This is a genomic window from Candidatus Dormiibacterota bacterium (genome assembly GCA_035635555.1).
In the GTDB taxonomy this organism is placed as follows: Bacteria; Acidobacteriota; Polarisedimenticolia; order Gp22-AA2; family Gp22-AA2; genus Gp22-AA3.
This window is the reverse complement of record DASQAT010000033.1, coordinates 1-57,671: the sequence shown is the minus strand read 5'-3', so window position 1 is coordinate 57,671 and position 57,671 is coordinate 1. Positions and strand designations below refer to the sequence as shown.

51 protein-coding genes and 3 tRNA genes (1 of these 54 running past the window's edge) are annotated in these 57,671 nt (G+C 68.4%); 34 read left to right on the top strand and 20 right to left on the bottom strand.

All coding sequences use genetic code 11. The features are described from left to right. The 4 genes from purD to mtaB form a co-directional block, all read left to right on the top strand. On the top strand, positions 1-973 hold the 3' portion of the coding sequence (gene purD, locus VEW47_08680; protein HYS05254.1) for a phosphoribosylamine--glycine ligase. The gene continues 314 nt to the left of window position 1, outside the view; only the last 973 of its 1,287 coding nucleotides appear in the window; the start codon falls outside the window, past its left edge; the stop codon is at positions 971-973. A gap of 106 nt (positions 974-1,079) precedes the next feature. Then, positions 1,080-1,337: a hypothetical protein gene (locus VEW47_08675; protein ID HYS05253.1), complete on the top strand. Its 258-nt coding sequence runs from the start codon at positions 1,080-1,082 to the stop codon at positions 1,335-1,337. A 44-nt stretch (positions 1,338-1,381) separates the two neighbouring features. Then, positions 1,382-1,936, top strand: coding sequence for a 5-(carboxyamino)imidazole ribonucleotide mutase (purE, locus tag VEW47_08670; protein HYS05252.1), 555 nt, complete (start codon positions 1,382-1,384; stop codon positions 1,934-1,936). 2 nt (positions 1,937-1,938) lie between these two features. Next, complete coding sequence (gene mtaB, locus VEW47_08665) at positions 1,939-3,465, top strand: tRNA (N(6)-L-threonylcarbamoyladenosine(37)-C(2))-methylthiotransferase MtaB (GenBank protein HYS05251.1); 1,527 nt, start codon at positions 1,939-1,941, stop codon at positions 3,463-3,465. 323 nt (positions 3,466-3,788) lie between these two features. Here the strand turns inward: mtaB and VEW47_08660 are convergent, their stop codons facing one another. The 4 genes from VEW47_08660 to VEW47_08645 all read right to left on the bottom strand — a co-directional run bounded on the left by VEW47_08660 (position 3,789) and on the right by VEW47_08645 (position 9,303). Beyond that, positions 3,789-4,064, bottom strand: a complete 276-nt coding sequence (locus VEW47_08660) for an HU family DNA-binding protein (protein HYS05250.1) — start codon at positions 4,062-4,064, stop codon at positions 3,789-3,791. A gap of 102 nt (positions 4,065-4,166) precedes the next feature. Continuing rightward, entirely contained in the window at positions 4,167-7,247 is a 3,081-nt protein-coding gene (locus VEW47_08655; protein ID HYS05249.1) for a DEAD/DEAH box helicase, read from the bottom strand. Further along, positions 7,244-8,113, bottom strand: coding sequence for a 3-hydroxyacyl-CoA dehydrogenase NAD-binding domain-containing protein (locus VEW47_08650; protein HYS05248.1), 870 nt, complete (start codon positions 8,111-8,113; stop codon positions 7,244-7,246). Before VEW47_08650 ends, VEW47_08655 begins: the two co-directional genes overlap by 4 nt. Before the next feature lie 8 nt (positions 8,114-8,121). Continuing rightward, complete coding sequence (locus tag VEW47_08645; GenBank protein ID HYS05247.1) at positions 8,122-9,303, bottom strand: acetyl-CoA C-acetyltransferase; 1,182 nt, start codon at positions 9,301-9,303, stop codon at positions 8,122-8,124. Positions 9,304-9,516: 213 nt separating this feature from the next. Here VEW47_08645 and VEW47_08640 point away from each other — a divergent pair, with 213 nt between their 5' ends. The 4 genes from VEW47_08640 to coaE are packed head-to-tail and all read left to right on the top strand — an operon-like array spanning position 9,517 to position 12,079. Further along, positions 9,517-9,735 (top strand): hypothetical protein, encoded by a 219-nt coding sequence (locus VEW47_08640; GenBank protein HYS05246.1) that lies wholly within the window; start codon positions 9,517-9,519, stop codon positions 9,733-9,735. A 52-nt stretch (positions 9,736-9,787) separates the two neighbouring features. Beyond that, positions 9,788-10,432: a hypothetical protein gene (locus VEW47_08635; protein HYS05245.1), complete on the top strand. Its 645-nt coding sequence runs from the start codon at positions 9,788-9,790 to the stop codon at positions 10,430-10,432. A gap of 7 nt (positions 10,433-10,439) precedes the next feature. Then, the gene (locus VEW47_08630; protein HYS05244.1) at positions 10,440-11,372 is read left to right on the top strand and encodes a bifunctional 5,10-methylenetetrahydrofolate dehydrogenase/5,10-methenyltetrahydrofolate cyclohydrolase; all 933 of its coding nucleotides are present in this window, start codon (positions 10,440-10,442) and stop codon (positions 11,370-11,372) included. Continuing rightward, the gene (coaE, locus tag VEW47_08625) at positions 11,369-12,079 is read left to right on the top strand and encodes a dephospho-CoA kinase (protein HYS05243.1); all 711 of its coding nucleotides are present in this window, start codon (positions 11,369-11,371) and stop codon (positions 12,077-12,079) included. Before VEW47_08630 ends, coaE begins: the two co-directional genes overlap by 4 nt. Here coaE and panC read toward each other — a convergent pair. The 4 genes from panC to folK form a co-directional block, all read right to left on the bottom strand. Then, a complete protein-coding gene (gene panC, locus VEW47_08620) occupies positions 12,076-12,927 on the bottom strand; it encodes a pantoate--beta-alanine ligase (protein ID HYS05242.1) in 852 nt (283 codons plus the stop codon). The two genes, coaE and panC, sit on opposite strands and share 4 nt — an antisense overlap. A 14-nt stretch (positions 12,928-12,941) precedes the next feature. Continuing rightward, positions 12,942-13,805, bottom strand: coding sequence for a 3-methyl-2-oxobutanoate hydroxymethyltransferase (gene panB, locus VEW47_08615; protein ID HYS05241.1), 864 nt, complete (start codon positions 13,803-13,805; stop codon positions 12,942-12,944). Positions 13,806-13,893: 88 nt separating this feature from the next. Next, complete coding sequence (locus VEW47_08610) at positions 13,894-14,553, bottom strand: deoxynucleoside kinase (protein HYS05240.1); 660 nt, start codon at positions 14,551-14,553, stop codon at positions 13,894-13,896. Positions 14,554-14,581: 28 nt separating this feature from the next. Beyond that, positions 14,582-15,112 carry a 2-amino-4-hydroxy-6-hydroxymethyldihydropteridine diphosphokinase gene (folK, locus tag VEW47_08605; GenBank protein HYS05239.1) on the bottom strand — a complete coding sequence of 177 codons (531 nt, stop codon included), beginning with the start codon at positions 15,110-15,112 and terminating at the stop codon, positions 14,582-14,584. 156 nt (positions 15,113-15,268) lie between these two features. Between folK and VEW47_08600 the strand changes: the two genes are divergently transcribed. From VEW47_08600 to VEW47_08585, 4 genes are all read left to right on the top strand, one after another. Further along, positions 15,269-15,823 carry a tetratricopeptide repeat protein gene (locus VEW47_08600; protein ID HYS05238.1) on the top strand — a complete coding sequence of 185 codons (555 nt, stop codon included), beginning with the start codon at positions 15,269-15,271 and terminating at the stop codon, positions 15,821-15,823. A 553-nt stretch (positions 15,824-16,376) separates the two neighbouring features. After that, positions 16,377-17,765 carry a bifunctional UDP-N-acetylglucosamine diphosphorylase/glucosamine-1-phosphate N-acetyltransferase GlmU gene (gene glmU / locus VEW47_08595; protein ID HYS05237.1) on the top strand — a complete coding sequence of 463 codons (1,389 nt, stop codon included), beginning with the start codon at positions 16,377-16,379 and terminating at the stop codon, positions 17,763-17,765. A 58-nt stretch (positions 17,766-17,823) separates the two neighbouring features. Further along, complete coding sequence (gene glmS / locus VEW47_08590; GenBank protein ID HYS05236.1) at positions 17,824-19,662, top strand: glutamine--fructose-6-phosphate transaminase (isomerizing); 1,839 nt, start codon at positions 17,824-17,826, stop codon at positions 19,660-19,662. Continuing rightward, entirely contained in the window at positions 19,655-22,090 is a 2,436-nt protein-coding gene (locus VEW47_08585; GenBank protein HYS05235.1) for a hypothetical protein, read from the top strand. Before glmS ends, VEW47_08585 begins: the two co-directional genes overlap by 8 nt. Here VEW47_08585 and VEW47_08580 read toward each other — a convergent pair. Further along, complete coding sequence (locus tag VEW47_08580) at positions 22,050-22,634, bottom strand: hypothetical protein (protein HYS05234.1); 585 nt, start codon at positions 22,632-22,634, stop codon at positions 22,050-22,052. The genes VEW47_08585 and VEW47_08580 overlap by 41 nt on opposite strands. Before the next feature lie 93 nt (positions 22,635-22,727). Here VEW47_08580 and VEW47_08575 point away from each other — a divergent pair, with 93 nt between their 5' ends. The 3 genes from VEW47_08575 to VEW47_08565 all read left to right on the top strand — a co-directional run bounded on the left by VEW47_08575 (position 22,728) and on the right by VEW47_08565 (position 26,474). Next, positions 22,728-24,932 carry a UvrD-helicase domain-containing protein gene (locus tag VEW47_08575; protein HYS05233.1) on the top strand — a complete coding sequence of 735 codons (2,205 nt, stop codon included), beginning with the start codon at positions 22,728-22,730 and terminating at the stop codon, positions 24,930-24,932. A gap of 136 nt (positions 24,933-25,068) precedes the next feature. Further along, positions 25,069-25,320 (top strand): hypothetical protein, encoded by a 252-nt coding sequence (locus VEW47_08570; GenBank protein ID HYS05232.1) that lies wholly within the window; start codon positions 25,069-25,071, stop codon positions 25,318-25,320. Positions 25,321-25,382: 62 nt separating this feature from the next. Further along, entirely contained in the window at positions 25,383-26,474 is a 1,092-nt protein-coding gene (locus VEW47_08565) for an acyltransferase (GenBank protein ID HYS05231.1), read from the top strand. A 10-nt stretch (positions 26,475-26,484) separates the two neighbouring features. On the opposite strand, the gene ettA is transcribed toward VEW47_08565, so the two are convergent. Genes ettA through VEW47_08540 form a run of 5 tightly spaced genes read right to left on the bottom strand, consistent with a single transcriptional unit; the run spans position 26,485 to position 30,898 of the window. Then, positions 26,485-28,164: an energy-dependent translational throttle protein EttA gene (gene ettA / locus VEW47_08560; protein ID HYS05230.1), complete on the bottom strand. Its 1,680-nt coding sequence runs from the start codon at positions 28,162-28,164 to the stop codon at positions 26,485-26,487. Beyond that, entirely contained in the window at positions 28,164-28,412 is a 249-nt protein-coding gene (locus VEW47_08555) for a glutathione S-transferase N-terminal domain-containing protein (GenBank protein ID HYS05229.1), read from the bottom strand. The genes ettA and VEW47_08555 overlap by 1 nt, the downstream gene beginning before the upstream one ends. Positions 28,413-28,420: 8 nt before the next feature. Beyond that, complete coding sequence (gene hemL / locus VEW47_08550; GenBank protein ID HYS05228.1) at positions 28,421-29,719, bottom strand: glutamate-1-semialdehyde 2,1-aminomutase; 1,299 nt, start codon at positions 29,717-29,719, stop codon at positions 28,421-28,423. An 18-nt stretch (positions 29,720-29,737) separates the two neighbouring features. Continuing rightward, on the bottom strand, positions 29,738-30,712 hold the full coding sequence (gene hemB / locus VEW47_08545; GenBank protein HYS05227.1) for a porphobilinogen synthase: 975 nt from the start codon (positions 30,710-30,712) through the stop codon (positions 29,738-29,740). Positions 30,713-30,727: 15 nt separating this feature from the next. Further along, on the bottom strand, positions 30,728-30,898 hold the full coding sequence (locus VEW47_08540; GenBank protein HYS05226.1) for a hypothetical protein: 171 nt from the start codon (positions 30,896-30,898) through the stop codon (positions 30,728-30,730). Positions 30,899-31,360: 462 nt separating this feature from the next. Between VEW47_08540 and VEW47_08535 the strand changes: the two genes are divergently transcribed. The 13 genes from VEW47_08535 (at position 31,361) to VEW47_08475 (ending at position 46,732) form a co-directional block, all read left to right on the top strand. Then, a tRNA-Met gene (locus VEW47_08535) sits at positions 31,361-31,437 on the top strand. An 18-nt stretch (positions 31,438-31,455) separates the two neighbouring features. Beyond that, entirely contained in the window at positions 31,456-32,898 is a 1,443-nt protein-coding gene (gene tilS, locus VEW47_08530) for a tRNA lysidine(34) synthetase TilS (protein ID HYS05225.1), read from the top strand. Continuing rightward, positions 32,895-33,422 carry a hypoxanthine phosphoribosyltransferase gene (gene hpt / locus VEW47_08525; protein HYS05224.1) on the top strand — a complete coding sequence of 176 codons (528 nt, stop codon included), beginning with the start codon at positions 32,895-32,897 and terminating at the stop codon, positions 33,420-33,422. The genes tilS and hpt overlap by 4 nt, the downstream gene beginning before the upstream one ends. Before the next feature lie 87 nt (positions 33,423-33,509). Beyond that, positions 33,510-35,450: an ATP-dependent zinc metalloprotease FtsH gene (gene ftsH, locus VEW47_08520; GenBank protein ID HYS05223.1), complete on the top strand. Its 1,941-nt coding sequence runs from the start codon at positions 33,510-33,512 to the stop codon at positions 35,448-35,450. After that, a complete protein-coding gene (folP, locus tag VEW47_08515; protein HYS05222.1) occupies positions 35,447-36,748 on the top strand; it encodes a dihydropteroate synthase in 1,302 nt (433 codons plus the stop codon). Before ftsH ends, folP begins: the two co-directional genes overlap by 4 nt. A 17-nt stretch (positions 36,749-36,765) precedes the next feature. Next, positions 36,766-37,593, top strand: coding sequence for a diadenylate cyclase CdaA (gene cdaA, locus VEW47_08510; protein ID HYS05221.1), 828 nt, complete (start codon positions 36,766-36,768; stop codon positions 37,591-37,593). Between the two features lie 19 nt (positions 37,594-37,612). Then, entirely contained in the window at positions 37,613-38,338 is a 726-nt protein-coding gene (locus VEW47_08505; GenBank protein HYS05220.1) for a CdaR family protein, read from the top strand. Positions 38,339-38,348: 10 nt separating this feature from the next. Continuing rightward, on the top strand, positions 38,349-39,713 hold the full coding sequence (gene glmM / locus VEW47_08500) for a phosphoglucosamine mutase (protein HYS05219.1): 1,365 nt from the start codon (positions 38,349-38,351) through the stop codon (positions 39,711-39,713). Positions 39,714-39,729: 16 nt separating this feature from the next. Further along, positions 39,730-40,452 (top strand): pyridoxine 5'-phosphate synthase, encoded by a 723-nt coding sequence (locus VEW47_08495; protein ID HYS05218.1) that lies wholly within the window; start codon positions 39,730-39,732, stop codon positions 40,450-40,452. After that, positions 40,449-41,645 carry a thiamine pyrophosphate-dependent dehydrogenase E1 component subunit alpha gene (locus tag VEW47_08490; protein ID HYS05217.1) on the top strand — a complete coding sequence of 399 codons (1,197 nt, stop codon included), beginning with the start codon at positions 40,449-40,451 and terminating at the stop codon, positions 41,643-41,645. The genes VEW47_08495 and VEW47_08490 overlap by 4 nt, the downstream gene beginning before the upstream one ends. 16 nt (positions 41,646-41,661) lie before the next feature. Next, positions 41,662-43,779 carry a thiamine pyrophosphate-dependent enzyme gene (locus tag VEW47_08485; GenBank protein HYS05216.1) on the top strand — a complete coding sequence of 706 codons (2,118 nt, stop codon included), beginning with the start codon at positions 41,662-41,664 and terminating at the stop codon, positions 43,777-43,779. Beyond that, entirely contained in the window at positions 43,779-45,431 is a 1,653-nt protein-coding gene (locus VEW47_08480) for a tetratricopeptide repeat protein (GenBank protein HYS05215.1), read from the top strand. Before VEW47_08485 ends, VEW47_08480 begins: the two co-directional genes overlap by 1 nt. After that, on the top strand, positions 45,428-46,732 hold the full coding sequence (locus VEW47_08475) for a VWA domain-containing protein (protein HYS05214.1): 1,305 nt from the start codon (positions 45,428-45,430) through the stop codon (positions 46,730-46,732). The genes VEW47_08480 and VEW47_08475 overlap by 4 nt, the downstream gene beginning before the upstream one ends. Here the strand turns inward: VEW47_08475 and VEW47_08470 are convergent. Continuing rightward, positions 46,713-47,579: a carboxypeptidase-like regulatory domain-containing protein gene (locus tag VEW47_08470; protein HYS05213.1), complete on the bottom strand. Its 867-nt coding sequence runs from the start codon at positions 47,577-47,579 to the stop codon at positions 46,713-46,715. The genes VEW47_08475 and VEW47_08470 overlap by 20 nt on opposite strands. 52 nt (positions 47,580-47,631) lie before the next feature. Here VEW47_08470 and VEW47_08465 point away from each other — a divergent pair, with 52 nt between their 5' ends. Beyond that, on the top strand, positions 47,632-48,096 hold the full coding sequence (locus VEW47_08465; GenBank protein ID HYS05212.1) for a Mut7-C RNAse domain-containing protein: 465 nt from the start codon (positions 47,632-47,634) through the stop codon (positions 48,094-48,096). A gap of 61 nt (positions 48,097-48,157) precedes the next feature. Then, a tRNA-Val gene (locus tag VEW47_08460) sits at positions 48,158-48,232 on the top strand. Positions 48,233-48,363: 131 nt separating this feature from the next. Here the strand turns inward: VEW47_08460 and VEW47_08455 are convergent. The 3 genes from VEW47_08455 to VEW47_08445 form a co-directional block, all read right to left on the bottom strand. Next, positions 48,364-48,675, bottom strand: coding sequence for a retropepsin-like aspartic protease (locus VEW47_08455; GenBank protein ID HYS05211.1), 312 nt, complete (start codon positions 48,673-48,675; stop codon positions 48,364-48,366). Between the two features lie 119 nt (positions 48,676-48,794). Continuing rightward, positions 48,795-49,010 (bottom strand): DUF5678 domain-containing protein, encoded by a 216-nt coding sequence (locus VEW47_08450; GenBank protein ID HYS05210.1) that lies wholly within the window; start codon positions 49,008-49,010, stop codon positions 48,795-48,797. A 404-nt stretch (positions 49,011-49,414) separates the two neighbouring features. Next, a complete protein-coding gene (locus VEW47_08445) occupies positions 49,415-49,654 on the bottom strand; it encodes a hypothetical protein (protein HYS05209.1) in 240 nt (79 codons plus the stop codon). Between the two features lie 335 nt (positions 49,655-49,989). Between VEW47_08445 and VEW47_08440 the strand changes: the two genes are divergently transcribed. Further along, positions 49,990-50,066 (top strand) — tRNA-Asp (locus tag VEW47_08440). Positions 50,067-50,081: 15 nt separating this feature from the next. Next, entirely contained in the window at positions 50,082-50,849 is a 768-nt protein-coding gene (locus tag VEW47_08435; protein ID HYS05208.1) for an enoyl-CoA hydratase/isomerase family protein, read from the top strand. Between the two features lie 13 nt (positions 50,850-50,862). Here the strand turns inward: VEW47_08435 and VEW47_08430 are convergent, their stop codons facing one another. After that, on the bottom strand, positions 50,863-51,798 hold the full coding sequence (locus tag VEW47_08430) for a carbon-nitrogen hydrolase family protein (GenBank protein ID HYS05207.1): 936 nt from the start codon (positions 51,796-51,798) through the stop codon (positions 50,863-50,865). Between the two features lie 459 nt (positions 51,799-52,257). On the opposite strand from VEW47_08430, the gene VEW47_08425 reads away from it, so the two are divergent. Both VEW47_08425 and VEW47_08420 read left to right on the top strand, forming a co-directional pair. Beyond that, complete coding sequence (locus VEW47_08425; protein HYS05206.1) at positions 52,258-52,998, top strand: phosphoadenylyl-sulfate reductase; 741 nt, start codon at positions 52,258-52,260, stop codon at positions 52,996-52,998. 36 nt (positions 52,999-53,034) lie between these two features. Beyond that, complete coding sequence (locus VEW47_08420) at positions 53,035-54,816, top strand: nitrite/sulfite reductase (protein HYS05205.1); 1,782 nt, start codon at positions 53,035-53,037, stop codon at positions 54,814-54,816. A gap of 9 nt (positions 54,817-54,825) precedes the next feature. Here the strand turns inward: VEW47_08420 and VEW47_08415 are convergent. Further along, positions 54,826-57,671, bottom strand: a 2,846-nt coding sequence (locus tag VEW47_08415) for a TonB-dependent receptor (protein ID HYS05204.1), incomplete at its 5' end; no start/stop codon positions are given.

Below are 57,671 nucleotides of genomic sequence, written 5' to 3'. Positions count from 1 at the left end.
CGCCAAGGAGTTCATGAAGACGCACAAGATCCCCACCGGCCGCTTCGACGTCTCCGTCTCGGCCGGCGAGACCCGCGCCCTCCTGAAGAAGCGGAAGAACGGCTATCCGGTCGTCCTGAAGGCGGACGGGCTGGCCGGAGGCAAGGGCGTGATCCTGGCGCGGGACAAAAAGGAGGCGGAGCAGGCGATCGAGATCCTGCAGGTCGAGCGCCGGTTCGGCGTCGCCGGCGATCGCATCGTGGTCGAGGAGTTCCTGGAGGGGCACGAGGCCTCCTTCTTCGCCCTGTCGGACGGGCAGCGCGTCCTGCCGCTGGTCACCTGCCAGGACTACAAGCGCCTCCTCGAGGGGGATGCCGGCCCGAACACGGGCGGCATGGGTGGGTATTCGCCGTCCGTGCACATCGACGCGGACACCTTCAAGCAGGTCATGGATGACGTCCTGGTGCCGACCGTGGCCGGGCTTGCCGAGGCGGGACGACCGTACTGCGGGATCCTCTATGTCGGGCTGATGCTGACGAAGTCCGGGCCGCGCGTCCTGGAGTACAACGCCCGGTTCGGAGATCCCGAAGCCGAGCTCATCGCGGTGCGCATGAAGAGCGACATCGTGCCGATCCTGCAGGCGACCCTGGCCGGCCGCCTCGAGGAGGTCACGATCGAGTGGCTGAAGGCGCGATCGGTGTGCGCGGTCATGGCGGCGCGCGGCTATCCCGAGAAGCCCGAGAGCGGCCGTCCGATCACCGGGGTCGACTCGGCCGCGGCCCTGGACGGGGTGGAGGTGTTCCACGCCGGCACCGCCGTGAAGGACGGCAAGTTCGTGACCGCCGGCGGACGGGTGCTCACCGTCACCGCAGTCGGCGCCACGTTCGCGCAGGCCCGCGACCGCTGCTACGCCGCCGCCTCGGCCATCCAGTTCGACGGCAAGCAGCTGCGCGCCGACATCGCGCAGGACGCTCTCGAGGGGCAGTCGGGCTGACGGTTCCGGCCTGCTGTACGTGCTCCGCATCCCCACCCCCGAGACGTTTGAGACGCCGCCGGGAGCGTGCTACCATCGTGGCGTGTCCTCGCAAAGGAGCCCGGACGTGGGTCTCGCCGCCCGCAGGAAGAAGGAGATTTTCGAGCTGCTGCGCGTCTACCACCAGTCGCGCGAGAACATCCGTCTGCTCCTCGAGATGAGCGACATGGCGGATTACGAGAAGATGGGATTCATCGACGCGTGGCAGGAGGAGATGGCCGATTTTTTTGCCCGCAACGGCTTCTGCTTCGCCTGCAATCGTCCTCTCGAACGCTGCGAATGCGCCGAGCCTCTCCGTCCCGCCCTTCCGCACTCCGCCGCCTGACCGCTCCCCTCTGCTAGAATCACCTCCCCTGAAGGGAGGGTCCCTTGGCCAAGCAACGCCGAAGCAAGGCTGCCGTACCGCCCGCCCGCTCGCGTCTCAAGGTGTGGATCGCCATGGGAAGCGACAGCGATCTGCCGGTCATGGAGGAGACCTTGAAGGTCCTGAGGGAGTTCGGCATTCCGTACGACGTGGACATCACCTCCGCGCACCGGACCCCCGACGAGACGGCGGAGCTGGCGCGCACGGCGATCGGCCGTGGCATCGGCGCGATCATCCTCGGCGCCGGCCACGCGGCGCACCTCGCGGGCGTGGTGGCCGCGCACACCACCCTGCCGGTCATCGGCGTGCCGCTCCCTTCCTCGTCTCTGCAGGGTCTCGACTCGCTCCTGTCGACGGTGCAGATGCCCGCCGGCGTGCCCGTCGCGACCATGGCCATCGGCAAGTCCGGCGCTTCGAACGCCGGCATCTTCGCCGCCCAGATCCTGGCGAACTCGGACCCGGAGCTGCGGCGGCTCCTGCAGGGCTTCAAGGAGCGGCTCGCGGCGAAGGTCCGCGAGAAGAACCGCGACTTGAAGTCCCGGTCGCCGCAGACCTCCTGACCGTGCCGACCTACCGCATCGTCACACTGGGTTGCAAGCTGAACCAGGCCGATTCGGCGGCCCTCGAGGCGCGCCTGCGCCTCCTGGGGCTGCGGCGTGCCCCCGCGGAGGAGGGTCCTGCCGCGGGAGCCGACGTCGTGATCCTCAACACCTGCACGGTCACGGCCCATGCCGACCGCGAGGCGCGCCAGATCGCGCGCCGGCTGCGCCGCGCCAACCCGCAAGCGCTCCTCATCGCCACCGGGTGCTACGCCGAGAGGGATCCGCATGGTCTGAAGACCGTCCCCGGCATCGATCACGTCGTTCCCCTGAGGGAGCAGGAGGAAACAGTGCCGGCCCTGGTCGCCGCCGCACTCGGGATCGACCGCCGGCACATCGAGCTCGACCTCGGCCCGCAGGGGACGACGGAAGGGTGCGAGCCGGAGACGGCCGCTGGCGATCGCACGCGCGCCCTCCTCAAGGTGCAGGACGGCTGCGACCTGCGCTGCTCCTACTGCATCATCCCGTCGGTGAGGGGGTCGAGTCGCAGCGTGCCGCCCCGCATCGTGCTCGAGAGACTGGCGCGGCTCGTCGACGCCGGCTTCCGTGAGATCGTGCTCACCGGGGTGAACACCGGCGACTACGGCAAGGACCTGGACCCGGCGCTCGACCTGGAAGGGCTTCTCGAGCGGGCGATCGAGGTGAAGGGGCTCGGACGCCTCCGCCTCAACTCGCTCGAGCCGCGGACGGTCACACCCGGCCTCGTCGAGCTCCTCGCCGGCTGCGGCGGTCGCGTCGTGCCCCACCTGCAGGTGCCCCTGCAGAGCGGCTGCGACAGTGTGCTGAGGCGCATGCGCCGTCCCTACCGCGCGGCCGATTACGCGCGCGTCGTCCTGGACCTCCGCCACCGGGTGGAGGGGATCGCCCTGGGCGCCGATGTGATCGTCGGCTTTCCCGGCGAGACCGACGCCGAATTCGAGACGACCCTTCGGTTCATCGAGGCCTCGCCTCTCAATTACCTGCACGTCTTCTCGTATTCCCCCCGACCGGGCACGGCGGCCGCCGCCCGGGCCGACCCTCTCCGTCCGGAGGTGATCAAGGACCGCAGCGCGCGGCTGCGTGGGCTCGGTCGCGACCTTTCGCTCCGCTTCCGCCGATCCTTCCTGGGCCGGATGAGGTCGTCGCTGACGTTTCGCGGGGTCCGGCCGGACGGGCGCCTGCGGGCGCTGACGGACAACTTCATCGATCTGGGATCCGATTACGAGGGGAGCGACCCCACAGCACTGATGAACCGCCTGCTTCCCGTCCGCATCACCGACGCGACGGACCAGGACACGCTCGGCACGATCGCGTCACCGCCGGCGCTTCGCCGTATCGATCAGATGCTGGCGCAGTTCGTCGACCAACGTCCCCTCGTTGCGGGCGCGCAGCGTCGAGAGATAGACCAGCTCGGGGCTGGCCGGATCACCCAGGAGGGCGCAGGCGCGCCGGGAGGCGCGCCGGCTCGCGGAGAGCGCGATACGCAGCATCACGCGGCTGCCGAGGAGTGAGGTGAGCCGGCCATAGAGACCGCCGGCGGCGGCGAACAGGGAGCGCACCCCGGGAGTGATCGGGGCGCCGCGCGCGACGAGCAACCGTTCGATCCTGTTCCGCCGATCCCGCTCGGCCCGCAGGTAGGTCTCGATCGCCTTCGTCCCGTCCGGATCGCGCAGTCTGGCGGCGTAGACACCGTAAAGCGCCAGGACCAGGTCCTGCAGGTAGAGGTCCTGGATCAGGCCGCGAATCCCGGTCCCGTTCACGTCTTCCGCCTCGCGACCAGTCCCCCCGGGGCGGCCGGGAGAGCGCGGCCTGTCGAAGGCCTCGATACCGGGGCCTACTTCTTGATGAGATCCTTGAGCGCCTTGGCGACGGTGAATTTCACGACCGTCTTGGCGGGGATCTGGATCGGTTCCCCGGTCGCCGGGTTGCGGCCGACGCGGGCCTGGCGTTTCATGACCTTGAATTTTCCCAAGCCTGCGAGCGGCACGTCTCCCTCGTTCTTCATCTCCCGCTCGACCAGGCGCGTGAATCCCTCGAGGAACGTCTTGGCCTGCTGCTTGTCGGTGCCGGTCTCCTGCGCGATCGCTTCGATCAAGTCCGTCCGGGTCATGCCGATGTCTCCCTAGTGTGACGTCGATTAAGGATCGGCTCTCGGGGGGCGAGAATCGGGGCTTTCTATCACACCCCTGGGACGAGGATCAAGGAACGGGGTCTATTTCCAGTCGACGGGCAGCCTGAGCTGCCGGTCGTCCCGGTCGCGATACAGGACGTAGCCGTTCCTCGTCCCGAAGAGAAACACGTCGCGCGTCACCTCGACGTCGCGCCGGCAGTACTGTTCGATGAGATCGACCCGCCCCTCCTTCCACCACTTCAGCGACTGAAGTCCGTCGGACGATTTGCCGACGCCGAGGGTCGCGCCGGCGAGATCGCCGAGCTTGAGGCGGAAACCCAGCTTGCGGTAGATGTCGGCGAGCATGTCGAAGGTCCGGACGCGCGCCAGGTTCCATTGCGTGTACGCCTTCAGAACCGCCATGTCGAAGCGGTCGATGTTGTAGCCGATCACGCGGTCGGCCATCACCAGGTCGAGCAGCAGGCGGTCGACGTCCTTCTCGGCGTAGGTCTTGAATTGCGAGGTGATCGCGTTGTAGGTGACCGCCAGCGCCAGCTTCATGTCGGCGACGTTCTGCCAGCCGCCGACCTCTTCTGCGCTCTTCTGCGTCTCGACGTCCAGGAACAGCGTCAGCTCCTGTCCGGGAGCGGCCCCGCCCGACCCGCGCCGCGCGGGTGTCGGGAGCGGCTCGTACTCGAAGCCTCCGCCCATGAGACGCAGCGGCGCGCGTCCGGACGGTGTCTCCGCGCGCGGGGCCGGGGTCTGCGTGCGCCGGGCGCCGGGTGCCGGGGGCGCCCGCCTCGTGACGGGCGGACCGGACGGCGCTTCCTCGGGCCGCGGGCCGTCCTGCAGGAGGGCCTCGGCGATGAGAAGCGCCGCCCGCTTGTCGAGCGGGTTGTTGCCGTTGCCGCACTTCGGGGACTGGATGCACGACGGACAGCCCGATGCGCACGGACAGGTGCGCAGGAGCGCTGCGGTCCGGCCGAGGAGGTCGGCGATTCCCTCGAACCCCCTGGCCGCGAGTCCGACCCCTCCCGGGTGTCCGTCGTAGATGAAGATGGCGGAGCGTCCGATCTGGGGATGCAGCGGATAGGAGATCCCGCCGATGTCGCCCCGGTCGCAGATCGCCAGAAGCGGAAAAAGGGAGATCAGGGCGTGCTCCAGGGCGTGGATCCCGCCCATGAAGTGGCCTTCGCTCGCGACGACCCGATCGCGCACGACGTCGGGCAGCGTGATCCACAGACCGACCGTCTCGAAGGTCAGGGGCGGCAGGTCGAGGTCGAACAGTCCGAGCCGATCGCGCCCGAACAGCCGCCGTTTCTCGTACCCGGTCAGCTCCTCGGTGACCTGGATCGTCCCGAGGCGCGCGTCGATCCCCCGATCCCGCTTCTCCTGCAGGACCTGCAGGATCTCGGTCTCCTTCTCGCCGCGCACTTCGGTGTAGTAGTCGACGTCCACGGGGACGACGCGGACGCGACGCGCCTCGATCAGGAGCTCGCGCACCAGGTACTGCTGCCCGCGGTGCAGGTAGACGGCCCCCGCGTGCGTCTCGTGGAACGCCCGCACCGCGTCGATGGTGCCGATGACGCGATCGGCCGCTTCGTCGACGATCGTGTAGGTGGCGCCGATCGACCGCAGCGAAATGTCGCGTTGCGGACGGCGGCGCAGCGTGAACCAGCGATCGCCGTTCGCGTCGCGCGCCAGGGCGCCCTCGCGCTCGAGGTCCTGCACCAGGGAAAACAGGGGCCCGTACGCCTGCCGGTCGCGCGGTTCCTCGAGGGGCAGCTCGGCGCCGGCGCACAACAGATGGGCCCGCGCGATGATCGGGTTGTTCGGGTCGAAGACGACCTCCTCGAAACCGCGCTTCAGAAGCTCCTCCGGATTCGTCATGAAGTACTGGTCGAGCGCGTCCGGCATGCCGACGAGCACGGTCAGGGACGGGCGGTCCTCCCGTCCGACGCGGCCGATCCGCTGCCAGGTGGAGACCACGCTTCCCGGGTACCCGACGAGCAGGCACACGTCGAGACCGCCGATGTCCACGCCCAGCTCGAGGGCGCTCGTCGAGATGACCCCCTGCAGCGAGCCCGAGAACAGACGGCGCTCGATCTCGCGGCGCTCCTCGGGGAGGTAGCCGGAGCGGTAGGCGCTCACGCGCGGGGCGTGGCGGGGCGATCCCTGCAGGAGCCACGAATGCAGGAGCTCCGTGATCTTGCGCGCCTTGGTGAAGGCGATCGCGCGGTACCCCTCGTCGAGCGACCAGGCGAGCAGCTGCGTCGCGGCGGTGTACGGGCTGCCGCGCGGGTTCAGGAACAGGAGGTGCCGCTCGGCCCGGGGCGCGCCGCTCCGATCCACCACGGCGAACCGGCGACCCGTCAGCGCCTCGCCCAACCCTCCCGGGTTGGCGATGCTGGCGGAGGACGCGATGAAACGCGGCCGGCTTCCGTAGTGCTCCGCCACGCGCAGCAGGCGCTTCAGGATGTGATGCAGGTGCGATCCGAAGATCCCCCGGTAGACGTGCAGCTCGTCCAACACCACGTACGACAGGTTCTCGAACAGAAGACGCCAGTCGTGGTGGTGCGCCAGGATCCCGAGATGCAGCATGTCGGGATTGGTGATCAGGATGTCCGGAGGATCGGCCTTGATCTTCCGGCGTCGCGAGTCGGGGGTGTCCCCGTCGTAGATCGCGGCCACGACCGGCCGACCGGTGCCCGGCAGCCCGTTGGCGCCGGGAACGACGCCGCCGTGGCGCGCCACGGCATCCGCGAGCTCGGCGATCCCCTGCAGCTGGTCCTGCGCCAGGGCCTTGTAAGGGAAAAGGTAGAGCGCCCGGGCCCCCGGCGTCTTCAGGACGGTTTCGAGGGTCGGCAGGAGGTAGACCAGGCTCTTGCCGCTGGCCGTCGGAGTGACGGTGAGGACGTCCTCCCCCGACCGCACCCTGTCGATCGCGTCGGCCTGGTGGCTGTAGAGCCTGAGGATCCCCAGGTCGTGAAGGGCCAGGTCCAGCGCCGCGGGAAGGGGGGAGGACAGGAGGGCGTACGAGGGGTCCACGGCCGGGACAGAGGCGCCGAAGACGACGTCGTCGCCGAATTTTTCGGACCGCCTGATCCTCTCGATGAAGGAGGAGAGGGCCGGGGAGGGATCCTTCTCGCTCACGGACGTCGCGAGGCGCGCAGGCGCCCTCACCGCGGTGCCCCTTCCGGGCCGTATTCGTAGAAGCCGCGCCCCGACTTCCTGCCCAGGTGGCCCGCGTCCACCATCCGCCGCAGCAGCGGACAGGGTCGGTATTTTGGATCGCCGAATCCCTGCTGCAGGATCTCCAGGATCGCCAGGCAGGTGTCCAGTCCGATGAAATCCGCCAGGGCCAGCGGCCCCATCGGGTGGCGCATCCCGAGGCGCAGGACGGCGTCGATGTCGTCGCGGCCGCCGACACCCTCGTACAGGGCGTAGATGGCCTCGTTGATCATCGGCATCAGGACGCGGTTGCTGATGAAGCCGGGGTAGTCCTGCGCCGTGACCGGCGTCCTGCCGAGGGCCTTCGCGAGATCGCGCGTCGTCTCCAGCGTCCCCTCCGACGTCGCCTGGCCGGCGACGATCTCGACCAGCTCCATGACCGGAACGGGGTTCATGAAGTGCATGCCGATGACGCGTTCGGGGCGGCGCGTCGCCGAGGCGATCTTCGTGATCGAGAGAGAGGACGTGTTGCTCGCCAGGATGACGCCGGTCCGGCAGGCGGCGTCGAGCGCCGCGAACACCCTCGTCTTGACCTCCAGCCTCTCGCTGACCGCCTCGATCACGAAATCGACGGCCGAGAAGGCTCCCGGCTCGGCCACAGCGCGGATCCTGTCGAGCGTCTCGGCCCGGGCCCGTTCGGGAAGCTTTCCCTTCTCCACCAGACGCTTCAGGCTGGAATCGATGAACGTCCGGGCCGCGTCGAGGGCGGTCGTGTCCTGGTCGTGCAGCAGGACGTCGAATCCCGACTGGGCCGCGACCTGGGCGATCCCCCGCCCCATCTGGCCCGACCCGACGACACCAATCGTGCGCAGGGTCACGCGTTCCATCAGAGGAGGCGCACGGCCATGGCCACGGCGTTGCCGCCGCCCAGGCAGAGCGCCGCGACCCCGCGTCGTGCCTTCCTGTCCGCCAGGGCGTAGAGCAGAGTGGTCAGCACCCGGGCGCCGCTGCAGCCGATCGGGTGCCCCAGGGCGACGGCGCCCCCGTTGACGTTCACCCGTTCCGGCCGCAGTTTCAGCTCGCTCAGCAGGGCCACGGCCTGGACGGAGAAGGCCTCGTTCAGCTCGAAGAGATCCACGTCCTCCGTCTTCCAACCCGCCTTCTCGAGGGTCTTCCGGACCGCCTCGATCGGCGCCATCATGACCATCTTCGGAGCGATACCGCTCGAGGCGTAGGAGACGATTTCCGCCAGCGGCTTGCGCCCCGCCTTCGCCGCCCGCTCTTCCGACATCACCACGAGCGCCGCGGCCCCGTCGTTCACTCCCGGCGCATTTCCAGCCGTGACCGTCCCCCCCTCCTTGAAAGCGGGCTTGAGACGCGCCAGGGCCTCCACGGTGGTGTCCCGTCGCGGCCCCTCGTCCGTGTCGAAGACCACGGGCGGCCCCTTCTTCTGGGGGATCTGCACGGCCACGATTTCCGCCTTGAACTTTCCCGCCTCGATGGCGGCAATCGCCTTGCGGTGGCTTCCCAGGGCGTATTCGTCCTGCGCCTGCCGGGGAATGCCGTAGGTCTCCGCCACCGCCTCGCCGCAGCAGCCCATGTGAAAGTTCTCGTAGACGTCCCACAAGCCGTCGGAGATCATCGAGTCGATCAGCTCGCCATGGCCCAGCCTGAGCCCCTCGCGACCCCCCTTGAGAAGATACGGAGCGTTGCTCATCGACTCCATGCCGCCCGCGACCACTATGTGATGGTCCCCCGCCCGGATCGCCTGGGCGGCCAGGGAGACTGCCTTCAACCCGGAGCCGCACACCTTGTTCACCGTCAGGGCGGGGACCGTCACCGGCAATCCGGCCTTCATCGCCGCCTGGCGCGCCGGGTTCTGCCCCAGTCCCGCCGACAGGACGTTCCCCATGATGACCTCTTCGACGTCCTCCGGACGGATCCCCGCGCGCGTCACCGACTCCCTCACGACCAGGGCCCCGAGATCGGTCGCCTGGAGCCCCTTCAGGGAACCGAGGAATTTTCCGAGGGGCGTCCTGCAGGCGCTGGCGATGACCGCCTTGCTCACGGCGAACCTCCCGAGGATGGTTCGCGCAGTATATCAAATGCACCGCGGTGGAGAGGCGGCCGGGGACGACTTGACTTCATCGAAGCGACAGAACTGTAAGGATTTGTTTACGAATCCCGTGCTTGACTGGAAGGGGATGATCCAGTATATAAACAGTGCTTTCGCTTTCCTCGTCACGCACGGCGCGGCCGATGCCGCAGGGAGGAGACGTCGATGAAGTTGCATGGCTGGAACGTCAAGCCGCTGAAGCCCCGTGTTTCCCCCTCGGCGAAGGACGAGCCGCTCGCGGAAGACATCTTCGTCAACAGCATCGTGGCCGTGAAGGACAACAAGCGCGTCCTCCTGCACCGGGTGGTCAAGATCAATCCGGACGGCAGCGAAGAAGTCTTCATCATCAAGGCATCGCCGAAGATCATCGAAACCAACCACTGACGCGCCCGCTCCCCGCTCCGCCGCGGCGCCCAGTATGTTAACGTAGCGCCCCATGCGCCGCGTGCCCCCTGCCGTCCTCGCGCTGCTGGCTGTCGCCGCCGGCGTGTACGCCCTGGCGGCGCCGCGCGATACCGACTCCTACCGCGTGCTGGCCGGGGTCTACTCCAGAAAGGACGTCAAGGCCGGAGCCGGCAATCCCGTGGCCCGCGCGGCGCTCGGCGAGATGACGATCGCCGTGGAATATCTGGAGCCCGGCGCACGCGCCGCGTTCGTCCGAGCGATGGCCCCCGCGATGCCCGACCCGTTCGCGGTCCGTCCCGGCCGGCCCGAGATGTACAACGCCTTCCGGGTCTCCTTCAACAACCGGTCCGGCTCCGACGTCCAGTTTCAGCCCAAGAACGTCGTGCTCCTCACGGATCGGAAGACCCAGGACTTCCCGGTCGACCTGACCGATCTGTACCGCGGCGCCGAGATGGCCGGACTCTCCGACCCGGAGCGGGTCTTCGATCGCCTCGCGCCGATCGTCTTCGACAGCGGCACGACCATCGCGCGGGGCACGAGCCTGGAGCGTCTCCTGGTGTTCGGTCCGTTCCCCGCGAAGTGGAGGGATCTGCAGCTGCACTTTTCCTTCCTGCAGATCGGCACCGAGACGCGCACCGTGTCGTTCAACTTCCACAAGCAGCCTTCGAAGGAGTGACGCCAACGTGCCGGCGCAATGCCTCGATGGGGCGGCCGTGGCCCGGGCGATCCGGGCCGAGGTCGCCCGCGAGGTCGCCGATCTGAAGGCGACCACCGGCCGGGCCCCGCGCCTGGCCGCCGTCCTGGTCGGGGACGATCCCGCCTCGCAGGTCTACGTGCGCAACAAGGTCGCCGCCAGCGCCGAGGTGGGGATCCGATCGGACGCGGTGCGTCTCGAGGCCACGATCGGCCAGGACCGGCTCCTGGACCGCATCCGGCTGCTCAACGACGACCCCGACATCGACGCGATCCTGGTGCAGCTCCCGTTGCCGCGCGGGCTCGACCGGATGGCGGTCCTGCTCGGACTGGATCCCGGGAAGGACGTCGACGGCCTGCATCCGCTCAACGCCGGCCGGCTGCTCATGAAGCTGGACGCGCCCGTGCCCTGCACACCCGCGGGGATCATCGACCTGCTCGAACGCAGCCGCCTGCCCGTCGCCGGCCTGCACGCCGTCGTCGTCGGCCGCAGCGAGATCGTGGGGCGGCCGATCAGCATCCTGTTGACGCAGCGCGACGCCACCGTGACCGTGTGCCACTCGAAGACACCGGACCTGGCCTCGTTCACCGCGCGGGCCGATCTCCTGATCGCGGCCATCGGCCGCCCCGCCTTCCTCCGGGGGGAGCACATCAAGCCGGGGGCGACGGTGATCGACGTGGGCGTGAACCGGCTGGACGACGCCGGGGCCGCGGCCTCGATCTTCGGGGCCGACTCTCCGCGCGTTCGGCAGGTGCGCGAACGCGGGTACACCCTGGTCGGGGACGTGCATCCGGTCGAAGCCGCCGAGCGCGCGGCCTTCCTGACGCCGGTGCCGGGGGGGGTCGGCCCTCTCACGATCGCCTGCCTGCTGCGGAACACGCTGCGCGCGGCGCGCCTGCGCCGCCGGCCGGCCGGCCGATGACCCAGGGATCCGATCTGCCGCCGGGGGCCTCGCTGCCGTTCGGCCAGGGGCGCGACCCCGCCGTGGTGCGATCCAAGCCGTTCGTGCTGCGGGTCGGCCTCACGGGCGGCATCGCCACCGGGAAATCGACCGTGGCGCGCATCTTCGCCACCCTGGGGGCGACCATCCTGGACGCGGACGAGATCGCCCATCGCCTGGTCGAGACCGGCGGCCCCGCCTACGAGCCGGTGGCCCGGGTGTTCGGCGAGGCGATCCTGAATCCGGATCGCAGCATCAACCGCTCCCGGCTCGGCCGCATCATCTTTTCCGATCCCGAAAGGCGGGCAGAGCTCGAATCGATCCTGCACCCTCTGATCCGCAAGGAGGAGGCGAACCTGGTCGAGCTCCTCGCCGACACCGGACAGGGACGCATCGCGGTCAGTAACGCCGCGCTTCTCATCGAGACCGGCTTCTACCGCGATTACCACCGCGTCGTAGTGGTCCACTGCGGCGCCGAGGTCCAGCTCGATCGCATCATCAAGCGCGACGGTCTGGCCGAGGACGAGGCGCGCGCGCGCATCGCGGTCCAGATCGACACGAAGGAGAAGCTCAAGGTCGCCCACTACGCGATCGACACCACGCCCGGCCACGCCGCCACGGAAACGCGCGCCCGCGCCGTCTTCCGCCACCTGCAGCTGGACCTCCAGGCGCTCTCCGAGGCGATCTAGACATCCATCGAAAGCGTGACGTTGTCGATCAGGCGCGCGCGGCCGAACCAGGCGCCCGCGGCGATGAGGGTCCCGGCACGGGCGACCGTGAGCGGCTCGAGAGTCTCCCCGTCCACGGCCTCGACGTAGTCGAGACGCGCGAGCGGCTCGGCGGCGATCGCTCCGCGCGCCACGTCGACCAGGCGCCCGGCGCCGGACTCGCCGGCACAAAACGCCGCGGCCGCGGAGCGGAGGGACCGGTACAGCACCGGGGCGGCGCGTCTCTCCTCCGGGCCGAGGTAGGCGTTCCGCGACGACAGGGCGAGACCGTCCTCCTCGCGCACGGTGGGACAGGAGACGATCCGGGCTTCCAGGTGAAGGTCGAGCGCCATGCGCCGGACGATTCTCAGCTGCTGCGCGTCCTTCTCTCCGAAGAAGGCGACGTCGGGGCCGACGATCGCCAGCAGCTTCATGACCACGGTGGTCACGCCCCGGAAATGGCCCGGGCGGCTCCTGCCGCACAGGACGTCCTGCATCCTCTCCACCTCCACGCGGGTCCGGTGCCCCGGCCGATGGATCTCCTCGTCCCCGGGGACGAACAGGACGTCGGCCCGGGCCGCGCGCAGGAGCTCCTCGTCGCGCTTCCGATCGCGCGGGTAGGCGCGGTAATCCTCCTGAGGCCCGAATTGCAGGGGATTGACGTAGATCGACACCACGACCGCGTCGCACTCGGCGCGGGCCCGCTCGATCAGAGACAGGTGGCCTCGGTGCAACGCACCCATCGTGGGCACCAGCCCGATCCTTTTTCCCGCGGCGCGGGCGGCTTTCGTGAACCTGCGCAGGTCCGCGACCGTGGCGCTGATCACCATGGGGGGTGCGTGCCCTACGATCGTCCGGCCTGGCGCTGGTCCACCACCGCCGGAGCGGAGTAGATCTCGGCCTCGGAGGGGAACGATCCGTCCCGCACGTCGGCGATGAAGCGCCCGACCGCCGCGGCGATCTCGTCGCCGATCCTCGCGTAGCGCCTCGCGAACTTCGGCGGCGTGCCTTCACCCAGGCCCACGAGATCGTGGAACACCAGCACCTGGCCGTCGCAGAAGCGTCCGGCTCCGATGCCCAGGGTCGGGATGGAGACCGCTTCGGTGATCGCGCGCCCGGCGTTCTCGGGCATCCCCTCGAGGACGAGCGCGAAGACGCCGGCCTCCTCCAGGGCCACGGCATCGTCCACCAGGACGCGGGCCTCGTCCACCTTCTTCCCCTGGACGCGGTAGCCGCCCATCAGGTGCACCGACTGCGGTGTCAGACCGATGTGACCCATGACCGGGATCTCTGCGTCGAGGAGAGCCCTCACCAGGTCGGCCCTCTTGCGCCCTCCCTCGATCTTCACCGCCGCGGCGCCCCCCTCCTTGAGGAACCGGCCGGCGTTCCTGATCGCGTCGCGCCTGCCGGTCTGGAACGACAGGTACGGCATGTCGCCGACCACGAGGGCGCGCCGGGCCGCCCGCGCCACGGCGCGGGTGTGGTGGAGCATCTCCTCCATGGTGACCGGCAGCGTGCTCTCGTAGCCGAGGACGGTGTTCCCCAGGCTGTCGCCGACGAGGAGGATGTCGATACCGGCGGCGTCCAGGATGCGCGCGGTCGGGTAATCGTAGGCGGTCAGCATGACGATCCTGCGGCCGCCCGCACGGGCGGCGCGCACCTCAGGGACGGTGATGCGTGTGGGTGGAGTGACGGACGGACGGGTCATCGGACCTCCTTCTCCCCTCCGGCGCGGGTGCGGCCGGTCGAGGGAATCGAACGCTACGTTGCGCTGCCGATGCGAGGGGGGAGCCGGCCTACGCGCGCGCCAGTCCCGGTCCCTTCTGGGATCCGAGCGGGATGTAGTACTGCACCCCTCTCTGCATCGTCTCGATCTGCCGGAACAGCTCCTCCAGGTCGTCGCGGCTCTTCACGAAATCGATCTCCGACGTATCGATGACCAGGAGCGGCGTCCGGTTGTAGTGAAAGAAGAAATAATTGTACGCGCGGTTCAGCTCGCCGACATACGCCTCCGAGATCTCGCGCTCGTAATCCCTCCGCCGCGACCGGAGACGCTCCATCAGCACCGTGTCCCGGGCCTGCAGGTAGATGACCAAGTCGGGGTGCGGCACCTGCGGCTCCAGGACCCCGTACAGCTTCTCGTAGAGCATGAGCTCGGAGTCATCCAGATTCAAGTACGCGAAGATCTTGTCCTTGGCGAAGATGTAATCGCAGACGAGGGTCTTCTGGAACAGACGCCCCTGCGCGAGCTCCTGCTGCTGGCGGAAGCGGTTCAGGAGGAAGAACAGCTGGCACTGGAAGGCGGCACCGGGGCGGTCCTGATAGAAATCGTGCAGGAACGGGTTCTCGACCTTCTCGAGGACCCTGGCGGCATCGAAACGCTCGGCCAGGAGATCGACGAGACTCGTCTTGCCGACTCCGATGGGCCCTTCGACAGCGATGAACTTGAAATTCATCCGTCCACGACCCTTTGAGAGCCGCGCATTATAACAGGAAGTCCGGCCCCTCCTCGGACTCCCGGGCGGGCGCGTCGAGACGCTCCACGCGCGACCGATCGGGGCAGATGCGGAGCAGCTCCGCGGCGGTCGTCCTGAGCACCGGGTGCCAGGCGGCGGGGGCGATCTCCACCAGGGGGACGAGAACGAAGCGTCTGAGATGCATCCTCGGATGCGGCACCTTCAATGCGGCCTCCTCCCGGACATCCTCCCCCGCGAGAAGGAGGTCGAGATCGATGCGTCTCGGACCCTTGTCGCGCGTTCGCTGCCGCCCCATCGACTGTTCGGCGAGAAGGCAGACTTCCAGGATTTGCTCCGGGGAGAGGGCCGTCTCGCAACCCACCACCTGATTGAGAAACTCTTCCTGGTCAATGACTTCCACTGGATCCGTCCGGTAGAGCGAGGAAACCAGGAGGGTACCCAGACCCCGCCCGTGGAGGGCCTCGATAGCCCTCCCCAGGTGACCTGAACGGTCTCCCTGGTTCGAGCCGAGACCGATGAAGATCAATCTCGTCGGCATCCCGGCGCTCCGAACACGCGTTGACAGTTAAAGATAGCATTTGCTAGCATCGACAGTTTGCAAATCATTTTTCTCTTCCGATGACTCCCAACTTGACGCGCCGCGGTGTTGGCGGCCAATCCACCCGGGACGTTCCCGGCAGGACGGGCTAACGAAATGAAGAAGGCACCAGCAAAGAAGATCACCAAGACGCCGGCGAGGACTGCTCCCACGAACACGTGGATGATCCACGAGAAGGCGCTGAAGGAGTTCGAGCGCGGCGTGACCCTTCTCCAGAAGCAGAGCTACTCCGAGGCCCTGGAGCGCTTCCAGGCGATCGTCGGCTCCTTCCCCCAGGAGAAGGAGCTCACCGATCGCGCCAACGTCTATCTGAGGATCTGCCGCAATCTGCTCGACAGCAAGGACCCTCAGCCGCGGAAGCCGGAGGACTTCTTCTACCACGGGGTCATCCGGGCGAACGAGGCCGACTACGAAGAGGCGGTCCGCCTCCTCGAGAAGGCTCTCCAGGCGGCTCCCAAGGACGAGAAGGTGCACTACGTCCTGGCCTCGACGCTGGCTCTGAAAGGAGAGCGCCGGGAGGCGCTCGAGCACCTGCGCGAGGCGATCGAGCTGAACACCACCAACCGGATCTACGCGCGCAACGATCCCGATTTCGAGCCCCTGCGCGACGACGAAAATTTTCAGAACCTGATCCACCCGGAGGAGCTCTAGGACGCGGCATCGGGTGATGAGCACGAAGCGCAAGGGCGGTCCACGCGAGCGCCGGCATCGGCCGGCGAACAGACGGAGAAGGGCCCGCCCCGCCCGCCCCACGCGGGCGATCCGGGCCAGGCGTCGCCGTGCTGCCCGCTCGTCCGCCTCCCGCCGGAAGCCGGCGCGCGCGGTCGCGTCAGCGGGCCCCGGGCGTCCGCAGCCGCCCGCGACAGCGGCGACCCGGATTCTGCCGCGCGGCGGCACGCCGATCATCGTGACGACGCCCGCGACGTTCCAGCGGCCGGGCGCTCCGCCGGGCCGTCCAGGCGTCGCCGAGAATCGTCCGACCGGGCCGGCCACACCGGGCAACGGTCCCGGCGCCGCCCTCGCGCGCGCGACACCAGCGCCCGGCCGCCCGCAACCCGCGTCCGCCGCCAACGCACCGCCGAGACCCTCAGCCGGGCTGCAGACTTTCCGGCCGGTCGCCTCCTCCGCGGCCCCCGCGTCCTCGATCGACCGCCGTCCGCCGCGGCGGACCGCGACGGCACCGCGCAAGCGCCAGGTGTGCGCCATGATCCTCGCCGCGGGGATGGGGAAAAGGATGCAGTCGCAGTCCACCAAGCTCGTCCACAACGTCGCCGGGCGGCCGATGGTGCGCCACGTGGTGGAGGCCGCGAGGGCGGCCGGCATGTCCAGAACCGTCGTCGTGGTGGGCAACCAGGCGGACGAGGTGCGCCGCGCCGTCGGTGAGACCGACAAGCGGATCGGATTCGCCTATCAGGACTCCCAGCGCGGCACCGGGCATGCGGTCCTCTCCGCCGAGGGGCACCTCCTCGGCTACGAGGGGGACGTGCTCATTCTCAACGGCGATCTGCCCGCGCTGCGGCCGGACACGCTGCACAGGTTCGTGGATTTCCATCGCGCCTCGGGGGCGCCCCTCAGCCTGATGACCGCGGTCGTCGATGTCCCGGGCGGCTACGGCCGGGTCATCCGCACCTACAACGGAGACGTGTCCCGCATCGTCGAGGAAGCGGACGCAACGGTGGAGGAGAAAGCGATCAAGGAGATCAACTGCGGCATCTACTGCGTCGACACCACCTGGCTGTGGGACCCTCTCAAGCGGGCGCGCGCCGACAACGCGCAGCGGGAGATCTACCTGACCGACCTGGTGGAGATCCTGCGGCGCGACGGTCACAAGGTGGCCGCCTTCCGGCACCCGGAGGCCGAGGAGGTGCTCGGCGTCAACGACCGGCGCGAGCTGTCCGCCGCCGCCCGCGCCCTGCACCGGCGCAAGGTGCTGGGCCTGATGGAAGCGGGGGTCACGGTGCTCGATCCGGAGACCACCTTCGTCGACGTGGACGTGAAGGTCGGGCAGGACACGGTCCTCGAGCCGGGTGTCATGCTCCTCGGCGCGACCGAGATCGGCCGGGGGGTGACGATCGGGATGGGTTCGCGCGTCGACGATTCGGTCGTGGGGGACGGCACCATTCTCCTGCCGTATTGCGTCGTGTCGTCGTCCCGCATCGGACGCGCCTGTCGCATCGGCCCGTTCGCCCACCTGCGTCCCGACACCCACCTCGACGAGCAGGCCCGCATCGGGAACTTCGTCGAGACCAAGAAGATCCACATGGGCCAGGGGAGCAAGGCGAACCACCTCACCTATCTGGGAGACGCGGAGATCGGCAGGAGCGTCAACATCGGCGCCGGCACGATCACCTGCAACTACGACGGCGTCCAGAAGCTGCGAACGGTCATCGAGGACGAAGTCTTCATCGGCAGCGATACCCAGCTCGTGGCCCCCGTGCGCGTGCGGCGGGGGGCCTACGTCGGCGCGGGCTCGACCATCACCAAGGACGTCCCCTCCCACGCCCTGGCGATCTCGCGCTCCGAACAGGTCATCAAGGAGGACTGGGCGAAGCGTTTCAGTCCCGTGGCGCGCAGAAAAAGGGAGAAGGGCTAGGAGCCGGTCGAATCCCGATTTGCGGCGCGCGCGGCCCGGACTTATAGTGGAGTGCGTCATGTGCGGGATCGTCGGGTACATCGGCCACAAGCGGGTCAGCACCGTTCTGCTGGACGGGCTGCGCCGGCTGGAGTACCGCGGCTACGACTCGGCGGGCATCGCGGTCGTCAACGGCGGCTCCATCCAGGTCGTGCGCAGCGCCGGGAAGCTGCGCGACCTGGAAGAGAACCTCAGGCTCACCACGATCGAAGGGACGTTCGGGCTCGGCCACACGCGCTGGGCCACGCACGGCCGCCCGACCGAGGAGAACGCCCATCCGCACCGCGACTGCAGCGGCACTCTCGTCGTGGTCCACAACGGCATCATCGAGAACTACAAGGATCTGAAGCGGGACCTGGCCGCCCAGGGTCACGCGTTCAAGACCGAAACCGACACGGAGGTCATCGCCCACCTCATCGAAGAGGTCCGCAAGGGCTCCGGCATGTCGTTCGAGGACGCCGTCCGGCGCGCGGTTCCGCGCCTCTCGGGCAGTTATGCCTTTTGCGCCGTGTCGGCGAACGACCCGATGAAGATCGTGGCGGCGCGCAACGGTCCGCCCCTCGTCGTGGGCCTGGGCAAGGACGAGTACTTCGTGGCCTCCGACATCCCGGCCATCCTGCACCACACGCGCGACGTCTTCTTCCTGGACGATCGGGAGATCTCGGTGATCACCGAGAGCGGCGTCGTGACCACGGATCAGCAGGGCCGGCCCGTCAGCAAGAAGACCCAGCGCATCACCTGGGATCCGATCATGGCGGAGAAGGCCGGCTTCAAGCATTTCATGCTGAAGGAGATCTACGAGCAGCCGCGCGCGATCCGCGACACCCTTCTGGGACGGGTCTCGCAGGAGAGCGGGCAGATCTTCCTCGACGAGATGGAGATCACCGACGAGGAGTTTCGCGCGTGCAGGAAGCTCCACCTGGTCGCGTGCGGGACCTCCTGGCACGCGGCGCTCGTGGGCAAGTTCCTGATCGAGCGCCTGGCGCGGCTGCCGGTCGAGGTCGATTTTGCCTCGGAGTTCCGCTACCGCAACCCGATCCTCGAGAAGGATCACCTGGTCGAGGTGATCAGCCAGTCCGGCGAGACGGCCGACACCCTGGCGGCGCAACGCGAGGCGCGCGCCCGCGGCCTCAAGACGATCGCCGTCTGCAACGTCGTCGGCTCCATGATCACGCGCGAAGCCCAGGGAGTGATCTACACGCACGCCGGACCGGAGATCGGCGTGGCCTCGACCAAGGCGTTCACGGCTCAGATCGCCGCCCTGTTCCTGCAGGCGCTGCACCTGGGCCTCCTGCGGGGGACGTTGACCCGCGACGAGTCGAAGGAGCACATCAAGGGACTGCTGCACCTTCCGACGCAGATCGAGCAGGTGCTCGCGAAGGACGCCGAGATCGAGGAGATCGCCAAGGATTACTTCCGGGCGCCCGACTTCCTGTACCTGGGACGGGGGCTCAACTACCCGATCGCGCTGGAAGGGGCGTTGAAGCTGAAGGAGATCTCCTACATCCACGCCGAGGGGTACCCGGCGGGCGAGATGAAGCACGGTCCGATAGCGCTCATCGACCGCAACCTGCCGGTCGTGGCGCTGGTGTTCGGCGACACGCTCTACGAGAAGATGATGGCCAACATCGAGGAGGCCCGGGCGCGCGACGGCGCCATCATCGCGGTGACCGACGAGGGGAACACCGAGGTGCCGCGCCGCGCCGACCGCACGATCACGGTGCCGCGCGCCTCCGACCTGCTGACCCCCATCCTGGCCGTCATCCCCCTGCAGCTCCTCGCCTATCACATCGCCCTGAGGCGCGGCTGCGACGTGGATCAGCCTCGCAACCTCGCCAAGTCGGTCACCGTTGAATAACGGCGCAGCCGCGCCGTCCCCCCGCCACCGACCTCTTTTCGTTGCGCTCTACGTCCTCCCGGTGCTCCTGGTCCTGGTGATCCGCGCGCTCCCCCTGGCGACCGGAGCGCGCACGCTCTACCTGCGAGACATCCTCGGCACGCACCTGGAGATGAAGGCCGCGCAGTCGGAGGGGATGCGCCGCGGCCTCCTGCCGCTGATCGATCCGTACCGTGCCGGCGGGCAGCCGGCGCTCGGAAACCCCGACTCGGTGCCGCTCTATCCGGACAACCTGCTCTACCTCGCGGCCCCGACTCTCTGGGCGCTGAACGCCCATTTCTGGATTCATCTCCTGCTCGCCCCGTTCTCCATGTTCTGGCTGGCGCGCGCCTGGGGCCTGCGGCGCGAGGCCGCGTGGGCCGCCGGGACTTTCTACGCCCTGAGCGGATACGTCCTGTCGCACCTGATGCTCTACAACCAGGTCGCCGGTGCAGCGCTCGCCCCCGCCCTGGCGGCCGGCTGCCTGCGCTTCGCGGAGGGAGACCGGCGGCGACTGACCGGACCGGCCGTGGCGATCCTCTGGGCCCTGCTCCTGCTCGGCGGCGAGCCGTTCATGGCCATCCTGGCGCTCCTCCTGGGGATCGGAGGCGTGACGATCCGCCACGGCTTCCGCGGAAAGACGCTGCCGCGGCTCGGGCTCTATCTCGCCTGCGGCACCCTGATGGCGGCGCCGCAAATCGTCGAGCTGCTGCGCATCCTCGGCTCGTCCTACCGGGGGCATCTCGGGTACTCGTCCGGCGCCCGCATGGCCGCGAGCTGGGATCCCCGCCAGATGGCCGAGTGGCTGCTGCCGTTCGCCTTCGGCCGCCCGGATCGGCTCGGCGCCGGAGGGTTCTGGGGGCACCACTTCTTCACCGGCCATCCTCCTTACTATTTTTCACTCTACCCCGGCCTGCTGGCGCTGGCACTCGGGACCGCGGCGCTCCGCGGCCGCTCGGCCCGCTGGCCGCTCGCGCTCGTCCTGGCCGGCCTCTTCCTGGCGCTGGGGAGATTCAACCCGGCGGTGGCCTGGATCTTCGAGTCCGCGGGCGGGCTGGTGCGCTATCCGGTCAGGATGTGGCTCCTGGTCGCGGTGGGCGGCGCACTGCTCGCCGGGATCGGCTTCGAGCGCTGTTTTTTCGAAGCCCTTCCCGGCGCGCGGCGGACCCTGCACGTGACGCTGGGCGTCCTGGCCGGCGCGTTCCTTGCCGGTCGCTTCGCGCTGGCGCGGCTGTCCGGACCGCTCGAGTCCTGGCTGGCCGGAGTCCTGCCGCCCCAGTCGCCCCCCGGGAGCGCGTCCCTGGCGGTCACGCGCTGGGCCGATCTCGCCACGGTCTCGATCGGCCTCCTGGCGCTTCTCGCGCTCGCTTCGGTCCTGGCGGCGCGGTTTCCGAAGGAGGGGGGAGCACTCCTCCTCACCCTCCACGCCGCCACGCAGATCGTCCTGCTCGCGCCGCTCATGGCGACGGACGCCACCGTGAACTACCGGACGCCGCCGGCGCTTCTGGGGGCCATCCCCGACGATGCGTCCGCGGCGCACGGCGGATCCGAGGGGCTGTTCGGGTCGGGGAGTCCGGCCCCGCGGATCTACCCCGGGGCGGAGGGATTCTGGTTCACGCGGCGCGCCTTCCAGGAGGCGTATCCGTTCGCCGGCGTTCTCCAGGGCCGCCGCTACGAGCTCAACGTCTCGTCGGAGGGGCTCGACTCGTTCCTGAGCACCGCCGCCCGCGATGCCGTCAGGCTGGCGGATGACGCGGCCCGCATCCGCCTCCTGGCCGCCTGGGGCGTCGGGTATCTCGTCCTCGATCGCCCGCTGGACCCGGCGGCCGCCGGCCAGGTCGAGCCGGTCCTGCGCCGTCCTTCCTTCGACGGGTCGATCGATCTCTACCGGATCCCCGCCACGGCACCTGCGCTCGTGGTCGCCGGGACAGTCCTGCGCGCCCCGAACCTCAACGCGGCGGTCAGGCAGATCGAGGATCCCTCGTTCGATCCCCGCACGATGGTCGTGCTTCCGTCCGATCCCCGGCGGGCCGCCCCGGAGGAAGGGGACGCGCGCGCGCCGGGCGTGGCGCGCGTGCTGATCAGCGGTCCGGAGATGCTGGCGGCCGAGATCGAGGCTCCCGCCCCGGGCGTGCTCGTGGTGCAGCGCGCCTTCCAGCCGATCTACCGCGCGACGGTCGACGGCACCCGGGCGGCCGTGCGTGTCGCCAATCTGCACCGCATCGGGATCGACGTCCCGGCAGGGCGGCACAGGGTCGATCTGTGGGTGGACCGGCGCCCACTGGCTGTGTCCTTCTTCCTGTCCGTCCTGGGTCTCTCTGGACTGGCCTGGCTCGCGCGGCGCCCGCGCGATGCGGCGTCCGGGCCGGTCACCGGCCGGGCGGGACCTGCGGCTTGTCGGTCGGCTTGATCTGCCGGCAGCTTTCGATCAGACGCAGAGCCTGGCGCAGCTCTCCGGAGTCGAGGCTGTTCGTGAGGATGGTGAACGACACCAGCAGATCGCCGACTCCCGCCGCTCCTTCCGTCAGATAGGTCCACTCGTCCTTCTTCGGCGCGCGGTCGGTGACCGTGAAGTAGTACCCGGCCGCCTCGGCCCCCTTGATCTTCTGAAGAGTGATCTCCTTCTCCACCGACGCCTCCAGCTGCTTGCGTCCGATTTCCTCCAGCAGCGGACGGATCTTCTTCATCTGGTTGTAATCCGGGTCGCCGGCCGGGCTGAACAGAGGCGTGATCTGGACCGAGAACTCGTTCCCCGCGGCGGGCGAGAACTCGATGGTCGGCGGCAGATCGCCCGGCGGCCGGTTGATCTCCTCCTTCCACGCCGCGGGGACGGAGAACTCGAGACGCCCGTGCCCCGGCAGATCGTAGGTGCGGACCGGGGCCGCGCCGTCGGCGGCCAGGGACAGCGCGGGCAAAAGCAGGCACAGGCACGATGTCGAGGCCTTCAGGTCCACGCGTTCTCCTTGCTGCTCGTACGGAGGAGGGAGAAGACTACCTCCCCGTCCGGCGGGCGTCAACCGCGCGCGCGGCGTGCGATAATCCGCGCCATGGACGCACTCCTGGAATCGCTCAACCCGCGGCAGCGGGAGGCCGTGGAGCACACCGAGGGACCCGTGCTGATCGTGGCCGGGGCCGGTTCGGGGAAGACGCGCGTGATCGTGCACCGCCTGGCCTTCATCGTGGCGCGCGGACTGGCGCGCGCGTCCGACGTGGTGGCCGTGACCTTCACGAACAAGGCGGCCGGGGAGATGAAGGAGCGGGTCGAGCGCCTGGTGGGGGCCGACCGGGGCGGGGCCCGTGTCTCCACCTTTCACTCCTGGTGCCTGCGGTACCTGCGGGGTCACGCCGAGGTGCTCGGCTACACGCGGGACTTCCTCGTGTACGACGAGGCCGACCGGTCGGCGCTCATCAAGGAGTGCCTCGGCGAGCTGGCCGTCGACGACAAGTCGTTCCCGCCGCGCCTGTTCCGGCATCGGATCAGCAGCGCCAAGAACCTCGGGCTCGATGCGCGAACCTTCGACGGCGGTGGCGAAGGCCTGATGGGCGAGCTGATCGCGAAGGTCTTCGCCCTCTACCAGAAACGACTGCGCGACTGCAACGCCATGGATTTCGACGACCTGATCGGCCAGGTGCTCGTCCTGTTCGCGGAGCGCGAGGATCTGGCGCGAGCCGCCGCGGAGCAGGTGCGCTATCTCATGGTCGACGAGTACCAGGACACCAACCGGCCGCAGTACCGGCTCATCCGCCACCTGGCCGCGGCGCACGGCAACGTGTGCGCCGTCGGCGATCCGGACCAGTCGATCTACCGCTTCCGCTTCGCCGACATCAGGAACATCCTGTCCTTCGAGGAGGACTTCCCCGGCACGCGCGTCATCAAGCTCGAGCAGAACTACCGCTCCACCGGCAACATCCTGGAGGCGGCGACCGCCGTGATCCGCCACAACCGGGACCGCATCGACAAGGCCCTGTGGAGCGAGGCGCCCAAGGGGCGGACGCTCGAGCTCCTGGTCGCCCTGGACGAGCGGCACGAGGCGGATCGCATCGTCGCCCGGATCGGCGGCCTGCGTCGCGACCACGGCCTGGAGGACATCGCCCTGCTGTACCGGACCAACGCCCAGTCCCGGGCGCTCGAAGAGGCCCTGGCGCGCCACCAGGTCCCCTACATCGTGATCGGCGGGCCGCGCTTCTACGATCGCAAGGAAGTGAAGGACATCCTGGCGTATCTTCGCGCCCTGCTCAACCCGCGCGACGACGTCAGCCTGAAACGCATCGTCAACACGCCGGCGCGCGACATCGGCAAGACCACCCTCGACTCGGTCCTCGACGTGGCCCGCAAGGACACGACCCCCGTCGAGGCGGCGATGCGCAAGACCATCGACCTGGGCCTCGTCGGCGGAAGGTCCGCACGCGCGCTCGAGACCTTCCTGAGCCTGATGTCCGACCTGCGCTCCGAGCTCGGCTCGCAGCCGCCCAGCCGACTCGTCGCGTCGATCATCGAGCGCACCGGATTCGAGACCTACCTCGAGCGGACATCGCCGGGGGACGCCGCCTCGCGCATCGAGAATCTCCAGGAGCTGGCCAGCGCCCTCGTCTCCTACGACGGCATGCCGGACGGCCTGCGCGCCTTTCTCGACCGCGCGGCCCTCCTGTCCGAGACCGAGAACGTGCAGGGGAGCTCGGGCGTCCGCCTGATGACCCTGCACTCGGCCAAGGGGCTGGAGTTCCCGGTCGTCTTCATCACCGGGATGGAGGAGAACCTCTTCCCGCACTCGCGCTCCTCCGAGGAGCACGAGGACGTCGAGGAGGAGCGCCGTCTGCTGTACGTGGGCATGACGCGCGCACGGGAGCGGCTGTTCCTGACGCGCGCTGGTCAGCGGCGTCTGTTCGGAGAGCCGATGTCGGCCGTCCCGTCCCGCTTCCTGCAGGAGATTCCGCCGCACCTCCTGCGGGAGAGCGAATGGGACGACGGTGCGATGGGAAACGACTACGCCTCGCGTCTCCACGGTGCCGCCGCGTCGATCGCCCGCCGCCGCTCCGGCCGGAGTGAAGAGCGCTTCGACGGGGAGATCGAAGCGCCCGTCGATCCATCCTCCCCCTTCACCCTCGGCTGCAAGGTACATCATCCGGAGTACGGCGTCGGAACGGTCATCGGCGTCGAGGGGAAGGGGGACGGCCTGAAACTCACGGTTTCGTTCTCGGTTTACGGCTCCAAGAAGTTCCTGCCGCGTTACGCCCCCCTCGAAAGAATCTGACGCACGTCCGCCCCCGGAACGCCGCGATCACAAATTCGTAAGCCGGTTGCCATCCCGGCCTCTCCCCACAAGATTTAAGCCGCGCGCGCCCCCCGGGCGCGCGGGATGTCGTGAGTTTCAACCGGAGGGAATCGGCATGCTGGCAGCGGTCCTGTTGCTCGTGGGCGCGGTGCTTCTCCTGATCGGCCTCGTGATGATCCTCGTGAGCGCCTTCAGAGTCAGCATCGCGCGGGGTCTGGGTGTGCTGATCCTGTGGCCCGTCGGCCTTGTGCTCCTCGGGAAGAGCTGGAAGGAGAGCAAGTTGTCGTTCCTCCTTCAATTGGTCGGCGCGATTCTGATCGTCGCCGGCATTCTCCTGGGGCCGCCCGTATCCATCCCTTACCCTTAACCCCGCCCCGGCCGGAGCGTCCCGGCGGTCCCATCGCCGATCGCCTGCCGGGCTGTGATCGGCTGCGCGCCGCAGCCATCCTCGGCGTCGTCGCGATCCATGCTACGTCCCCCTTCCTGTCGCAGCTCGCGGCGCGACCCGAGGGGCCGGCCTCCCGCTTCTTCTTCCTGGCGGCGCTCAACCAGGCGGGGCGGTTCAGCGTCCCGGCCTTCTTCCTCCTGTCCGGCTTTCTGACCGCATTCCATTCGGAGAACACTTCGCGCGTTGTCGGCCCGGACGGATACATGAAGCGCCGGCTCGGGCGGCTTCTCCTCCCCTATCTCACGTGGAGCGTCCTGCTCTGCGCCCTGCCGAGTCTTCTCCATGGCGAGGCGACGACGGCCGACCTCGGCACGAGATTCCTTCTGGGATGGACGTTCACGGGCGGCTACTTCCTCCTCGCTCTGGCGCAGCTCACGATCCTTGCCCCGCTGCTTCTGAGGGTCGTCCGTCGGAGCGGGCAAGCGGCCGTACTGCTCTTCTCGGCGTCGCTTTTCGCCACGGAGGCGATGTTCGCCGCGGCAGCGTACGGGGCCGGCCCCTGGTCGCGTTACGTGCGCGAGGGATTTTCCTCCTGTCTCACCCTGGGCCCCGCCTGGGCCCCCTTCTTCATCGCGGGCCTGTGGGCCGGCGGCGCGCGCGGGTGGCTCGTTCCCTGGATGGGGAGGCATCGAGTCGGTCTCGTGTCGGTTGCCGCGGCGCTCTACGGCGCCTCGCTCTGGGAGTTCCTCAGCGTCCAGGAACGGACCGCGTCGCTCGGACTTGCGGCCAGCTTCCTCAAGCCAACGTCCGTGCTGTTCGCGTTCGCGGCGTGCGCCGTCTGCCTCGGGACACGGGAAGCCCGTCCCGTCACGGGGCTTGTCCCGGTGGCCGAGCCGGCGCCGCTCGCGCCCGCGTTCCGCGCGCTCGCCGGCGGCTCCTACGCGATTTACCTGCTCCACGGATGCGTCGTCCTGGCCCTCTTTGGCATCGCCTCGCCGTGGTGGCAGGGGCTCCTCGGGACGCCTGCCGGCCCGCTGCTCCTGGGCGCCTGCGGCATCGTCCTTCCGCTGGCATTCTTCAGGATCGCCGACAGACGCGCGCCCGCCTGGGCACGCTTCGCGATGTTCGGGTGAGACGCGACGGTCAGTCGTGCGTCAGCTTGCGGTACTTGATCCGGTGCGGCTGGTCGGCCTCGGCCCCGATGCGACGGTGCCGGTCGGCCTCGTAGTCCTGATAGTTCCCCTCGAACCAGACGACACGGCTGTCCCCCTCGAAGGCCAGCATGTGCGTGGCGATCCGGTCGAGGAACCAGCGGTCGTGGCTGATCACCACGGCGCAGCCGGCGAATTCGAGGAGCGCCTCCTCGAGGGCCCGCAGGGTGTCGACGTCGAGATCGTTGGTCGGCTCGTCCAGAAGCAGCAGGTTGGCGCCGCTCTTCAGCATGCGGGCCAGGTGGACGCGGTTGCGCTCCCCGCCCGAGAGATCCTTCACGCGCTTCTGCTGATCGGGCCCCTTGAAGTTGAAGGAGGCGACGTAGGATCGCGAGTTGAGCGTGCGCCGGCCGAGCTGCAGGACCTCGTTCCCCTCGGCGATCGCTTCCCAGACGTTCTGGTCCCCCTTGAGGACGTCGCGACTCTGATCGACGTAGGCAAGCTTCACGGTCTCGCCGACGCGCAGGGTCCCAGCGTCGGGCTTCTCCTGCCCCGTGATCATCCGGAACAGCGTCGTCTTGCCCGCGCCGTTCGGCCCGATGACGCCGACGATCCCGCCGGGCGGCAGCTTGAACGACAGGTCGTCGAACAGGAGATTGTCGCCGTACGCCTTCCTCAATCGGTCGCACTCGACGACGACGCCCCCCAGGCGCGGGCCCGGCGGGATGTAGATCTCGACCGTCTCCGGCAGCTTCTCCATCTCCTCCGCCAGCAGCTGCTCGTAGGCGTTGACGCGCGCCTTGCTCTTGGCGTGACGCGCCCGCGGAGCCATGCGCACCCACTCCAGCTCGCGCGCGAGCGTGCGCTGGCGGGCGCTGGCGGCCTTCTCCTCCTGCACGAGGCGCCCCTGCTTCTGCTCCAGCCACGACGAATAGTTGCCCTGCCAGGGGATCCCCGCGCCCCGGTCCAGCTCGAGGATCCACCCGGCGACGTTGTCCAGGAAGTAGCGGTCGTGCGTGACCGCGACGACCGTGCCGGGATAGTCCTTGAGGAAGCGCTCCAGCCAGTCCACCGACTCGGCGTCGAGATGGTTCGTCGGCTCGTCGAGCAGGAGGAGGTCGGGCCGCTGCAGCAGCAGCCGGCAGAGCGCCACGCGCCTGCGCTCGCCGCCCGAGATGGAGCCCACGTCGGCATCGGGCGGCGGGCAGCGCAGCGCGTCCATGGCGATCTCCAGCGTCCGATCGAGCTCCCAGGCGTTCGCCGCGTCGATCTGGTCCTGCACCTTGGCCTGCTCCTCGAGCAGCCGCTCCATCTCGTCCGGCTCGAGCGGCTCCCCGAGCCGGTCGCTGATCGTGTTGAACCGATCGAGGAGGGCGCGCGTGGCGGCGACCCCCTCTTCGACGTTGCCGAGGACCGTCTTCTTCGGATCGAGACGCGGCTCCTGGGGGAGGAAACCGACCTTGATCCCCTTGGCGGGGAAGGCCTCCCCCATGAACTCACCGTCCTCCCCCGCCATGATGCGCAGGAGCGAGGACTTGCCCGCCCCGTTCGCGCCGAGGACGCCGATCTTCGCGCCGAAATAGAAGGAGAGCCAGATCCCCTTCAGGATCTCGCGCTTCGGCGGGACCGTCTTGCGCAGATCCTTCATGGTGTAGATGTACTCGGGCGACATCAGGTCTCCTTGCGGCCGTAGTGGCTGTCGAGATACTCGATGATGTCCTCGGACTCGATCACGACCTTGTTCCTGCCGGGATCGACGAGGACCGGAACCTGCGTCTGCCCCGAGACCGCCTTGACCCGCTCGCGCAGCGCGTGCGGCCGCGGCACGCTGCGGACGACGTAGTCGAGGCCGAGCCTGTCGAGCTCGTCGCGCACCCGGGCGCAGAACGGACAATCCTCGAACTGGTACAGCTCCAGCATGCGGTGTTCTAGGTCTCGGGGCCCCAACGCATCCCCTTGAGGGCTTCACCGGCGATTGCGATCGTCGTGTCGATCTGCTCGTCCGTGTGTGCGAGCGACACGAACAGCGCCTCGAACTGCGAAGGGGCCAGGTAGACCCCGCGCTCCAGCATGCGATGGAAGAAGGAGGCGTAGCCGCGGGTGTCGGCGCTCGAGGCGCTGTCCCAGTCGAAAGGATCGCGCGAGGCGAAGAACAGGGTCAGGAGCGACCCGGCACGCGTCACGCGCGCCCGGGTGCCGGACGCCTCGGCGGCCGCCATGAGCCCGCGGGCCAGCCGCGCGGACGACGCTTCGAGCCTCTCGTAGATTCCGGGCGAGCGCAGGTTCCCGAGCATCGCGATGCCTGCCCGCATCGCCAGCGGGTTGCCGGACAGCGTCCCGGCCTGGTAGACGTCCCCCTCCGGAGCGACGCGGTCCATGATCTCCTCGCGGCCGCCGTAGGCGCCGATCGGCAGGCCGCCGCCGAGAATCTTGCCGAGGGTCGTCAGGTCGGGAGTGATCCGGTAGAGCTCCTGCGCGCCGCCGAGCGCCAGGCGGAACCCCGTGATCACCTCGTCGAAGATCAGAAGGATGCCGTTCCTCGAGGTGATCTCCCGCAGCCCCTCGAGGTAGCCGGGGCGCGGCGGTACCACACCCATGTTGGCCGCCACCGGCTCGACGATGACGCAGGCGATCTCGCGGCCCCGCCGCTTGACGAGCGAGGCGAAGGCATCCAGATCGTTGTAGGGGACCACGAGCGTCTGCTCCGCCACGGCCGCCGGCACGCCGGGTGTGCCCGGAATGCCGAGGGTCGCGACCCCCGACCCCGCCTTCACCAGGAGCGCGTCGACGTGACCGTGGTAGCAGCCGTCCATTTTCACGATCAGGTCGCGCTTCGTGAACCCGCGCGCCAGGCGCAGCGCCGACAGGGTGGCCTCGGTCCCGGAGTTGACCATGCGGACCTTCTCGATGCCGGGGACCGACTCGACCACCCGCCGGGCCAGCTCCACCTCGTGTGGGTGCGGGGCACCGAACGACGTGCCGTGCTTCGCCGCCTCCTGCACCTCGCGCACGATGTCCGGGTGCGCGTGGCCCAGGATGAGCGGCCCCCACGAGCCGACGTAATCGATGTACCGGTTGCCGTCCACATCCGTCAGGAGGGCCCCCTCGCCGCGCGCGAAGAACAGGGGGTCGCCGCCGACGGCCTTGAAGGCGCGCACGGGAGAATTGACGCCGCCCGGAATGACCTGGCGGGCCTTGTCGAACAGGCTGCGTGAGAGGGTGCCCATGGGGCGCGCGCGGCCCGGTTAGCGCTGCAGCAGGCGGGCCGCCTCCTTCGCGAAATAGGTGACGATGAGATCGGCCCCCGCGCGACGGATCGAGACGAGCGACTCCATCATGACGCGATCGCGATCGATCCAGCCGTTGCGCGCCGCCGCCGCCAGCATGGCGTACTCGCCAGAGACGTGGAAGGCAGCGACCGGCACGTTCACAGCCTGCCGCACGCGATAGATGACGTCGAGGTAGGGCAGGGCCGGCTTCACCATGACCATGTCGGCCCCTTCCTCGATGTCGAGCAGCACCTCCCTGATCGCCTCGCGGGCGTTGGCCGGATCCATCTGGTGGGTGCGCCGATCGCCGAACTTCGGCGTCGACTGAGCGGCCTCCCGGAACGGCCCGTAGAACCCCGACGCGTACTTCGCGGCGTACGACAGGATCGGCACCTGTTCGAGAGCGGCGGCGTCGAGCGCCTTGCGGATCGCGGCCACGCGTCCGTCCATCATGTCCGACGGCGCCACGATGTCGGCCCCCGCCTTCGCCTGCGACACGGCCGTTCTGGCCAGGAGATCCAGCGTCTCATCGTTCTGAATCTCGTCACCCCGGACGACACCGCAGTGACCGTGATCGGTGTATTCGCACAGACACACGTCGGCCACGACCAGCATGTTCCCGACCTCCTTCTTGATCGACGAGGCCGCCTCCTGGACGATGCCGTGCGGGTCATACGCGCCGGACGCCTTGGCGTCCTTGACGGGCGGGATGCCGAACAGGATCACGGCCGGCACGTCGAGCGACTGCGCCTCCTGCGCCTCGGCCACCGCCTCGTCCACGGACAGGTTGAACTGCCCGGGCATGGACGGTATCTCGTGGCGGACGCGCCGGCCGGGGACGACGAACAGAGGAAGGATCAGGTCGCCGGCCGCCAGGTCGGTCTCGCGCACGAGCGAGCGCAGGAGCTCCGAGCGCCGCAGCCGCCTGGGGCGCTCCACCGGGAAGCCCATCAGCCCCCCGCCCGGTCAGTCATCGTCGTCCCCTTCATGGAAGAAGAAGGCGGCGCAGAATTGCGAGCAGAAGACCCGCCCGCTGCGCACGAACTTGTGCTCCTCGCAGATGTACTTGTGACAGATGGGGCACTTGTGGAGGTAGACATCGTCCTCTCCGGCCGCGCACTCCTTGCATTGATGCACGCCCGCTCCCCCGCGAATCGTTCCGGATTATACGCGAATGATCCACGGGACCATCCAGGGGCACCGTCGGAGGTCGGGTGGCGTGGGAGTCAGGGGCGTGCCTCATCTCGCTCGCGCGGGATACCTGGCAGCCAATTCGCGCGCATGGCGCGGCTCAAAATCGGCGCGCCCCTGACTCCCACGCCACCTTCACCTCCGGGGCCCCCGGACCTGTCCCCGTATAGATCATCCGAGCAAGCTTGGACCGGCAGGACTCCCGGCACTTCGAGTCTTTGGGGTTTTCGGGGCCGCGGCGGGAGCGCGGAGAGCCGGGACAGGGGCGCGCCGATTTTGAGCCGCGCCATGTGTTTGAAGACTGGCGCCGGTTTCCCTGCGCGAGTGATATGAGGCGCACCCCTGTCCCGGCTCTCCGCGCCTTGACAGTGCCCGGAAGACCCCATAAGATCGGCATTCACGACGCAAGGCGGTGTAGCTCAGATGGTTAGAGCACGCGGCTCATATCCGCGGGGTCCGGGGTTCGAATCCCTGCACCGCTACCAGATGCCTCATCATTCCGGATGAAGAATCTCGCCTCGACCATCGAACGACAGGTGCGGCGGACGATCGAGCGCTACGACATGCTGCGCCCCGCCGAGCGTGTGCTCGTGGCCGTATCGGGCGGGCCCGACTCGGTCGCGCTCCTGACCGTCCTGCACCGGCTGACGCCGTCGATGAAGCTCGACCTGCACGTGGCGCACCTGGATCACGGCTGGCGCGGCCGGGCCTCGGCGCGGGACGCCGAGTTCGTGAGGCGGATGGCCGTGCGGCTGGGCCTTCCGGTGACCGTCGGACACCTGGGGCCGCGCGTGTGGCAGGTGCGCGAAGGACGGCAGTCGTCGCGCGAGGCGCGGGCGCGCGACCTGCGTCACCGCTTCCTGGTCGAGACGGCGCGCGAGATTGGCGCGCACAAGGTGGCGCTGGGACACACGCGCAACGACCAGGCGGAGAGCTTCCTGCTGCGGCTCCTGCGCGGCTCGGGCGCCCGCGGGCTGGCGGGCACGTACCCGGTGGTCGACGGCCTGATCATCCGGCCGCTCATCGACGTGGGGCGCACCGACCTCATCGCCTATCTCAAGGAGAAGCATCTGACCTACAGGGTCGACGCGACCAACCGCGACCTGGGGCTGACGCGCAACCGGGTCCGTCGCAGGCTCCTGCCGTTTCTGGAGCGGGAGTTCAATCCCAACATCGTGGAGACGCTGGCGCACGCCGCGGATCTCCTGCGGGACGAGGACAGCCTCCTCGGTGACATCGCGGAAGCGAAATACCGGCAGATCGTCTCGCGCCGGGGCGAGGGGGTGGTGCTGCAGGCGCGGTCCCTCCAGGAACTGCCCGTGCCGGTGCGGCGCCGGATCCTGAGGCTGGCCCTCTCGGAAGTGCGCGGCGACCTCCGGCGCATCGCCCTGCAGCACGTCGAGCAGTCCCTGAGCCTCCTGGATCACCCCCGCCGGCGGGGCCACGTGTCGCTCCCCAACGGGACGGCGGTGGACGTGCAGGGGGACCAGCTGCGCATCGCCCGCCTCGCGGAGCCGGGCGGGACGTCGGCCGGCACCGCGGGCGGGTTCCCGCGCGAGGCCCTCTGCCCGGTCCCGGGCGAGGTCGCCCTGCCGGCCTTCGGGCTCACGCTGCGCGCCACGGTCGTGCCGCGCGAGACGATCGTGGTCGATCTGAAGAGCGCCGGCAGGGAGCGTGCCTTTCTCGACGCCGACCTTCTGCCCGGGCCGCTCCTGATCCGCCCGCGGCGCCCCGGTGACCGCTTCGTCCCGCTCGGCGCGCCCGGGACGCGCAAGGTGAAGTCGTTCCTCATCGATCGCAAGGTCCCCGTCGACGAGCGCGGCCGCATCCCCCTCGTCCTGTCGGGCGACCGCATCGCCTGGGTCGTGGACCACGAGATCGACGACCGCTTCAAGGTCACCGACGCGACCAGGCGGATCCTGGTCCTGGAGAAGGCCCCACGATGAAGCTGTCGAGCGAGGTCCTGCGTTCCGAAACCGACATCGCCGAGCGCGTCAAATCACTCGGCAGGGAGATCACCCAGGACTACGCCGGCCAGGAGATCTCGGTCCTGGGAGTCCTCAAAGGGGCGTTCATCTTCCTGGCCGACCTGACCCGGCACATCCGCCTGCCGATGGAGATCGGCTTCGTCGAGAGCGTCGCGTCGCGTCGCTCGGACTCGCTGACCGAGATCGTGTTCTCCACGTCGCTGCGTTTCTCCTCATCGTTCCGGATCGAGGGGATGCATCTTCTGATCGTGGAGGACATCCTGGACACCGGCGTGACGCTCGCCTATCTATGCGAGCAGATTCAGCTGTACCAGCCTCGATCGCTCAAGGTCTGCACCCTCCTGGACAAGCCGCACCGCCGCAAGGTCGATTTCCGGCCCGACTATGTCGGTTTCCAGGTCCCCGACCGGTGGGTCGTCGGATACGGCCTGGACAGCCAGGGGAAGTACCGAAACCTGCCGTTCCTGACATACGTCGAATAACTGACGCTGTGAGGCGGCCGGAAGCCCGTCATTGAAAGGCCGACCGTTTCGGTCTATATTTAAGATTACGCAAAGGAGCCTGGGCCGTTGAATACCCTTCTGAAGAACATCGCCTTCTGGACACTCATCATCCTGGCGGTCCTCTTTTTCTATAAGTTCCTCAGCGCCAACCGGCCGGACCAGGTCGAGATCTCCTTCAGCCAGTTCATGTCGGAGGTCGAGCAGGCCCAGGTCGCCAAGGTCACCATCACGGGGAACGAGATCGCCGGCGAGTACAAGCAGATCGGCCCCGATGGCCAGCCGAAGCGTTTCACGACCTACTCTCCGGATTACCCCGACCTGGTCAAGGACCTGCGCAAGACCAACATCACCATCGAGGCGCACAAGCCCAAGGACTCGTCCTACCTGGTGACCATCCTCGGCTGGCTGCCGATCCTGCTCATGCTCGGGGTCTGGGTCTTCTTCATGCGCCAGATGCAGAGCGGCGGGAACAAGGCGCTGTCGTTCGGCAAGTCGAAGGCCCGTCTGTCGTCGAGCCAGGCCAAGAAGGTCACCTTCAAGGACGTGGCGGGCGTCGAGGAGGCCAAGGAGGAGCTCGAAGAGATCATCGAGTTCCTGAAGGAGCCGCAGAAGTTCCAGAAACTGGGCGGGAAGATCCCCAAGGGGGTCCTGCTGATGGGCCCGCCGGGCACCGGCAAGACGCTCCTGGCGCGGGCCATCTCGGGGGAGGCGAACGTCCCGTTCTTCTCCATCTCCGGCTCCGACTTCGTCGAGATGTTCGTCGGCGTCGGCGCCTCGCGCGTCCGCGACCTGTTCGAGCAGGGGAAGAAGAACGCCCCGTGCATCATCTTTATCGACGAAATCGATGCCGTCGGCCGGCACCGCGGCGCGGGGCTCGGCGGCGGCCACGACGAGCGCGAGCAGACCCTGAACCAGCTCCTGGTCGAGATGGACGGCTTCGAATCGAACGACGGCGTCATCCTGATCGCCGCGACGAACCGCCCGGACGTCCTCGACCCTGCGCTGCTGCGCCCCGGCCGCTTCGACCGGCGCGTCGTGGTGCCGAGGCCGGACGTGAAGGGGCGCGAGGAGATCTTCAAGGTCCACACGCGCAAGATTCCGCTCTCGGACGACGTGGACCTCGTCGTCCTGGCGCGCGGCACCCCCGGCTTCTCGGGCGCCGACCTGGCCAACCTCGTGAACGAGGCGGCCCTGAACGCGGCGCGCTACAACAAGAAGGTCGTCGCCATGGAGGACTTCGAGTCCTCCAAGGACAAGGTGCTGATGGGAAGCGAGCGCCGCTCGCTCATCATCTCCGAGAAGGAGAAGCGCCTGACGGCGTATCACGAGGCGGGGCACGCGCTGGTCGCCTCCTTCATGCCGCACGCCGATCCGATCCACAAGGTCACGATCATCCCGCGCGGCATGGCGCTCGGTGTCACGCAGCAGCTGCCGATCGACGACCGGCACAACTATACGCGCGACTACCTCGAGAGCACCCTGTCGGTCATGATGGGCGGGAGGGTGTCGGAGCAGGCGTTCATGAACGTCCTGACGACCGGGGCCGGCGACGACCTCGAGAAGGCCACCGAGATGGCCCGCAGGATGGTGTGCGAGTGGGGCATGACCGACGCGCTGGGACCGCTCACCTTCGGCAAGAAGGAGGAGCAGATCTTCCTGGGACGCGAGATCGCCCAGCACCAGGACTACAGCGAGGCGACCGCCGTCCTGATCGACCAGGAGGTCAAGAAGATCTGCCTGGAAGCCTACGATCGGGCGAAGCAGGTCGTGGAGAAGCACCGCGACGCCCTGGTGCGCGTGGCCGAGGCGCTTCTGGAGTACGAGGTCCTGGACGGCGAGGAGGTGGCCTCTCTGGTGAAGGGTGACGACGCGACCGTCCTCGCCACGCGCAAGCGCCGGCAGCCGCGCGCCGACACCGCCCCGCAGACGCCGCGCCCGGCCGCCGAGACCGCCGGCGAGCGCCGCGGCCCGGCTATCGCGCCCGATCCGATCAAACAGCCTTCGTGAGCGGGGGCCTCGCGAGGCTCCCGGCCGGGGCGCCCGCCCCGGTTCGTCCGAGACACACCCGGCAGGATGTCCGTCAACCGCGCGCGGCCATGCTCTACAACGCCTTGATCGTCGCCACCGACTCGTTTCCCGTCCGCGCCGACTCCAGGCGGCAGCTCGGGATCCCGGCGCGACGGACCGACGGCGCCGTGCGCGCCGTGCGCCTGGAGCGGGTTCCGGCGGGGCCGGCGCGGGCCCTCGTCGAGCTGATGAACGCCGCGGGCGGATGCGCCCAGGCCGCCGCCGACAGACAGAGCGGCGAGCGCATCGTCCTGCTGCAGGGGGACGGCGACCACTACCACCGGTTCCTGGAAAGCACCTCCAGACGGGCGGCGACGCGCGACGCGGCCGGCGAAGTGCGTGATGTCCTGATGCGCGCCACCACGAGGCCGCTCGCCCTGGCCCTGGCCCGCGGTCGGCTGACCTTCGGGCAGCGCACGCTCATCATGGGAGTCCTGAACGTCACTCCCGACTCCTTCTCCGACGGCGGCCTCTACGTAGAACCTGACCGCGCGGCCGAGCACGCGCTGGAGATGGCGCGCGCCGGGGCCGATCTGATCGACATCGGCGGCGAGTCGACGCGTCCGGGGGCTGTGCCCGTGCCTCTCAAGGAGGAGCTGCGGCGGGTGATCCCGGCGCTCGAGGCCGTCGTCTCCGCGATCGCCGCCCTCCCACTGCGACGCCCCCTCCTGTCGGTCGACACGCGCAAGGCCGAGGTCGCCCGGCGGGCCGCCGCCGCGGGGGCGGACCTGATCAACGACATCTCGGGGCTGACGCACGACCCCGCCATGGCGGCGGTCGTGGCCGAGAGCGGGCTGCCGGTGGTCATCCAGCACATCCGCGGCACGCCCAGGACGATGCAGGCGAACCCCCGCTATGCCCACCTCCTGCCGGAGATCGCCGCTTTTTTGCGCGCCCGGATCGAAACGATCGTCCGGGCCGGCGTGCGCGAGGATAAGATCATCGTCGATCCCGGTATCGGCTTCGGCAAGCGCCGCCGGGACAACCTGGCGATCCTCAGGCACTTGAGGACCCTGACGTCGCTGGGTCGGCCGATCCTGGTCGGCGCGTCGCGCAAGTCCTTCCTGAAGGGGGAGGGCGAGACCCCGCCGACCGATCGGCTGGAGGGCAGCCTCGCCGCGGAGGCGTTGGCCATCGCGGGGGGCGCTGATATCATTCGCGTGCACGACGTCCGGGAGTCGGCGCGGGTCGCCTCGCTGTGCGATGCCGTTCTGCGGGATCCCGTCGCCGGACGCTGACCGAGGGACGTTTCCCCATGGAATCGCTGCTCCCGCAGCTCGCGGCCTACACCCTCGACTGGCGCGATCTGCTCGACATCGTCCTGATGACTGTGCTGATCTACCAGCTCGGGCTGCTCCTGAAGGGGACGAGGGCCCAGCAGACGCTCCTCGGCGTCCTGCTCGTCGTCATCGCCTACGGGATCACCGCCCCGGAGCGTCCGCTGTACCTGCGCACCTTCCACCGCGTGCTGGGGCAGGTGCTGTTCTACGCCCCGTTCGCCATCATCATCCTGTTCCAGACCACGATCAGGCGCGCCCTGGCCCGGCTCGGCCGGACCTCCCTCCTACGCCTGGGCTACCACGAGATGACCGAGAAGATGCTGGACGACATCGTGCACGCCGCCACGTCGCTCGCCGTGCGGCCGACCGGCGCCCTGATCGTGATCGAGCGCGAGCAGGCGCTCCCGGACCAGATCGAGTCCGGAATCCAGATCGACGCCGCCATCTCCTACGATCTCCTGATGAACATCTTCACGCCGGGCTCGCCGATGCACGACGGGGCGGTCGTCATCGGGGAGGGGCGTGTCAAGGCCGCCTCGTGTTTCCTGCCGGTGACCACCGACCCGCGTCTGTCGCGCGAGTACGGCTCGCGGCACCGGGCCGCCATCGGTCTGACCGAGGAGTACGACAGCGTGGTGATCGTGATCTCGGAGGAGCGCGGCACGATCTCGGCCGCCGTGGAGGGGCGTCTGGCGGGCCCGCTCGACGCCGCCTCGCTCCTGCTGTTCCTGCGCACGCATCTCGGAGGGCGGGCGGCGCGGCGGGACGCCCGCGGGCCCGCGGAGAAGACGCACGCGGCTTAGACCGGAGATCGACAAGACGATGCGGCTCAACCTGCGACACAACCTCTCGCTCAAGGTCTTCTCCCTGATCCTGGCGGTCGTCTGCTGGTACGTGGTGCGCGGCGAGGAGGAGAGGGTGAAAGACTTCGCAGTGCCGCTCGAATACACCAACCTGCCGTCGTCCCTCGATCTGTCGGGACCGATCATCAGCAGCGTCGCGGTGCGTCTGCGCGCCCCGGAACCGGTCCTCCGGACGATCACGGAGGACCGGCTGTCGGCGCGCATCGATCTGTCGCGCGCCCCCCTGGGAGAGCAGTACATCCAGCTCACGCCCGCGATGATCGGCATCCCGGGCGGAGCCCGGGTGGACCAGGTCAACCCCGACCTCGTCAAGGTGCGGATCGACCGGAAGGTCAGGCGCGACGTGCCGGTGGTCGCCGAGTTTTCCGGCTCACCCCCCGCGGGGTACGAGAAGACCCGACACGTCATCGACCCGGCCGTGGTGACGATCGAGGGACCGGCGAACGAGGTGGCGAACGTTCCGCGCGCGCTCACCGGCACCATCCTCCTCGATGGCGAAACCGCCGACTACGAGGTCGACGCGACGCCGATCCCCGACGCTCCCTCCTGGAGCCGCGTGCGGGTCGTATCGCCCCAGGGACCGGTTCGCGTGCGCGTGACGATCGCCCGCGCCGGGGCGCCCGCCCGGCGCGGGGCTGCGGCGCCTGGGAAGCAGCCACGCCGGTTCGGCATCGGCCGGGGATGAGGTCCATCGCATGAAGCGGCTGTTCGGGACCGACGGCATACGCGGCGTCGCGGGGACGTTCCCCCTGGACGAGGCGACGGTCGTGCGAATCGGCAAGGCCCTCGTAAACTCGCTGCACGCCGCGGCCGGCGGCTCGCCGCGTGTCGTCATCGGCCGCGACACGCGCGAGTCGGGCCCGGTCCTCGAGGCGGCGCTGGCGCGCGGCATCGTGGCCGCGGGCGGCCGGGTGGATCTCGGCGGCGTTCTGACCACGCCGGCCGTCGCCTGCGTCACCCGTCTGGCCGGCTATGACGCCGGCCTCGTCGTCTCCGCCTCGCACAACCCGTACCGCGACAACGGCATCAAGGTCTTCTCGCGCGGGGGGGAGAAGCTCTCCGATGACCTGGAGGCGGCGATCGAGAGACTCGTTCTCGATGGACCGGAAGCGCCGGGCGGACTCCGTCCCGCATCCTCCGCCTTCTCGCTGGGCCCCTCCGAGATCGCCGAGCGCTATCTGGGATGGCTCTTGACGGCCGCCGGTCCCGGCGCTCCATTGCGCGGGTTCACGATCGTCCTCGACTGCGCCAACGGCGCCGCCACGGCACTCGCGCCCGAGCTGTACCGGCGCGCCGGCGCCGCGGTGGTGTCGATCCACGATCGGCCCGACGGTCGCAACATCAACGAGGGATGCGGAGCGCTGCACACCGAGGCTCTCGCGGCGGAGGTCCTCGCGCGCAAGGCGGACCTCGGCCTGGCGTTCGACGGCGACGCCGACCGTTGCCTCGTCGTGGACGCGACCGGACGTCTTTTGGACGGCGACTACGTCCTGTACCTGACGGCGCGCGATCGGAAGGCCGCCGGCCGGCTGCGCGGCGAGGCCGTTGTCGGCACGGTGATGAGCAACCTGTGGCTCGACCGTGCCCTGCAGTCGGAAGGGATCCGCCTGCTGCGCGCTCCCGTGGGAGACAAGTACGTCCTCGAGGAGATGCAGAAGGGGGGCTATGTGCTCGGGGGGGAGCCCTCCGGGCACATCATCTTCCTGGAGAACGCCACGACCGGCGACGGTCTCCTGACCGGCCTGCTCGTCCTCGACCTCGTGCGCCGGACCGGGCTCGATCTCGCCGCCTGGGCCGCGACCATCCGTCCTTGTCCTCAAGTGATCCTGAACGTGCCGGTGCGCGAGCGTCCCGCCCTCGACTCGCACCCGACCATCGGCCCGGCGATCAGGGACGAGGAACGGCGCCTCGGCCGTGACGGCCGTCTCCTGGTGCGCTACTCGGGGACCGAGCCGAAGGCGCGCATCATGGTCGAGGGGGAGCCGCGCCAGGCCGTCGAGCGTGCGGCGGCGCGGCTGAGGACGATCATCCAGAAGGAGATCGGACAGGAAACTTCGTGACCTCCAAGGAGACCCGATGGAACCGGTGAGACTCGGAATCAACGTCGATCACATCGCGACCCTCCGCGAGGCGCGCCGCGGGCGCGAGCCGGACCCCGTCGCGGCCGCCGTCCTGGCGGAAATGGCCGGGGCCGACGGCATCACGGTGCACCTGCGCGGCGACCGCCGCCACATCCAGGACCGGGACGTCGAGCTCCTGCGCAAGGTGATCGCGACCCGGCTGAACCTGGAGGCGGCCGCGACACCGCAGATGGTCACCGCCGCATCGACCTACAAGCCCGACACCGTGACCCTCGTGCCGGAGCGCCGGGAGGAGATCACGACGGAAGGGGGGCTCGACGTCCTCCTCAACCAGAACCTGGTGCGCAAGACGGCGCAGGACCTGCGCGCCGCCGGCATTCCGGTCTCGGTGTTCGTCGATCCCGACTACGACCAGATCAAGGCCATCTCCAAGCTCGAGATCGGGCTCATCGAGATCAATACGGCCAAGTACTCCGAGGCGACGAAGCCGGCGCAGGTGGCCGTGGAGGCGGACACGGTCGCGCAGTGCGCCCGCGCCGCCGCCAAGCTGGGGCTCAGGGTCCTCGCCGGTCACGGCCTGAACTACAGGAACGTCCGCCGCATCGTCGAGATCCCGGAGATCGAGGAGGTCAACATCGGCCACTCGATCGTCGCCCGCGCCGCCCTCGTCGGGATGGAGCGGGCCGTGCGCGAGATGCTGGAGCTGATGCGACGATGAAGCGCCATCCCGCCTACGACCCTCCCGAGTACGTCGGCTTCAAGCCGGACCGGGAGGTGATGGCGGAGTACCGCAAAACCCTGACGCGCGACCCGTGGCGCGCCCGGTTCGTCAAGAAGCTCGACGGCCAGGCGTTGCTGCGCCTGTACGAGGGGATGGTCCGCTTCCGGCTGCACGACATCGCCTTGAAGCGCTGGGTGCGTCAGGGGGTTCTCTCGAAGGCCTGGCTCGGGACCGGCGAGGAAGCGGTCACCGTCGGGGCCGCGCACGCCCTCGGGAAAGGGGACGTCGTCGGCCCGATGATCAGGAACGCCGGAGCCTGCTGCGCGATGGGGATGCCGGTCGCGCAGATGCTCAAGGCGTACCTGGGGACCGGCGATCAGATCACGCGGGGCCGCGACCTGCACACGGGCGACCCGGCCCTGGGCGTCCTGCCTCCGACCAGCCTGATGGGAAGCTTCGTGCCGGTCTTCACGGGGATCGGCCTCGCCTTCAAGCAGCGGGGCGAGAAACGTCTCGGCCTCACCTGGCTGGGGGACGGCGCCAGCCGGACCGGCGCGTTCCACGAGGGGCTCAACCTCGCCGCCGTGCTCCGGGTTCCGGTGATCTTCGTGGTGCAGAACAACCAGGTGGCGCTGGGAACGGCCGTCGACAAGCACAGCCGCGGCCCCCTGGAGGAGCTGGCGGGAGCCTATGGCATCGACGGGGTGACCTGCGAGGGGAACAACGTCCTGGACGTGTGCGCGGCCACGGACCTTCTGGCGCGTCGCTGCCGCAAGGGGGAGGGGCCGTTCCTCCTCATCGCCAGGACCTTCCGGATGGGGGGACACGCGACGCACGACGAGGCCGAGGCGCGCGCCCTGTTCACGAAGGAACAGTTTCGTTATTGGGGTCTTCGGGATCCCATCGGGACGTACGAGACCTATCTTCTGGAGGACGCCCCGGCTCTCGACGGCCGGGTCCGGAAGGGCGCATCGGCCCGGCGCGAGGCCAACGCGCGCATCCTGCAGGAGACCGAGGCCCGGGTGGTTTCGGAGGTCGAGGCGGCCGAGCAGGAGGCGCTCGAGAGCCGCAGGACCCGCATGCCGGAGCCGGAGGACGCGGTGCTGGGCGTCTACGCGCCGGCCGCCGACACCGGGGGGCCCCGGGCCGCGCGTCCGGCTCGCGCCGCGGGCGCCCGGCGCGTATCATAGGCGGGAGGTGAGCCTGATGCGGACGAAGACGGTCGAGCAGACCCAGGCCAGGCGCGACTCCGGCCTTCAGGAGCTCGGCGAGATCGGCCTCTCCCGGGACGATCTGATTGGCTTCTACCGCACCATGGTCCTGTCGCGGCGGATCGACGACAAGGAGATCCAGCTCAAACGCCAGAACCGGATCTTCTTCCAGATCAGCGGGGCGGGTCACGAGGCGGTCCTCACCGCCGCCGGGCGCCTCCTGAAGCCCGGGCACGACTGGTTCTACCCCTATTACCGCGACCGGGCCCTCTGCCTGCAGCTCGGCGTCACCCCCCGCGAGATGTTTCTCGAAGCCGTCGGATCGTCGGAGGACCCGGCGAGCGGCGGGCGGCAGATGCCGAGCCACTGGGGAAGCGCCCGCCTGCGCATCGTCTCGCAATCGAGCCCGACCGGGACGCAATTCCTGCAGGCGGTCGGTTGCGCCGAGGCCGAGAGGCGGCTCGACCCGGCCGCCCGGGGCGTGGTGTATGTCTCCGGCGGAGACGGTGCCGTGAGCGAGGGGGAGTTCTGGGAATCGATCAACGCCGCCTGCCTGTCCAAGGCCCCCGTCCTGTACCTGATCACCGACAACGCCTACGCCATCTCCGTGCCTGTCGAAGTGCAGACGGCCGGCGGCAGCATCTCTCCGCTCGTGCGCTCCTTTCCGGGTCTTCTGGTCGAGGAGGTCGACGGCTGCGATCCGATCGCCTCGCACGTCGCTCTCAGGCGCGTCATCGACAGGCTGCGATCCCCCGACGGCGGCCCGGCGCTCGTCCACGCCCACACCATCCGGCCCTATTCCCACTCGCTGTCGGACGAGGAAAAACTGTACAAGACCGAGGCCGAGCGCGAGGAGGAGGCGCGTCGCGACCCGATCCCGGCCTTCGGACGCTTCCTGGTCAAGAACCGAGTGGCGGACGAAGCGTTCCTGCAGGCCGTGCGCGAGGAGATCGACCGGGAGGTGGACGAGGCGGCGCAATCGGCGCTCGCGGCGCCGAAGCCGGATCCCGCCACCGTCACGCTGCACGTCTACTCCGAGGAGGTCGACCCGACCTCCGAGCGCTTCGAGGGGAAGGCGGTCCTCACGGGCGAGCCGCGCACCATGGTCGACCTTCTCAACGATTGTCTGCGCGACGAGATGGAGCGGAACGACAAGGTCGTCGTGTTCGGCGAGGACGTGGCCGACTGCAGCCGCGCGGAGCATCTCTCGAAGGTGAAGGGGAAGGGGGGCGTGTTCAAGGTCACCCACAACCTGCAGCGCCGCTTCGGGGGGGACCGGGTCTTCAACACGCCGCTCGCCGAGGCGGCCATCGTCGGCCGCGCCATCGGCATGGCGACGCGCGGTCTGAAGCCGGTCGTCGAGATCCAGTTCTTCGACTACTTCTGGCCGGCCATGATGCAGGTGCGCAACGAGCTGGCGCTCCTGCGCTGGCGCTCGAACGGCGCCTTCTCCTGCCCGCTGGTGATCCGCGTGCCGGTCGGCGGCTATCTCCAGGGCGGCGCCATCTACCACAGCCAGTCGGGGGCGTCCCTGCTCACGGCGATCCCCGGCCTGCGCGTGGTCCTGCCGTCGAACGCCCTCGACGCCAACGGCCTGCTGCGCACCGCCATCCGCTGCGACGACCCGGTGCTGTTCCTCGAGCACAAGCACCTGTACCGCCAGGTCTACAACAAGAGCCCGTACCCCGGTCCGGATCACTCGATTCCGTTCGGCCGGGCCCGGATCGCGCGCGACGGGACCGACCTGACGGTCGTGACCTACGGCGCCCTGGTCGAGCGGTCGCTGCGGGCCGCGAAGGCCGTGGCGGCGCTCGGCATCGAGGCGGAGATCCTCGATCTGCGTTCGCTCAACCCGTTCGACTGGGAGACGGTGGCGGCCTCCGTCGGGAAGACCGGGAAGGTCGTGGTCGCCTACGAGGACCCGGTCTCGTTCGGCTACGGGGCGGAAATCGCGGCCCTCATCGCGGACCGCCTCTTTGAGTTCCTCGACGCCCCGGTGCGCCGCGTCGCCGCGCTCGATACCTTCGTCGCCTACGAGCCGGGGCTGGAGGACCGGACCCTGCCCCAGGTCGACGATCTCGTCCGCGCCATGAAAGAGGTGAGCGCGTACTGATGCGTTTCCCGCGACACGGCACGACCCGCACGGTCGGCGCCGTTCTCCTCCCGGCGTGTCTCTTCGGAGCCCTCCTCCTTCCCGGGCGCGTCTACGCGATCTCCGCGGCGGACGCCCGCACGACTTCGTTCAAGCTGCAGAGCGACGGGATGCGGCTCTACAAGGAGGGAAAGATCAAGGACGCGATCGAGGCGTTCCAGCAGGTCGTCAGCATCAACCTCAACTCGTTCATGGCCTACTACTATCTCGGGCTGTCCCTCTCGGCGGACCGGCGCTACGGCGAGGCGATCGAGCCGCTCAAGATCGCCCTCGACCTGCAGCCGGACTACGTGCAGGCGCACCTGGCGCTCGGCGACGCCTGTCTGAAGCAGGGGGACACGTCCGAGGCCCGCGCCGAGTACCTGCGCGCTCTCGAGCTGCAGCCGGGCTATGCCCCCGCGTTCGACGGCCTGGGCCGTCTGTTCGAGGTGATCGGCCAGGACGACCAGGCCGAGCAGCAGTACCGGAAGTCCCTCGAGATCAACGTGGCCTTCGCCGACGCCTACACCCACCTCGGCGACCTGTACCTGCGCAGGAATCGTCCCGAAGACGCCATCGAGCTGTTTCTCAAGGCGATCTCGGTCAAGCCGGACTTCTCGAGCGCCTATACGCGCCTCGGCATCGCCTACGCGAAGGAGCAGACGTACAACGACGCGATCGCCGCCATCCGCAAGGCCCAGACGCTGTCGCCGCAGGACCCCGAGCCCTACGTCTCCCTGGCGCGCATCTACCTAGACCTGCAATCGTTCCAGCGCGCCGAAGCGGAGATCCAGGCGGCCCTGGCGCAGGACAACAACAGCCCCGGCGCGCACATCATGCTGTCGGACCTGAAGCGCGCGCAGCAGGACTTCGGCGCGGGCATCGAGGTGCTGCAGGGTCTCTACGAGCGCGGCATCGAGGACATCCTGATGCGCCGCGCCGTGTCCGAAGCCCTGAAGCGCGCCCGAAGCGATGCCGCCCGCTACGCCGAGCTGAAGGCGGCCACCGACCGGCCGCAGCCCGGCGCGCAGGCCGCCGTCGATCTGGCCCGGTTCATCTCGAGCCGGGGGGCGCACAAGGCCGCGGCCGACCTCCTGCTCGGGGCCGCGGCCGCCCTGGACGTGGCACCGGCGAGGACGCCGGCGGCGCCCCCCGCGGCCGGACCGGCGCAGGCCCTCCCCGCCTCGGACCCGGCGCGGATCCGCTTCGAGGCCGGCCTGGAATTCATGGCGGCGCGCCTGTTCGGGCAGGCGGCCGATCTGTTCGAGGTCCTGGCCGGAGGACGTTCGTCCCCCGACGCGGCCCCCCCGGGCGAGACACCGGCAGCCGCGCCAGAGCCCGGGCTGCGCTCCGCCGCCCTGTTCAATCTCGGCGTGGCGCGCGGCGCGCTTCGCCTGGATGATCAGGCGGCCCAGGCCTTCACGTCGTATCTCGCGGATTCGCCGAACGAGGCGCGCGCCTACCTGTACCTCGGCAACGCCTGCCTGCGTCTCGGAAAGAAGGCGGAGGCACGCGCCGCCTACGGCTCGTTCGTCGACCGCGCCGCTCCCGGTCCGGACGTCGTAAGGGTGCAGGCGATCCTGAAGGATCTCGACCGGGCGCCCGCGGGGCCGGCCGCGGGGGGCACGCCATGACGCGCACCCAAAACGGCGGCCCGCGCCCGTCGCACGCGCGCGCCCTGGTCCTCGCCCTGCTCCTGGCGGGAGGGATCGGCGGTGCCGGAGGCCAGGAGCCCGCTCCTTCCCCCGCCCCCCCGCCCCAGGCGCCGGAGCCGGAAGTCGCCGTCCCGGGCGGCGACGCGAGCGCCATCCCGAAGCCGCCGCAGGTCAGGACACGCAAGGGGTTCGCCATCCGGATCACGAACCCGGCGCACAACGATTTCCGCTTCGGCCGCTCGGAGATCAACGCCGAGGTGAGCGCCGCCGACCCCGCGCTCGTGGACAAGGTGGAGTTCTACGTCGACGACCGCCTCGTGTTCATCGACACCGAGGCCCCCTACCAGTGCTTCTTCGACTTCGGCACCGAGCCGCGCTCGTGGGTCATCCGCGCCACCGCGTGGCACAAGGAGGGCGTGACCGTGTCGGACACGGTCATCCTGAAGCGGGTCGTCCTCAACTACGCCGTGCAGGTCAACCGGGTCGTCATGTACGCCACCGCCTACAGCAACAAGGGGGAGCGGCACTACGCGCTCGATCTCCAGAAGGAGGACCTCGTTCTCGAAGAGGACGGCGTGAAGCAGAAGATCGTCGACTTCTACGTCGAGAACCGGCCCGTCACGCTGGCGGTCATCCTCGACAGCAGCGGCAGCATGCAGCCGGCGATGGACAAGGTGCACAACGCCGCCAGCCGGTTCGTGGACTCGCTGGCGCTCGAGGACAAGGCGCTGGTGATCGATTTCGACGAGAAGGTCTATCTTCTGCAGGACCTGACGAACGACAAGGATCAGCTGCGCCGCGCGATCACCAGCACCAACGCCCTCGGCGGCACCGCCCTGTACGACGCGCTGTACGCCTCGTTCCGCAGGCTGCGGGGGATCGAAGGGCGCAAGGCGATCATCCTTTTGACCGACGGCGACGACACGTCGAGCAAGTTCTCCTTCAAGCGGGTCCTCGACGAGGCGAAGATCTCCGACATCATCATCTTCCCCATCGGCCTGGGAACGACCGTCCTCGACATAGATTTGAGGAGGATCCTCAAGACGCTGGCCGAGGAGACCGGCGGCCGGGCCTCGTTCCCGTCGAAGGTCGAGGACCTGGAAGCGGTCTACAAGGACATTTCAGAGGAGCTGAAGAGCCAGTACTACATCACCTACGAGCCCAGCAACACGGTGTGGGACGGCCGCTGGCGCAAGATCAAGATGTACGGCGCCCCGGGGAAGGACCTCGACGTCCGCACGCGGAGCGGCTACTACGCCGTCAGGAAGGCTGCGAAGTAGGTGCGGGGGAAGGAGCGGGCAGCGGCTCTTCGCGCGGCAGCCTCTCCTGAGGCCGCTCCTTCGTGTTCAACGGGTAATCGACGAGAGACAGGACCAGGCTCAGCCCGGTCGCAGGGGACACTTCGATCGACTTGAGATCGATCGGCACGTAACCGGGCGAGAACACCAGCACGCGATAGCGACCCGGCGGGACGGCGGGGATCGCGAACGACCCGTTGACTCCGGAAAAAGTCTGATAGGTCCCCTTCCCCTCCAGCGGCACGAGGGTCACCGAGACCTCGGGCACCGGGCGCTTCTGCGCGTCCAGGAATGTTCCGCGCACCGGGACCTGCTTCGCGGCGCCGTCCGTGGCCAGGGCACCGTCCGGCGCGGTCGCCCCGGCCCCTTCGGCCCTCTTCCGGACGTCCGCCGCGAGACCGGCCAGGGGATTCGGCTTCTCCTTCGACTGCGGGCCGACCTGGAAGTCGACGATGTTGCGGAAGGGCGGCTTGACCTCGATCTTCCCTTTCTTGCGGGCGTCCTCGTTTTCGACCTGGATCTCGATGTCGTAGGTGCCGGCGGGAAGATCCTTGAAGACGTACTGTCCTTTGTCGTCCGTCCCGGTGACGCGCAGCTGGCTGTCGTCGCCGCGCGACGACAGCTGGACCATCCACCCCGCCAGCGGCTGCTTCTTCGTGTCGAAGACCGTCCCCATGATGGTGCCGAAGACGCTCCTTATGGTCCTGCCTTCCGGCGCGGGGGTATCCTGGGGCGTGGGCGACGGGGATGGACGGGGATCGTCGGCGCACACTCCGACACCGGACGACAGAAGAACCGCCGCCAGGAACAGGGCGGGGGCCAGGCTCATACCTCTCCATCCGACTGTCATGGTGCAACGATTATAGGCGAAGATCTTCATCATGAAGTTCGCCGCCGACTGCATGCTCGGGACCCTAGCCAAGTGGCTCATCCTCCTCGGTCACGACGTCGCCTACAGCCCGCGGATCGAAGACCACGCGCTCGTGCGGCTGGCCCGGCGCGAGGGACGCACCATCCTGACACGCGACCGCCGTCTCGTGCTGCGCCGGGATGCCAGGGACCACATCCTGATCGAGAGCCAGGTGCTGCGCGAGCAGATCCGCCAAGTGCTGGTCGAGCGCCGGCTCCGCATCAGAAAAGATACCCTTTTCCGGCGCTGTATCAAGTGCAACCGTCGCACCCGCGCCGTCGCGAAGTCGTCCGTCAGGGACGAAGTGCCGTCCTACGTCTACAGGACGCAGCGCCGCTTCACGCGCTGTCCCGGCTGCGGCCAGGTGTTCTGGAGGGCGACGCACGTGAGCCGGATGCTCCTCGACCTCAAGGAGCGGCTCGGCCGCCCGGTTTGACAACCCGTCGGCCCGCGGGCTAGCATGACCCGCTTCAACAAAGGCGCGCGGCGGCCTCGTTGGGCGGTTAGCTCAGCGGGAGAGCACCTGCCTTACAAGCAGGGGGTCACTGGTTCGAATCCAGTATCGCCCACCATCCTCTTCCCGCCCATTTTCCTGGATTTACAGCGGTTCGGAAGGACGTGAGGAGCCGCTCCCCTTCTCCGTTATGCACGTTGTGCGCGATACCGAGGGGCGCCGGGTACCTCCGAAGGAGCCGCCGCATCCCTACTTCAGGAAGACCCGGAACTCTCGCTGAGAGCTCTTGAATCGAACTTCGAAATGCTCCAGGAAGCCGGCGTGACCAAGCAACGGAAGAGGGAGCGCGTTCATACTCGGTGAGAAGACAACCTTGGTGGGCCACGTGTATCTTGCGGCGATCAGATTGAGGCTGACCTCCAGAACGTATCCTGTGAACTGCGTGCCTCCAACGCCGACGTACGGGACCTGCGGCGCGGTTTTCCAATCCAAGCCAAGGACCTCGGCGAGCTGCGTCGGGAAAAAACAATAAGCGGCTCCTGTGTCTACGAGGGCCTTCACGCGTACTCCCCGGCCAGAGCGACTGAGGACCACCTCAATCAGAGGCCACCACAACTCCGTCATTTCTGGGAAGCCTGGAGATGGTTTATGCGGGAGACGGCTGTAGCGGAACTGCTGATCTATGAGAGGCACGTGACGTAGTCGCCGTAATTGTCAACCACGTGCGTGATGAACGGCTCCTCAACGCCGGCCTGCGTGGCCTTCGCATACACTTCAATGGCCGAGGCCCCGGATGCGAGGACTTCGCCGGTTGCCGGATCAATAGCCACCCAGCGGCCGGAGTACTCCCGCGACAGTTGTACGAAATCGACCGGGGTCTCAACCGCTGTGGGCATGGGCGTCTAGGCTCCGCTTCCGGGAAGATACACCCAGGTGGCCTTCCAGACAACTCAGAACATGGGCTCCAGCCTCAGGAAAGTTCTCGCTTGTCGGAGCTCGCCGCTCAGTGGTAGCCGGCTCTCGGGCCAAGTTGCTCAACGCGCCGATCCTTCAGGCTGGCCGCTCGGGCCCTCGAGGCCGTACTGGGCCTGGGGTCGACAATGCCGTCCTCGCGGGGGCGGAAGAAGGCCCTTGTTCCTGAACACCGGCCCCAGTCACGGAGTCTGCTTCACTCTTCTCCTTCCGCAGCGATCTGCCGGCCGCCTTCTTTACGCGCTGTGCAGCTTCCTGCGCCTTCGCTCCCTCGATGACCTCACGCTTGAGAACTTCATTCTGGAGGATGGAGAGCACCTCGTCTTCTTCAACTCGCAAGTCTGGGGAAAGCCGCGACGGCCAGATCGCAGTAGGTGCCGCGGATAGCCATCTCGCTGGTTACCTCGGAGTACTTGTCGAAACCGAACACGCTGGAGAGCATGTCGGCGACAATCAGCGCAGTGTCGGACTCGTTGACGTCGCGGTGTTTGGCCGACTCGAGCACACGCTGGATCTTCAACACTTCCCTGGACAGTCGCTCCTGTGTCTTTTTCGGGATTTGAGCCATCTTGGACTCCTCCGGAACCGAATCTCCTGCGCCCGTGGCGACAAGCCAGGTAATGCCGTAAGCCCAAAAGGAACGAATCGGTGCGCTATTGAGATGACTGTAACACCGGTGAGGCCAGACTGGATCGATGGTCGTTGATCCAATCGGTTCCCACCCGTAGCTGACCCGACACTGTCGTTCCTCGAAATGATGGCGGTTGCCTAAGTTCTTCGCATCTGGTAGATTTCACGCTTCGGCAACCCTCGAGAAGCAAGGGGTCACTGGTTCAATCCAGTATCGCCCACCATTGGCCCCCGGCTCCATGCAAGGGCGCGCCGAGTGTCCCACCCGGGTGCGGGGTCGTAGTTCAGCTGGTTAGAACGCCGGCCTGTCAAGCCGGAGGTCGCGGGTTCGAGCCCCGTCGACCCCGCCAATTTTCTCCAGCGCCATGCAGGATCGAGTCGTCCTGGAACGGTCGCACGACGGAGCGGTCCTGCGCGTCATCCTCGACGCGCCGCCCGGGAACATCCTCGACATCGCGACCCTCTCCGATCTGAACCAGAAACTCGCGTCCGCGGGGAGCGCGCCCGCTCTCAAGGCGATCGTCTTCGAAGGGGCGGGCGCCCACTTCTCCTACGGTGTGAGCATCGAGGAGCACCGCCCCGAGACCGTCGAGGAGATGCTGCGGACCTTCCACGGTCTGTTCAGGACACTCCAGCGGCTCGACCGGGTCCTCATCGCTGTCGTTCGCGGGCGGTGCCTCGGCGGTGGTCTTGAGCTGGCCTCCTTCTGCCACCGCGTCTTCGCGCACCCCAGGGCGCGGCTGGGGCAGCCGGAGATCGACCTAGGAGTCTTCCCTCCCGCGGCGTCGGTCATCCTTCCCCTGCGCTGCGGCCAGGCGGCGGCCGACGAGATCTGCCTGACCGGCCGGACGTATTCCGCCCGGGAGGGGCTGAAGCTGGGGCTCGTCGACGAGGTCGCCGCGGATCCCGGCCGAGCGGCCGGCCGCTGGATCGTGAAGCACATCCTGCCGAAGAGCGCCGCCGCGCTCGCCCGGGCGGTCAAGGCTGTGCGTCTGCGCTACGGTGCGGCCATCGACAGCGACCTGGCGGTCACGGAGAGGATCTATCTCGAGGACCTGATGCGCACCCACGACGCGCGGGAGGGGATCGAGGCGTTCCTCGCGAAGCGGGCGCCGAAGTGGAAGGACCGCTGACCCGGAGCGGTTCCTAGATCACGACGCGCTTGGTGAACTGGAAAACGTCCGGGCGGTTGTAGTGCCCGGTGACGTCGAGGGCCATGCTCTCCCCGGGGATCGTTCCGAGGTCGAGGTCGGCGACGAGGATCTCTTCGCGGTCGAACACCGGTCCCGCCACAAGCGCGCCGTCCGGTCCGATGATGCACGACCCTCCGGCGCACACGAGAGTGTCGGGCTTCCCTTTCATCTCCGGCGGCAGCTCGAGGTCCGCGGGCAGGTCGCGGGCCTCCGTGATCAACCCCGCCGCCAGAACGAAGCAGCGCCCCTCGAAGGCGTAGTGACGGCTCGCGACCTGGTACATGTCGCGAACCGTCGGCCAGTTGGCGACGTGGATCTCCTCGGCCGACTCGTGCATCGCCTGCCGGGCGAGCGGCATCCAGTGCTCCCAGCAGATGAGCGTGCCGACGCGGCCCGCGGAGGTCGCTACCGCCTCGAGCCCGGAGCCGTCCCCCTGCCCCCACACCAGCCGCTCGGCGTGCGTCGGGACGAGCTTGCGATGGCGGCTCAGAAGGGTCCCGTCCGACCCGACGACGAGGTTGGTGTTGTAGAGGGTGCCGTGTCCGGGCCCGGAGACGACGCGCTCGTGCACGCCGATGACCACGACCACTCCCTGCTCGCGCGCCGCGGCCCCCAGCCGGTCCGTGACCGGACCGGGGATGACCGCGCTGTTCTCGACCAGCCGGGCGTACGCCCGCTTGGCCGGGGGGTGATCCCAGAAGGCCGCGCCGGGGCAGAGGTCGAGCCAGGCGGGGTAGCCGGGAAGCCAGGACTCTCCGAACGCAACGAGCCGGGCCCCCTTCCGGGCGGCCTCCTCGATCAGGCGGACCGCCTTCTCCACCGACCGGTCCAGATCAAGAAAGACAGGGGCCGCCTGGGCGATGGCCACCCTCACTTTTCGTTCCGCCATGTGAATCCCCCGCGAATGGACCGCATGATGATAAGCCAGCGACAACCGGGTCACCAAGCTGGTTTCGAGGGGACCGCAAATATCCGAGTCACAATATGAAATCCAGTTGATCCGGTGCACCTTTGGGCGTATATCACTAGGCGTCGAGGAGACACCGTGAGTCGATTGAACGCCGAATTGAAGAGACTCCGCAAGGGCGTTGCCGCCGCTTGCGCCATGGTGTCTTCCGCCGCCTGTTGCTGCTGTTGTTGTTGTCGGCCTACACGGCCGACCGGCGGCAGCGGGCATGGAGGGTCTTTAGAGTAATCGGGACGACGTAGAAGGCCCTCCAGGAAGTTGGAGGAAATCTCAACCCCACTGCCACCGGCAGCGGGGTTTTTTATTTTCCGGGCACTTTTTCCAGGCCGTGGATGCCGGCCGGGACCAGCGAGGAGGACAGGCGTGAACGTGATTCAGACGATGACCGAGATTGACCCGACAGAGATTCAGCGAGTCTCGAACGCGTTCGAGTCGAAGACCCCCCAGGACGTGCTGCGCTGGGGGATCGAGAAGTTCCGGGGCGGCCTCACGCTCGCCTGCTCCTTCGGCGCCGAGGACGTGGCGCTTCTGGACATGGTCGCCCGCATCGACTCGACCGTTCCGGTCTTCTTCCTCGACACGGACTACCTCTTCCCCGAGACCTTCGAGGTGCGCGACCGGATCATCGCGAAGTACGGGGTCCGGCCGGTCGCGGTGAAACCGCTCCTGACCATCGAGGAACAGTCGGCGCTGCACGGGCGGGACCTGTTCGGGCGGCAGCCGGACCTGTGCTGCAAGATCCGCAAGGTCGAGCCGTTGAAGCGGCATCTCGGCGCCTTCCAGGCCTGGATCACCGGCATCCGGCGCGACCAGGCACCGACGCGCGCCAACGCCGGCCTGGTCGAGTGGGACAAGCTGTTCAACCTGGTGAAGCTGAACCCGCTGGCGCGCTTCACGTCGGCCGACGTCTGGGCCTACATCCGCGCCAACGACGTTCCCTACAACGTACTGCACGATCGCAATTACCCGTCCATCGGCTGCTATCCCTGCACGCGTGAGGTCAAGCCGGGCGAAGACGCGCGCGCGGGCCGGTGGGCAAATTTCGCGAAGAAGGAGTGCGGGCTGCACACGGAGGCGGGACCCGGCTCGCCGGTTCCGCAGTCTCCGACGCCGGCGGAGTGATCCGTCGACGGTGCGACAGCGCTCCGGGAGGTCATGATGCCGATCGATGAGGCCGTCAAGACAGCGGCGCCGGCCCGCCGGTTCGCCTCGGCGAAGGACATCGAGGAGTTCGTCTCGGTCCTCGAGGCCTTCGAGCGGGGCGTGATCGGGCCGGACGAGTTCCGCACCTTCCGCCTGACGCGCGGCATCTACGGCCAGCGCCAGGACGACGTGCAGATGATCCGCGTCAAGATCCCGCAGGGGGTCCTGAACGGCGACCAGCTGCGCGCCCTCGCGTCCGTGGCGCGGGAGCACTCGCGCGGCTTCGGGCACGTCACGACGCGCCAGAACGTGCAGTTCCACTTCGTCAAGATGGCGGCCGTCCCGCAGGCGATGGACGCCATGGAGAAGGCCGGACTGACGACGCGCGAGGCGTGCGGCAACACGGTGCGCAACATCACCGCCTGCCCGATGGCGGGGGTGTGCACCGACGAGCCGTTCGACGTCACCCCGTACGGCGAGGCGCTGACCCGCTTCTTCCTGCGCAACCCGATCTGCCAGGCCCTGCCGCGCAAGTTCAAGATCGCTCTCTCCGGCTGCCCGACCGACTGCGCCATGGGCGCCATGCACGACATCGGCGTCATCGCGCGCACCCGCGAGGTGGAGGGACGACGCGAGATCGGATTCAAGGTCGTCATCGGCGGCGGGCTGTCGGTGTCGCCGCAGAACGCCTGGGTGCTGCACGAGTTCCTGCCGCCCGAGAGGCTCCTGCCGGTGTGCGAGGCGATCGTGCGCGTCTTCGACCGCACCGGCAACCGCAAGAACAAGGGGCAGGCGCGGATGAAGTACGCCATCCGCAAGCTCGGGTTCGAGACCTTCAAGGCGGAGATCGAAAAGGAGCTCCAGGCCCTGCCGGCGGCGCGCGACCCGGAGGCCGGCCGGTACGTGGAGGACGCCCGCCCGGCGCGCCCCGGCACCCCTCTGGACCTGCACGCCCGCATCGCCGGGTCGGGGGTCCCCGCCTTCCGCGCCTGGGCCGCGACCAACACGCGGCCGCAGCGGCAGCGCGGCTACTCGATGGCCTTCATCACCCTGCCGCGCGGCGACATCACGGCCGCGCAGTTCGAGGCGATCGCATCTATCGCCGAGACCCACGGGAACGGCAGCGTGCGCACGGCGCAGGACCAGAACATCCTTCTGCGCTGGGTGAAGAGCGAGGAGCTGGCGGCCGTGCACCGGGCGCTCGAGGCGATCGGGCTGGGTCGCGGCGAGGCAGGCCGCCTGCTCGACCCGACCTCCTGCCCGGGGGCCGAGTCGTGCAAGATCGCCGTGACCGGCTCGCGCGAGCTGGCGCTGGCCGTGCAGAGCACGCTGACCGCGGCGGCCGGCAACGGAGGGAAGGACCTGGTCGAGGCCGCCTCTGATCTGCGCGTCAAGATCAGCGGCTGCCCGAACTCCTGCGGACAGCACCACGTCGCCGGCATCGGCTTCCACGGCGCCGCCCGCAATGTGAACGGTCACGCCGTGCCGGCCTACCAGATGTTTCTGGGAGGCGGCGTGGACGGCGACGGGGCCCACTTCGGCCGGCGCTCCGCGAAGATCCCCGCCCGGCGCGTTCCCGAGGCGCTGACCCGTCTTCTCACGCTGTTCCGCGACGAGCGGCAGCCGGCCGAGACCGCGCTCTCCTTCTTCAAGCGCGTCGATCTCGATCGCGTCAACACTGTCCTCGCCGACCTCACGACGTACTCCGAGGCGGACCTCCAGGCCGACGACTTCAAGGACATCGGCTCGGACGCCCCCTTCGAGATGGAGGTCGGCGAAGGAGAGTGCGCAACCTAGTTGCCCCGATCAGAACTCGACCTGGAAGCCGATCTGGAACCGGCGACCGAAGTCGCGCTCGGAGATCACCTGCAGCGCGCCGCCGCGGTCGGGGGACGCCGGCTCGTAGGTGAAGATCCTCAGGTAGTCGCGATTGAGGAGGTTCTGAATATCGAAGAACAGCTTCCAGTTCATCTTCCCGAGGACGAACGCCTTGTCGGCGTGCAGGTTGATGAGTAGAACGGGATCATTGCGCTGATCGTTGCGCCGCGACGGTTCGAAAGCGCGGCCGGGGTTCGTCGCGCTCGGCGTATCGGGCGCATGGCCGTATAGGAAACGGGTCTGCTGGAAGTCGAAATTGTCCAGGTCCGAGAAGAAGCTGATCACGCTGTACGGAAGACCTGAAGTCCATTGCGCCGTGCCGCCCACCTGCCAGTCATGCGGCAGGAAAGTGACGGCGCTAAACTTCACCACGTGCCGCTGGTCGTCCGTCTGGTACCCAAAAGTGTAGGGGACCGTGGCGGGATCGTCCCCCAGCCGCGAATAGAAGGCGTCCGCGAACCCGAGGTTGCGCGAGTAGGTGTACGAGGCGTCCATCTGCCACTTGCGGCTCAGGCGCTTGGTCAGCTGCAGCTCGATGCCGTGGTAGCGGGCCGAATTGATGTTGCTCAGGAAGTAGATCTGGTTGAAGAAGAAGTTGTGGATGTAGAGGTCCGGCTTGTTGTCCTTGACCCGGGCCGCCGAGGTGCCTCCGCCGCCCCCGCTCGACTGCAACAGGCCGCCGATCTCGTCCAGCGGCTGGCCGGTCGTGTCGTCGAAGCGCAGACTGTGGTTGATGTCCCGGTCCTGCAGCTGGTCCCGGTACTTCCTGTTAATGTACGTGAGCTTGATGGAGATCTCGGGCGCCAGCTCGCGCTCGAAGCCGACCGTCAGCTCGTCGGAGAAGGGCGTCTGCAGTCCGCGGTCGACCTGGGTGGCGCTCGGCGGCGCCTTGGAGATCGGGTTGCCGATGCCGTTGTCGGGCACACCGGCCCCCGTCACGCCGTTCTCGTCCGTGATGTAGTAGCGCTGGATCGTGTCGGGCCCCTCCTCGGGGATGACCGTATCCAGGAACAGACGATCGTAGTAGCGGCCCCAGTTGGCGAACACCCTCGTCTTGGAGTCGGCCCACGGATCCCACGACACCGACACGCGCGGCGCCAGATTGTTATTCGTCAGCCGGAAGGCTTCCTGCTCCTGGAAGGTGGCCGCGCCGCGCTCGCGCAGAACCTCGCGGTCGATGACCTCGTCACCCGTCACCGGATCGATCCTGACCGCCTCCGGGAAGAGGTTCTTCAGGCTGGCGGCCGCCAGCGTCGTGGCCGTGTGGTGCTGCGTCAGGCGGGACGGCGCGACCCGGTTCAGGTTGAGCAGGTCCTGGTCGAGCTGGGCGATGCTGTCATAGTTCGGATCGATTCCCAGCGGTCTCCGCGGGTGATCGCACGCGTTCCCCTCGGACCCCCTGTCATAGAAGAGCGGGTCGGCGCAGTAGCCCCAGCTCTGGAGCCCGTCGTCGTTCCCGAGCAGCTTGTCGTCCAGCGCCCGCTCGCCTCCCCCCAGGGCGTTGAGCCGGTCGTAGAGATTCCTCTGGGCGATCGGATCGAACGGCAAATAGCCGAATGAGTCGGTGGCCTCCCGATCGAAGCGCAGCCCCATCCCCAGCGTCAGGTTCGGGAGGGGTTTGAAGGTGTCCACCGCGTATATGCCGAACGAGGTGCTGGTGGCGTTGTTGAACACCTGGTTCTCGGCCGGCAGGATGACGCCGATTCTCGGCTGGATGGTGTTCGCGGTGGGGGGGTTCGCGTGGGGCAGGAGCACCGGTCGCAGGTTGGTGTCCTGGTTGTAGGTCTCCCGCTCCACGACACCGCCGAATTTCATGTCGTGCTGGCCATGCCAGTCGGGAACGAAGACCGTCAGGTCTTCCCTCAGCGTGATCCTCCCCTCGTTCGCCGTGTAGTCGCTGTACCCGCGGACCCCGGGGTACGCTCCGGCGTTCGGACCGCTGGTCCGCAGGGTCTGCTGATCGATCGTGTAGTCGCGGTCCCTCGGGATCGGGGTGAGCTCGTCGTACGGGTAGAACGGATCGGGATCCAGTCTGCTGGGGAAGGAGCGGTCGTCCAGGTTCTGGTTCCCGTTCCGGTCCTCGATGTAGGGATGGATGCTCGCGAAATGAGGATCGAAAGTATCCAGGTGCCCGTTGCCGTTCCTGTCCTCTTCGGGATCGAGTATGCCGTTGTGGTTCAGGTCCTCGTCGATGTAATCGAGCCTGCCGTCCGCGTCCCGATCCTCACCCGGATCGAGCTGGTGGTTGTTGTTGTCGTCCTCCCAGATCAGGTCCACATGGCCGTCGCAATCGACGTCCTCCCGGTGGACGCCCTCGCACCCGGCGCCGGCCGCGGTCAACCGTCCGTCGAGATCCCTGTCTTCACCGGGGCCGAGATGGCGGTCGTGATTGATGTCCTCGAAGATGTCGAAGGCTCCGTCCCGATCGTAGTCCTCGCCCGGGTCGCGCTCGGTCGCGTCGATGAAGCCGTTGTGGTTCCGGTCGATGAACAGAACCCCGTTGTGGTTGGTGTCGGCGTTCAGCGTCGGGATCGTCTGGGGCTGGGTCGCGAAGTGCTGGACCGTGGTCTCGAGGAAGACGTTCGGGTTGAAGACCGCCGTCTCCTTCAGCGTCAGGTTGAGCCCGCCGCGCATTTCGGTGTAACCCGCTTCCACAGCCGTGAAGGAATCGACTCCCAGGTTGCCGTACTCCTGCGGATCCCAGGTCGCCGTGAACTGCAGCTTGTGGTTCGTCGACATGTCCCAGGACAGCTTGCCGAAGACCCTCTTCTCCG

Coding starts and splice junctions, on each gene's coding strand:
- VEW47_08445 (HYS05209.1), bottom strand. CDS start 49,654: ATGGCTCAAATCCCGAAAAAGACACAGGAGCGACTGTCCAGGGAAGTG.
- hemB (HYS05227.1), bottom strand. CDS start 30,712: ATGGGCTTCCCGGTGGAGCGCCCCAGGCGGCTGCGGCGCTCGGAGCTC.
- VEW47_08660 (HYS05250.1), bottom strand. CDS start 4,064: ATGACCCGGACGGACTTGATCGAAGCGATCGCGCAGGAGACCGGCACC.
- VEW47_08450 (HYS05210.1), bottom strand. CDS start 49,010: ATGCCCACAGCGGTTGAGACCCCGGTCGATTTCGTACAACTGTCGCGG.
- VEW47_08485 (HYS05216.1), top strand. CDS start 41,662: ATGCGGACGAAGACGGTCGAGCAGACCCAGGCCAGGCGCGACTCCGGC.
- VEW47_08600 (HYS05238.1), top strand. CDS start 15,269: ATGAAGAAGGCACCAGCAAAGAAGATCACCAAGACGCCGGCGAGGACT.
- VEW47_08425 (HYS05206.1), top strand. CDS start 52,258: ATGACCGAGATTGACCCGACAGAGATTCAGCGAGTCTCGAACGCGTTC.
- VEW47_08570 (HYS05232.1), top strand. CDS start 25,069: ATGCTGGCAGCGGTCCTGTTGCTCGTGGGCGCGGTGCTTCTCCTGATC.
- VEW47_08640 (HYS05246.1), top strand. CDS start 9,517: ATGAAGTTGCATGGCTGGAACGTCAAGCCGCTGAAGCCCCGTGTTTCC.
- hpt (HYS05224.1), top strand. CDS start 32,895: ATGAAGCTGTCGAGCGAGGTCCTGCGTTCCGAAACCGACATCGCCGAG.
- VEW47_08490 (HYS05217.1), top strand. CDS start 40,449: ATGAAGCGCCATCCCGCCTACGACCCTCCCGAGTACGTCGGCTTCAAG.
- glmU (HYS05237.1), top strand. CDS start 16,377: ATGATCCTCGCCGCGGGGATGGGGAAAAGGATGCAGTCGCAGTCCACC.
- VEW47_08575 (HYS05233.1), top strand. CDS start 22,728: ATGGACGCACTCCTGGAATCGCTCAACCCGCGGCAGCGGGAGGCCGTG.
- VEW47_08470 (HYS05213.1), bottom strand. CDS start 47,579: ATGAGCCTGGCCCCCGCCCTGTTCCTGGCGGCGGTTCTTCTGTCGTCC.
- VEW47_08475 (HYS05214.1), top strand. CDS start 45,428: ATGACGCGCACCCAAAACGGCGGCCCGCGCCCGTCGCACGCGCGCGCC.
- coaE (HYS05243.1), top strand. CDS start 11,369: ATGACCCAGGGATCCGATCTGCCGCCGGGGGCCTCGCTGCCGTTCGGC.
- folK (HYS05239.1), bottom strand. CDS start 15,112: ATGCCGACGAGATTGATCTTCATCGGTCTCGGCTCGAACCAGGGAGAC.
- tilS (HYS05225.1), top strand. CDS start 31,456: ATGAAGAATCTCGCCTCGACCATCGAACGACAGGTGCGGCGGACGATC.
- VEW47_08635 (HYS05245.1), top strand. CDS start 9,788: ATGCGCCGCGTGCCCCCTGCCGTCCTCGCGCTGCTGGCTGTCGCCGCC.
- VEW47_08480 (HYS05215.1), top strand. CDS start 43,779: ATGCGTTTCCCGCGACACGGCACGACCCGCACGGTCGGCGCCGTTCTC.
- glmM (HYS05219.1), top strand. CDS start 38,349: ATGAAGCGGCTGTTCGGGACCGACGGCATACGCGGCGTCGCGGGGACG.
- cdaA (HYS05221.1), top strand. CDS start 36,766: ATGGAATCGCTGCTCCCGCAGCTCGCGGCCTACACCCTCGACTGGCGC.
- VEW47_08435 (HYS05208.1), top strand. CDS start 50,082: ATGCAGGATCGAGTCGTCCTGGAACGGTCGCACGACGGAGCGGTCCTG.
- panC (HYS05242.1), bottom strand. CDS start 12,927: ATGGTGATCAGCGCCACGGTCGCGGACCTGCGCAGGTTCACGAAAGCC.
- VEW47_08505 (HYS05220.1), top strand. CDS start 37,613: ATGCGGCTCAACCTGCGACACAACCTCTCGCTCAAGGTCTTCTCCCTG.
- hemL (HYS05228.1), bottom strand. CDS start 29,719: ATGGGCACCCTCTCACGCAGCCTGTTCGACAAGGCCCGCCAGGTCATT.
- VEW47_08555 (HYS05229.1), bottom strand. CDS start 28,412: ATGCTGGAGCTGTACCAGTTCGAGGATTGTCCGTTCTGCGCCCGGGTG.
- glmS (HYS05236.1), top strand. CDS start 17,824: ATGTGCGGGATCGTCGGGTACATCGGCCACAAGCGGGTCAGCACCGTT.
- ettA (HYS05230.1), bottom strand. CDS start 28,164: ATGTCGCCCGAGTACATCTACACCATGAAGGATCTGCGCAAGACGGTC.
- VEW47_08420 (HYS05205.1), top strand. CDS start 53,035: ATGCCGATCGATGAGGCCGTCAAGACAGCGGCGCCGGCCCGCCGGTTC.
- panB (HYS05241.1), bottom strand. CDS start 13,805: ATGACCCGTCCGTCCGTCACTCCACCCACACGCATCACCGTCCCTGAG.
- VEW47_08430 (HYS05207.1), bottom strand. CDS start 51,798: ATGGCGGAACGAAAAGTGAGGGTGGCCATCGCCCAGGCGGCCCCTGTC.
- VEW47_08465 (HYS05212.1), top strand. CDS start 47,632: ATGAAGTTCGCCGCCGACTGCATGCTCGGGACCCTAGCCAAGTGGCTC.
- VEW47_08610 (HYS05240.1), bottom strand. CDS start 14,553: ATGAATTTCAAGTTCATCGCTGTCGAAGGGCCCATCGGAGTCGGCAAG.
- VEW47_08495 (HYS05218.1), top strand. CDS start 39,730: ATGGAACCGGTGAGACTCGGAATCAACGTCGATCACATCGCGACCCTC.